Consider the following 54,890-nt stretch of genomic DNA (forward strand, 5'->3'; position numbering starts at 1 on the left):
CGGCATCATCGTGCCCGGCACGTCGTTACGCGCCACGCGCTCGGGCGCCTGCGTCTCGTTCGAGGCGAACTCCTGCTTGGCCTTCTCGACCCAGGCCGCGAAGTCCGCCTCGCTGACCACCCGGATGGCGATCGGCATGAACGCGTGGTCCTTGCCGCAGAGTTCGGAGCACTGGCCGTAATATACGCCCTCCTTCTCCGCCTGGAACCACGTCTCGTTCAGGCGGCCCGGGATGGCGTCGATCTTGATGCCGAAAGACGGCAGGGCGAAGGAGTGGATCACGTCCGCACCGGTCACCTGGATGCGCACGATCTTGTTGACCGGCACCACCACCTCGTTGTCGACCGCCAGCAGGCGCGGCTGGTCCGGCTTCAGGTCCTCGGTCGGCACCATCAGGCTGTCGAAGCTGAAGTCGCCATTGTCGGGATATTCGTACGACCAGTACCACTGGTGGCCCGTCGCCTTCACCGTCATGTCGGCCTTCGGCAGGTCGAGCTCGAGGAACAGCAGGCGGAAGGAGGGAATCGCGATCGCGACCAGAATCAGCACCGGCACCACCGTCCACGCGACCTCGATCAGCGTGTTGTGGGTGGTACGCGAGGGTACCGGGTTCGCCTTCTCGTTGAACCGGATCATCACGATCACGAGCAGGACAAGCACCAGCAGGACCACGGCGACGATGATCGCCAGAAGGAAGTAGTGGAAGGAGCGGATGCTCTCCATCACCGGCGAGGCGGCGCCCTGCAGGTTGATCTGCCAGGGCGAGGGCTGCCCGGTGCCGGCCAAGGCCGCATCCATGCCCGCAAACGCCAGGACCATCAGGCCGGCCATTGCCCCGACGAAGCCGGCGGCGGTGCGCCCAGCGTTGCGGATCCACGATTTCATCGCGATCGTCACTCCCATCGATTACCTTACCTTCCGGCCGAGGCCCCATGAGAGCGCCTGCCGGACCAGCGGCATTTGACATTCATCAAACACAAAAAGGACACCTGAGCAACGCGCGAGGGGCCCTCTGATCCTGCGACATGACGTCGGGTCCCTGGAACCGTTCCACGCACCCGAAGGGTACTCGAAGGGGTGACTCGCCCCATTCTTGACATCGCGGTAAGGCGTTGTACGGGGTCAATGACGGGGTCGGCTTCCCCGGCGTGGAGCATGATTCGCCTTGTCCCGCGGCGGTGTTTCTTTAGAAGACTCTTCGTGTACATATTGAGGAGACAGCCCATGCGCGGCTTCGCGGCCCTCCGTTCCGTCCTGTTCGCAGCACTTGCCGTCGCGGCCTTCCTCGCCGCGGCGCCGGATGCGCGGGCGCAGGGGGTGGTTCGCTCCGTGCACGGCGACTGGCAGATCCGCTGCGACACTCCGCCCGGGGCGCAGTCCGAGCAGTGCGTGCTGCTGCAGAGCGTGCAGGCAGACGACCGTCCCAATGTCGGGCTCACCGTCATCGTGCTGAAGACCGCCGACCAGCAGAGCCGGCTGCTGCGCGTGCTCGCCCCGCTCGGCGTGCTGCTGCCCTCCGGCCTCGGGCTGAAGATCGACAACACCGACATCGGCCGCGCCGGCTTCGTGCGCTGCGTGCCCAATGGCTGCGTCGCCGAGGTGGTGATGGACGACAAGCTGGTCGACCAGCTGCGCAACGGCCAGAGCGCGACCTTCATCGTGTTCCAGACACCGGAAGAAGGCATCGGCATCCCGCTCAGCCTGAAGGGCTTCGGCGAGGGATACGACGCGCTTCCCTGAGGCGGCCCGTGAGCGGCCCCGCGAGACCCCCGACCGGATCACCGACCGGCGACCCGGCTGACGGCGTCGCCGACGCTCCCGAGGCTGGCGCCGCGGGCGCGCGCGCCTCCCCTGCCGGCGCGCCGCCGGTCAGGCTGGTCGTGTTCGACATGGACGACGTGCTACTGCGCTACGACGTCGACGCCCGCCGGGCGGCGATGGCGGAGCTCGCGGGGCTCGGCCCCGCCGATATCGAGCGCCTCGTCTGGACCAGCGGCATCGAGGATGCCGCCGATGCCGGCCAGCTCAGCGCCGACGCGTATCTGGCGGCCATCGCGGCGGCGATCGGCGTGCCGTTCGGCCGCGCGGAATGGCTGCGCACGCGCGCGCTCGCCATGGCGCTCGATCCGCCGGTGGTGGCGCTGGCGGCGCGCGTGGCGCAGCGCAGCGCGCTGGCGCTGCTCACCAATAACGGGCAGATCATGAAGGAGCATTTCGACGTGCTGGTGCCCGAGCTGCGGGCGCTGTTCGGCGCGTCGATGCATGTCGCCGCCGAGTTCGGCACCAAGAAGCCCGACCCCGCCATATATAAAGGAGTGGCGGCGCTCTACGGCGTGGCGCCGCAGGAGGCGGTGATGATCGACGACAAGGCCGTCAATGTGGAGGGCGCCCGGGTGGCGGGCATGCGCGCGCACTGCTTCCGCGGCGCGGCCGAGCTCGAGGCCTTCCTCGCCGGGCTCGCCCTGCTCTAGCGCCTCCTCATTTCCCGGACGCCCCTTATATAAGGTGTCCGCCCCGCGCCTCTCGCGCCCCGCGCCGAAACCCGCACACCCGAATCGCGCCATGCCCGAACTGCCCGAAGTCGAAACCGTTCGGCGCGGCCTCGCCCCGGTGATGGAAGGCCGGCGGATCCTCTCCGCGCTGGCGCGCCGGCCGGATCTGCGCTGGCCGCTGCCCGAGCGCTTCGCCGAGCGCCTCGCCGGCCGGCGGGTCGCCGGGCTGGGGCGACGGGCCAAGTACCTGCTCGCCGACCTCGAGCCCGAGGGCGACGCCCCGGCCGAGGTGCTGGTGATGCATCTGGGCATGTCCGGCTCGTTCCGGGTCGAGGCGGGCAAGGACACGCACATGCCCGGCACGTTCCATCTGCCGCGCGGCGCGGCCGGCCCGCACGACCATGTGGTGCTGAGCCTCGAGGGCGGCGCGGAGGTCATCTACAACGACCCGCGCCGCTTCGGCGCCATGCTGCTGGTGCCGCGCGTCGCGCTCGACGAGCACCCCCTGTTCCGCGAGCTCGGCCCCGAGCCGCTCGGCAACGCCTTCGACGCAGCCCGCCTCGCCGCCGCCCTCGCCGGCCGGCGCACCTCGCTGAAGGCGGCGCTGCTCGACCAGAAGGTCGTCGCCGGGCTCGGCAACATCTATGTGTGCGAGGCGCTGCACCGCGCCGGCCTCTCGCCCGAGCGGCCCGCCGCCAGCCTCGTCACGCCCGCCGGCCGGCCCACCGCCCGCGCCCGGCTGCTCGTCGAGACCATCGGCGCGGTGCTGGAGGAGGCGATCGCGGCCGGCGGCTCGACGCTGCGCGACCATGCCCGGGTCGACGGTACGCTCGGCTATTTCCAGCACACCTTCCGCGCCTATGACCGCGAGGGCAGCGCCTGCACCATGCCCGGCTGCCATGGAACCATCGCACGGCTTGTCCAGGGCGGGCGCTCCACCTTTTACTGTGCGACGTGCCAGCGATAGCACGCCCCATTTCCCGAACGAGAGGCGCCGGCCATGGGCTATGACAACATCCAAGTCGCCACCAACGGACGCGTGGGCATCATCACGCTGCACCGGCCGAAGGCGCTGAACGCGCTGAACGAGGCGCTGATCGGCGAGCTCGGCCGGGCGCTCGACGCCTTCGAGGCCGATCGGAGCATCGGCTGCCTCGTGCTCACCGGGTCGGACCGCGCCTTCGCCGCCGGCGCCGACATCAAGGAGATGCAGGCGCTCGGCTTCCCCGCCACCTATACGGACGACTTCGTCACCTCCTGGGAGCGGCTGTCGCGCTGCCGCAAGCCGGTCATCGCGGCGGTGGCGGGCTATGCGCTCGGCGGAGGGTGCGAGCTCGCCATGATGTGCGACATCATCCTCGCCGCCGACAATGCCCGCTTCGGCCAGCCGGAGATCCAGCTCGGCGTCATGCCGGGCGCGGGCGGCTCGCAGCGCCTCACCCGCGCCATCGGCAAGGCCAAGGCGATGGAGATGTGCCTCACCGGGCGCACGCTCACCGCCGAGGAGGCGGACCGCTTCGGCCTGGTCTCGCGGGTCGTGCCGCTTTCCGGGCTGATGGACGAGGCGATGAAGGTCGCCGACACCATTGCCGGCCTCTCCCTGCCCGCGGCGATGATGGCCAAGGAGAGCGTCAACCGCGCCTTCGAGACCACGCTCGCCGAGGGCATCCGCTTCGAGCGCCGTCTGTTCCAGGCGCTGTTCGCCACCGCCGACCAGAAGGAAGGCATGGACGCCTTCGTCGAGAAGCGGGCCGCCTCGTTCCGCAACGGCTAGCGCGGGGGGAGCGGCGGGGAGCGGCGGCGCCTTATCGGTTGACGGGACGGGCGCCGGCGACTATAAGCCCGCCACCCATGCGGGGCTCCTTCGGGTCCGGCCCCGCCTCGAATTTCGCAACACAATCCGGCAGGACGGCAGCCCCGTCCTTGCGACGACGAAGAGGACGGCCGATGGCCAATACGCCCTCCGCCAAAAAGGCGGCTCGCAAGATCGAGCGCCGCACGGAGATCAACAAGAACCGCCGCTCGCGCATGCGCACCTATGTGCGCAAGGTCGAGGAGGCGCTGGCCTCCGGCGACAGTGCCGCTGCCGGCGTCGCCCTCCAGGCCGCCGAGCCGGAGATCATGCGCGCCGCCCAGAAGGGCGTGCTGCACAAGAACACCGCCTCGCGCAAGGTTTCGCGCCTGGCCCAGCGGCTCGCCAAGCTCGGCGCCTGATCGCGCCGGACGACGGCGCCCTTACGCTGCGTCCGTGCAACCGATCGTTGCAGATCGCCTGTCAAGCAAAAGCCCGGCTTCGGCCGGGCTTTTTGCGTTGGTGCCCGGCCGGAGCCGTACCGTCATCGCGCTCGTTGCAGAACTGTCACATGACGTGAATTGTGCGGAAATCGCCCCCGCCCCCTTTCCGCGGCCTCTTGACTCACCGGACCTCCCGAAGCAGCCCTCCCGGGCGCCACAAGGCGACGATGGACAGCGCGAGCCGCGCACAAAAAGTTAATACATCCTAATGGCTTACGATCCATACCCCGCCCCCTCGGAAGAATCGGCCCCGCCGGGGGCCCGCCCACCTCGCGAAACGTAAAAAGGATGCGTGGATGGGGTGTCACCGAGCCGCCAAGATTCTTGCAAGTGACTCAGAGATTTGCCGACTGACGGTCTTTTTTTCGGCCCCCTGATTCGCCGATTCGCGCTCCCCCGCCGGGACGGAATCGCACCAAGAGCGTTGCGCGGGAGGGGGGGCCTGTGTATGTTGTGGTCATCCGGTTCCGCCGGGCATCTCAGCGAAAAGTTGAGTTATTGGCTACTCCTTTTGTATCGGGGAGGGGATAGGTATGTCTTTGTTCTTATTTACATCCCCTTCCGCGTCGCGTTACTTGCGAAGTTGCTTACCGGGCCGACCGACATTGGAACAGCTCGCCGAGTGACAACTCGCAGAGTTGACTTGTAGTTGCGCAAACAACAACATGAATCTTCAATAGGGACGGCAAATATCTTGCCGCGAAGGGGCGACTATGACTACGCGGACAGGCACACGAGAGGACGCGACCTCCGAAGGCCGGCTTGCACGGCGAGCCGAAGACTTAGCCTTCCAGAACGGCCTTCCCTCTGTGTGGAACTTGCCCGCCTCGCCCTCGGACAGCCCGCCGGGCTGACCGCCCCGGGAGACCGCCACGACAGCCCCTGACCGGGCCCGGGCGTCTCGCCGCACCGGCCACCGCGCGTTCGCGCCGTGCCGGCCCCTATTCACCCGTCGACGCCGACCGACAAAGGATCCGTGGCCCGGCTGCGCCAGCAGCAGGCAAGCCGCGCGACCCGTCGACTCGGTATCCCCCAACAACCGCCAAAAACCTGCGGAGCTGACATGTTGAAGTCCAACAGCCTTGAGCCTTCCGAGGGCGCCCCCTACCCGGGGCCCGTACCGAGTTCCGGTTCACATGCAGGTTTGGATGCAGCCCCGCGCGAAGCGTGGGAGCGGGTGCGGCGGCGGTTGCGCGCCGAGATCGGCGAAGAGGTCTATTCGAGCTGGTTCCCCCGGCTCGAGCTCGACATGATCGCCGCCGGCACGGTGCGCCTCTCGGTGCCCACGCGCTTCCTCAAGACCTGGCTGCAGCAGCACTATATCGACCGCCTCACCGCGCTCTGGCGCGAGGAGATGGGCGTCGAGCGGGTCGAGCTGATCGTGCGCTCGGCGGTGCTGCGCCCGGCGGGCGCCGCCGCCTCGGTGCGCCCGATGAACGCGGCCGGCTTCCCCGCCCCCTCCATGTCCGCCGCCCCCGCGCGGCAGGCGGCCGAGGCCGCCCGCGCCGGCGCCTCGGGCACGCCCGAGGTCGGCAGCGGCTCGCCGCTCGACCCGCGGCTGAGCTTCTCGACCTTCCGGCTCGGCGCCTCCAACCGGCTCGCCCATGCGGCGGCGCTGAAGGTCGCCGAGGCGGCGGCGGGCTCCGGTCCGGTGTTCAACCCGCTCTATCTCCATGCCGCCGTCGGGCTCGGCAAGACCCACCTGCTGCAGGCCATCGCCGCGGCGGGCTCCGAGCACGGGCGCAGCGTCGTCTACCTCACCGCCGAGCGCTTCATGTACGGCTTCGTCGCCGCGCTGAAGAGCCAGTCCTCGCTCGCCTTCAAGGAGCAGCTTCGCGGCATCGACACGCTGGTGATCGACGATTTGCAGTTCCTGCAGGGCAAGAGCGTGCAGCAGGAATTCTGCCACACCCTCAACGCGCTGATGGATTCCGGCCGCCAGGTGGTGATCGCCGCCGACCGCCCGCCGGCCGAGCTCGACGCGCTCGAGGAGCGGGTGCGCTCGCGCCTCGCCGGCGGCCTCGTGGTGGAGATCTCTCCGCTCGACGACGGGCTGAAGCTCGAAATCCTCGCCGCCCGCGTCGGCGCCCTCGCCCAGCAGCACCCCGGCTTCGCCGTGCCGCCGGACGTGCTCTCCTACATCGCCCGCCATTGCGGGCAGAACGGGCGCGACCTCGACGGTGCGCTGAACCGCCTGCTGGCGCATAACCAGCTCACCTCGCGCGCCATCACGCTTGAGATGGCGGAGATGGCGGTGCGCGACCTGGTGCGGCCGAGCGAGCCCAAGCGCGTGCGGGTGGAGGACATCCTGCGCATCGTCGCCAAGCATTACAACGTCACCCGCGCCGACATCCTGTCCCAGCGCCGCACCGCGAACGTGGTCAAGCCGCGCCAGATCGCGATGTATCTGGCGAAGATGCTCACCCTGCGCTCGCTGCCCGAGATCGGGCGGCGCTTCGGCGGGCGCGACCACACCACCGTGCTGCACGCGGTGCGCAAGATCGAGGGGCTGGTGGGCAGCGACCGCGCCATGGCCGACGAGATCGAGGCGCTGAAGCGGCTGGTCAACGACGACTGACCAGTCCGGGAGGGCGATCCGGCGGCGGCCCGCCCGGGCCGCCCTGCTCACCGGGCCGACGCAATTCCGGCCGGAAAGCGCCCATAGAGGCGCTTTCCCCCGCTTTCCCCGCCACTTTCCCCACCATTCTGCCACATTGCCGCGCCCCCGGCCTTGCCTTGGGGCGGTACTAGCGGCAATGTCGTCGCCCCCGGCGGCGCGCCCGCGCCGTTCACCCGGAGTGTGCGGTGGGCTGCGCCCGCCTCCCCCGCGCTCCGTCCCGTTTCTCGTACTGCCACGGGTGTCGCGGCCATGAAGGTCACTGTCGAGCGGGCCGAGCTGCTCAAATCCCTCGCCCACGTCCATCGTGTCGTCGAGCGGCGCAACACCATTCCGATCCTCGCCAACGTGCTGATGCGCACCGACGCGCGCGGCCTCGCCCTGCGTGCGACCGATCTCGACATCGAGATCGTCGAGACCATCCCGGCCGAAGTCACCCAGGAAGGCGCCACCACCGTGCCCGCGCACACGATCTACGACATCGTGCGCAAGCTGCCCGAGGGCGCGCAGGTGCAGATCGAGACCTCCGGCGATCGTGGCACGCTCACCGTGCGCGCCGGCCGCTCGCGCTTCGCGCTGCAGACCCTGCCGGAGAACGAGTTCCCCGATCTCGCCGCCGGCGAGATGACGCACAGGTTCACGCTTGCAGCGGGCGAATTGAAGCGGCTGGTCGACAAGACCCAGTTCGCCATCTCCACCGAGGAGACGCGCTACTATCTGAACGGCATCTATCTCCACGTCGTCGACGCCGGCGGCCCGGTGCTGCGCGCGGTGGCGACCGACGGGCACCGCCTCGCCCAGGCGCAGACCGCCGCTCCCGCCGGCGCGGCCGGCATGCCGGGCGTGATCGTGCCGCGCAAGGCGGTGGCGGAGATCCAGCGCCTCGCCGAGGACGCCGACGAGGAAGTGACGGTCGAATTGTCGGCCGCCAAGATCCGGGTCTCGCTCGACCGCGTGGTGCTGACCTCGAAGCTGATCGACGGCACCTTCCCCGACTATGGTCGGGTGATCCCGCTTGGCAACGACAAGACGCTGATCGTCGACAAGGCCGACTTCGCCTCCGCCGTCGACCGCGTGTCGACCGTGGCCAGCGAGCGCGGGCGGGCGGTGAAGCTCTCCATTGCCGACGGCAAGCTCACTCTCTCGGTCACCAATCCCGATTCCGGCAGCGCGACCGAGGAGATCGAGGTCGAATATGCCGCCGAGCCGATCGATATCGGCTTCAACAGCCGCTATCTGCTCGATATCACCTCGCAGATCGAAGGCGGTACGGCGGAGCTGAAGCTCGCCGATCCGGGCTCCCCCACCCTTGTGCAGGACCCGGACAAGCGCGGCGCGCTCTATGTGCTGATGCCGATGCGCGTGTGAACCGCACCCGCATCGTCCGTCTCAGGCTCAGCGATTTCCGCAGCTACCACGCCGCCGACATCCGCGCCGGCGACGGCCCCGTGGTGCTGGTCGGCCCCAACGGGGCCGGCAAGACCAACCTGCTCGAGGCGATCTCCCTGCTGGCGCCCGGGCGCGGCCTGCGCCGTGCCGCGCTCGACCAGTTCGCAGCGCGCGGGGCGCAGGGCATGGCCGCGCCCGGCTGGGCGGTGTCCGCCGTGGTCGAGGGCGCCTATGGCGAGGTCACGCTCGGCACCGGCATCGAGGCCGGCGCGGGCGAGGTCCGCGGGCGCCGCTGCCGCATCGACGGCGAGCCGGTCGGTTCGGCCGCCGCCTTTTCCGAACACATCCGCGTGGTCTGGCTGACGCCGGAGATGGACGGGCTGTTCCTCGGCCCGCCCTCCGAGCGACGGCGCTTCCTCGACCGGCTGGTGCTGGCGGTCGATGCCGAGCACGGCGCGCGGGTCAACGCCCTGGAGCGGGCACTGAGGTCACGCAACCGGTTGCTGGAGGAGCCCGCCGGCGACCCGCGCTTTCTCGACGCCGTCGAGCATGAGCTGGCCGCGCTCGCAATCGCGGTCGCCGCCGCGCGGCTGGAGACGGTGCGCCGCCTCGCCGCCGGCATCGCGAAAGGGCGCCAGGAGGGGCCCGAGGGCGGGAACGTTGAGGGCGCCGACGACGCCTCGCCTTTCCCCTGGGCGACGGTGGCGCTGGACGGCGAGGTCGAGCGCGCGCTCGCCCGCGAGCCGGCGACCCAGGTCGAGGACGGCTACCGCGCCAGCCTGCGCGCCTCCCGCCCGCGCGACCGCGCCGCCGGGCGCACGCTGGAGGGCCCGCATCTCAGCGACCTCCTGGTCGGCCACGGCCCCAAGGCCATTCCCGCCGCGCAGGGCTCCACCGGCGAGCAGAAGGCGCTGCTGATCGGGCTGGTGCTGGCCCATGCGCGCCTCGTCGGCGAGATGGCCGGCATGACGCCGGTGATGCTGCTGGACGACGTCGTCGCCTATCTCGACCCGGTCCGACGGGCCGCGCTGTTCGCGGCGCTGGAGGCGCTCGGCGGGCAGGTGTGGATGACCGGCGCCGACCCTTCCGCCTTCGCCGCGCTCGGCGGGCGGGCGGAGCGCCTCGACGTCACGCCGGGCCGTATCGCGCCGGCCGGCACGGCGTGAGCCGACAGGGTGTGAGACGGCACGGGCCGCCCTTCGCCGCATCGCAGCCATCCGCAGGCAGGGGTTGACTACACGCGCACGCGCGCGCACGTAAGGGCGGTCATGCACCTCCTCGATCTCATCGTCTTCGCCGCCGCCCTGGCGCTCGCCGCCGCCTCGCCGGGGCCGAGCGTGATCGCGCTCGTCGCGCGCACGCTGGTGCGCGGGCGCGAGGGCGCGGCGCTGCTGGTGGCGGGCATCGTGCTCGGCGACATGGTGTGGCTGGCCGGCGCCGCGCTGGGCCTCGCCGCGCTGGCGGCGGCGCTCGGCTCGCTGTTCGTCCTGGTGCGCCTCGGCGCCGCTCTCTATCTCGGCTGGCTGGCCTGGAAGATGTGGACCGCGGCGCCGGTCGCCATCGCCGCCGGCGAGATCCGCGAGAGCGATTCACGCGCCGGCCTGTTCCTCACCGGGCTCGGCATGACGCTCGGCAACCCGAAGGCGATGGCCTTCTACCTCGCCCTGCTGCCCAGCATCGTCGACCTCAAGCACCTCACCGCGCTCGGCTTTCTCGAGCTGTGCCTGGTCATCGCGCTGGTGCTGGCGGCCGTGTTCGGCGGCTATGTGGTGCTGGCGCACCGGGCCCGCGGCCTTGCCGCCGGCACCCGCGCGGTCCGGCTGATCAACCGTGCCTGCGGCACCGCCATGGCCGGCGCCGCCGTGCTGGTGGCCACGAAATAACCGTCTGTTTGCGCTACAAAAGATCTGTCAATTCAACCGATTCGAAGAGCTCCACCGATGGCTGACTCCGACCACGAACCGACCCCGGCCTCCAACGGGGAGGATTATGGCGCGCAGTCGATCCAGGTTCTTCGCGGCCTCGATGCCGTGCGCAAGCGCCCCGGCATGTATATCGGCGACACCGACGACGGCTCGGGCCTGCACCACATGGTCTACGAGGTGGTCGACAACGCCATCGACGAGGCGCTGGCAGGCTATGCCGACGAGGTGACCGTCACCCTCAACGCCGAAGGCTCGGTCACGGTGACCGACAATGGCCGCGGCATCCCCACCGACATCCACGCCGAGGAAGGCGTGTCGGCGGCGCAGGTCATCATGACCCAGCTCCATGCCGGCGGTAAGTTCAACCAGAACTCCTACAAGGTCTCCGGCGGCCTGCACGGCGTCGGCGTCTCGGTGGTCAACGCGCTCTCCACCTGGCTTGAGCTCACCATCTGGCGCAACGGCAACGAATACCGGATGCGCTTCGCCCATGGCGACGCGGAGAACGGGCAGGACCTCGCACTGGTCGGCCCGGCCGGCCCCGGCATGCGCGGCACCAAGGTCACCTTCCTGCCCTCGCCGCAGACCTTCACCCGGATCGAGTTCGACTATCCCACGCTCGAGCACCGGCTGCGCGAGCTCGCCTTCCTCAATTCGGGCGTGCGCATCGTGCTCACCGACGAGCGCTCGGCCGAGGTGAAGCGCGAGGAGCTGATGTATGAGGGCGGCGTCGAGGCCTTCGTGCAGTATCTCGACCGCTCCAAGCAGGCGGTGCTGCCCAAGCCGGTGGTGATCCGCTCGGAGCGCGACGGCATCACGGTGGAGTGCGCGCTGTCGTGGAACGACAGCTACCACGAGAACGTGCTCTGCTTCACCAACAACATCCCCCAGCGCGACCGCGGCACCCACTTCACCGGCTTCGCCGCCGCGCTGACGCGCCAGATCATCGGCTATGCCGACCGCTCCGGCATCGCCAAGAAGGAGAAGGTCGACCCCACCGGCGAGGACTGCCGCGAGGGGCTGACCGCGGTGCTCTCGGTCAAGGTGCCGGACCCGAAATTCTCCTCCCAGACCAAGGACAAGCTGGTCTCCTCCGAGGTGCGCCCGGTGGTCGAGGCGCTGGTCAACGACGCGCTCGGCATCTGGCTGGAGGAGAACCCGGCCGAGGCCAGGGCGGTCGTCACCAAGGTGGTCGAGGCGGCCGCCGCCCGCGAGGCCGCCCGCAAGGCGCGCGAGCTGACCCGCCGCAAGAGCCCGCTCGACGTCGCCTCCCTGCCCGGCAAGCTCGCCGACTGCCAGGAGCGCGACCCCGCCAAGTCCGAGCTGTTCATCGTCGAGGGCGACTCGGCCGGCGGCTCGGCCAAGATGGGCCGCAACCGCGCCTTCCAGGCCATCCTGCCGCTGCGCGGCAAGATCCTGAACGTGGAGCGCGCGCGCTTCGACAAGATGCTGTCCTCGGAGATGATCGGCACGCTCATCACCGCGCTCGGCACCGGCATCGGCCGCGACGACTTCAACATCGACAAGCTGCGCTACCACAAGATCATCATCATGACGGACGCCGACGTCGACGGCGCCCATATCCGCACGCTTCTGCTGACCTTCTTCTTCCGGCAGATGCCCGATCTTCTTGAGCGCGGCCACGTCTACATCGCCCAGCCGCCGCTCTACAAGGTCACGCGCGGCAAGTCCGAGCAGTACCTGAAGGACGAGCGCTCGCTCGAGGACTATCTCATCACCCAGGGCCTCGACGAGGCCGCGCTGCATCTCGCTTCCGGCGAGGTGCGGATCGGCGCCGACCTCCACCACGTGCTGGAGAATGCGCGCACCTTCCGCCATGTGATGAACGGCCTGCACCCGCGCTACAACCGCGCCGTGGTCGAGCAGGCGGCGATCGCCGGTGCCTTCGCGCCCGGCCTGCTCTCCGAGGAGGAGGCCGCGAGCGCCATCGCGGCCGAGGTCGCCCGGCGCCTCGACCTCATCGCCGAGGAGACCGAGCGCGGCTGGAGCGGCGTCGCCGACGCCGCCGGCTACAGCTTCTCGCGCACCGTGCGGGGCGTGCGCGAGGTCGCGGTGCTCGACGCCACCTTCGTCACCTCGCCCGAGGCGCGGCGCCTCGACAGCCTCGCCGCCGAGCTCAAGGACGTGCACCACGACCCGGCGACGCTGCGCCGCAAGGGCGGCGACACGCTGGTGTTCGGCCCGATGGACCTGTTCGACGCCGTCACCGACGCCGGCCGCAAGGGCGTGGCGCTGCAGCGCTACAAAGGCCTCGGCGAGATGAACGCCGAGCAACTCTGGGAGACCACGCTCGACGTCAACGCCCGCTCGCTGCTGCAGGTGAAGGTGAAGGAGGTCGCCGACGCCGACGACCTGTTCAACCGCCTGATGGGCGACGTGGTCGAGCCGCGCCGCGAGTTCATCCAGGACAACGCGCTGCGCGCCAGCGTCGACGTCTGACGGACGGCCCGCGCGGGGCGCCCTGCCCCGCGCAAGTCCCCGCCCCATATGGCGAACCCCGTGTGGCCAGAGGCCGCGCGGCGCGTTTTAGCGCGTAATGCCGCTCACCACTGGTAGCGCATGCCGAGTTGCAGCGTGCCGCTGGCGTAGTCGATATTGGCGAGCGAGGGCACGATGTAGTCGAGCTCCAGCAGCTCCGCCTTGACCAGCACGCGGTGGCGAGCGTGTCGACCGAGGTGTTGATGTCCACCGTCGCGTTGCCGTCGCCCTGCACGATGGCGCCGGTCTGGGCCGAGCCGACTATGGCGGCATGACCTGCAGCGCGGCGTCGCCGTCGGTCGTCGTCACCGCGGCGCCGAACGAGCCGCCGGCGATGATCGGGTTGCTGGAGACCACATTCGCCGAGCCGCCCTCGTTCGAAGCGACGATGCGCGACCGGTCGGCGATGATGCGCCCGTCGCTCACCATGTTGACGGACCCGCCGGTGCCCCCACTCTGCGAGGGGACGACGACGCTGTTCGCGCCGGCATCGACCACCGCGTCGGTGCCGAGATAGACGTCGACCCCGCCGCCACTGCCCTCGCGCCCGGCCCCACGCCGTTGGCGCCGGAGGTCACTCTGCCGAGGATGTCGAGATCGGTCGTGCCGCCGAGGTCACTGGTGGCGGCGGCATGGATGCCGGTGACGGCGGTGCTGGAAGCGAAGGCGAGCACGCCCGCCTCGCCGCCCGCGCCCCGCGCCACCCAGCCTATTGAAACTAGGGCGCTTTCGCCGCCGCCTGTTTCCATCACGGCGCAAACGGCTCTAGAGTGCGCGCCTCGCCTTCCTTCCGGTGTCGATCGCAGCACAGCCATGGCCTCCTCCCCCGCTTCCACCCCTCGCGCTCCCGGTCCGCGCACCGGCGCGCGCATCCTCGTCGACGCGCTGGTCGCCAATGGCGTGGTCCGCGCCTTCGGCGTGCCCGGCGAGAGCTATCTCGACGTGCTGGACGCGCTGTCCGACACGGCGGTCGATTTCGTCACCTGCCGGCAGGAGGGCGGAGCGGCGATGATGGCGGAGGCCAGCGGCAAGCTCACCGGGCGGCCCGGCATCTGCTTCGTCACCCGCGGGCCGGGCTCCACCAATGCCAGCGCCGGCGTGCATGTCGCCCAGCAGGATTCCACGCCGATGATCCTGTTCGTCGGCCAGATCGCGCGCTCCATGCGCGGGCGCGAGGCGTTCCAGGAGGTCGACTACCGCGCCGTGTTCGGCACTCTCGCCAAATGGGCGGTGGAGATCGACGACGCCGCCCGCATCCCGGAAATCGTCTCGCGCGCCTTCCGCGTCGCCATGCAGGGCCGCCCCGGCCCGGTGGTGGTGGCCCTGCCCGAGGACGTGCTGAGCGAGCTCGCCGAGGTGCCGGACGCCCCCGCCGTCGAGCCGGCCGAGACCTGGCCCGGTCTTACCGACATGATGCGGCTGCAGAAGATGCTCTGGAGCGCCGAGCGGCCGGTCATGATCCTCGGCGGCGCGCGCTGGAACGCGAAGGCGGTCGCCGCCGTGGTGCGCTTCGCCGAGCGCTTCGACCTGCCGGTCTGCGCCAGCTTCCGCCGGCAGATGCTGTTCCCCGCCGACCATGACGCCTATGCCGGCGACGTCGGCCTCTCCATCAACCCGAAGCTGCTGGCCCGTCTGCGGGAGGCGGACCTCGTCATCCTCGCCGGCGGGCGGCTCGGCGAGGTGCCCTCGCAGGGCTACACCCTGTTCCCCGTGCCCGACCCCGGGGTGGCGCTGGTCCATGTCCATGCCGATGCGGACGAGCTCGGCCGGGTGTTCCAGCCCGCGCTGGCGATCAACGCCACCCCCACCGCCTTCGCCGCGGCGCTGGAGGGCGTGCAGCCGCCCAACGCGATCGGCTGGAGCGACTGGCGGGCCGGCGCGCGCGCCGATTATCTGGGCTGGACCGAGACGCCGCCGGCCAATCCCGGCGCGGTGCAGATGGCGACGCTGGTGCGCTATCTGCGCGCCCTGCCGCCCGACACTATCGTGTGCAACGGCGCCGGCAACTTCGCCATCTGGGTGCACCGCTTCCACCGCTTCCGCGGCCACGGCACCCAGCTCGCCCCGACCTCGGGCTCGATGGGCTACGGCTTCCCCGCCGCCGTTGCGGCCAAGCGCCTGAACCCGGAGCGTACCGTGGTCGCGGTGTGCGGCGACGGCGATTTCCTGATGACCGGGCAGGAATTCGCCACCGCCGTCCAGCACGGCGTGCCGGTGGTGGCGGTGGTGATCGATAACGGCATGTACGGCACCATCCGCATGCATCAGGAGCGCGAATACCCGGCCCGGGTCTTCGGCACGGTGCTGAAGAACCCGGATTTCGCCGCCTATGCGCGCGCCTTCGGCGGCTTCGGCGTCACGGTGGAGGAGGACGCGCAGTTCGCCCCCGCGCTCGACGCCGCCTTCGCCAGCGGCCTGCCGTCGATCGTGCACGTGAAGCTCGACCCGGAGGCGATCACGCCGACCACCAGCCTCACCGCGCTGCGCGAGAAGGCGCTGGCCGCCCGATCCGCCGGCTGACGCCCGCCGGCCCTCCCCCCTTCCACCGCCTGCCGGATGATCCCATGCCCCGCTTCGCCCGCCGTCCCGCGCACGCCCTGCTGGGCCTCGGCCTGCTCGGCCTTTGCACCGCCGCCGCGCAGGCCCGCGTCGAGGAGGGCTGGTACGTCGCCACGCGCGGCGAGGCGGTGCATCTCGTGCTCGGCGTGCCGGACACGGACGAGACCTCGCTCGACATTTCGTGCCGGCCCGGCAGCGGCACGCTCGATCTGCGCAGCTTCATCGGCTCCAGCGGGCTGACGCCCGGCGAGGCGGCGCAGATCGGCTTCGAGGGGATGCGCGTGCGCGCGGCTTTCCCTGGCAAGGCGGTCGCCAACGCGGCGAGCGGGCGTGTCGACGTGGAGGGCCACGGCCCGCTCGCCCTGTTCGAGCGGGTGGCGCGCTCGGGGCGGCCGTTCTCGCTGGTGGTCGAGGGGGCGCGCCACATCATCAGCCCGGCCGGCCTCGCCGAGCCCTACGCGACCTTCGCGAAGGCCTGCGCCAAGGGCTGAGCGCCCTCGGGCGCCGGTCGGTCGCCTCAGCCGGGCGCTTTGTGGATCGGGTCGACCCAGTACACCTCTTCCGGCTTCTCCACCGGCTCGACATCGGTGATGTTCACCACCACCGCCTCATTGTCGGAGCGCACCAGCACGCATTCCAGCGGCTGGTCGGGATCGGCGTTGATCTCCTGGTGCGGCACGTAGGGCGGCACGAAGATGAAGTCGCCCGCCTCCGCCTCGGCGACATATTCGAGCCGGTCGCCCCAGCGCATGCGGGCCCGCCCGCGCACCACGTAGATCACGCTCTCCAGCGCGCCGTGATGGTGCACGCCGGTCTTGGCGTCGGGCTGGATCGTCACCGTGCCGGCCCAGATCTTCTGCGCCCCGACCCGGGCGTGGTTGATCGCCGCCTGCCGGTACATGCCGGGCGTCTGCGCGGTGTTGTCGTCGAGCCGGTCGCCCTTGATGACGCGCACCCCGTCATGCTTCCAGCGCTCGGCATGGGCATGGGTATGGGGATCGTGCGGGGCGTGTTCGTCCATATCGTCCTCCCGTTTTCCGGCAGGTTAGGACGCGGCACGCCCGGACGGAAGGCCGCCGGCGGGCATCGCGGCCCCGCCCGGCTGCAAGGTGCCGATCTTCCTGCGTATCATCGCGCCGTACATGACGAAGCGCGCCAGCCGGAGCTGCAGCCGGGCGTAGTTCCGCACCTGCGCCAGCCGTTCCCGGGCGGGAAAGTCGATGTGGACGTCCGAATGGTCGAGATATTCGCGCACCACCGTGCGGATGATGCTCATCTCGGTCCAGGTATCGAGGAAGCGGGAGACGAACGCCTTGCCGTTCTCGGCGATCTCCCGGCACCTTCCCTTGTTCGACAGGCACCAGTCATGGACCTCCTCGACGTTCGAGAGGTCGTGCTCGACCGGCACATAGTGCTCCCACGGCACCAGCTCGCCCTCGCAGAACCAGGTCTCGCAGGTCGGGGCCGGCATGATGACGGTCGAGTTCGAGGCCATCATCCATTTCAGCCCGGTGGCGACGTCGTTGCCTTCCAGGCAGAGCAGGAATTTCGACGCCAGCTGCTCGGCGATGGTCAGGCCCTTCGCATCGTGATGCGCCCGGATCAGGTCGATCGGCACGTTGTCGATGCAGCCGTCGAGCTGAACCAGCTTGCTGTATTTCAGGTCGATATTGGCGTTCCGGTGCTTCTGGAACGCCACGTAGTAGCGGGCCGAATAGTCGAGCGATTCGTCGCTGCGGTTGAAGACGCCCGTCGTCGCCCCGCGCCAGACCAGCTTGTCGTCCTTCTGCTCGAACGGGCGGTCGCACTGCGAGATCCGCAGCAGGTCGTCCCAGTGACGGTTGCGGTCGAGTGGCAGCAGCACGCCCTTCGCGTCCCGATCGGCGACGAGCCGCGATTTCACGATGGTCGGATGGGAGAAGCGCGCGCGATTGTCGGCCGCGCAGAGCGCGAAGCACGAGCGCGGCGCGACGAAGGCGAAGAAGTCCTGCGCCTGCTTGATATAGGTGCTGTAGACGATGCCGAGCCCGTTGGAGAAATAGTCGGGATAGCGGCGGTCGATGCTCTCGCGCGTCTCGCAGGCCCCGCACAGGATCGTGTCGCGCAGGTCGTCCTCATGGTCCGCATCGGGGTCGGGACCGTGCAGGCCGGCGAGGTAGAGCTCGATGCGGCGTCGGTCGAAGTCGGTCAAGGCCATGGAGTCGCTCACCTTTCGGCGCGATGCCGACATGGGGGTTCCATGTCGGGCCTCGACGCCCTGCTGCCTGCCCTGCCCCGATCGATTGGTCCGTCTTCCGTCCGGTGGATGGCCGGCCAAGCGGCCGGCGTCGCAGTCCGCGAGCGGGCGCCATTGCCGCCCCCTCGCGCCGCGCCTCACACCACCTTCGTCATGCCGCCCCTTTCGCCAGCTCGCCCGAGAGCGCGCGGGCGATCAGCGCCCTGGTCTCGGGGATGCCGTAGGCGGCGACGAAGGTGCCGAAGCGCGGCCCCTCCTTCTCGCCCAGCAGGGTGCGGTAGAGCATCTCGAACCAGGCCCGCGAGACGCCCGGCCCGCCGGTCGGCGACTTGGCCTTGAGGTTCTGGTACTCGGGATGCTTGCGGGCGACGTCGAGGATCACGTTCTGGATCTCCGCATCGTCCGCCGGCCCCAGCCCGGCCAGCGCCGCGTCGAGCTCGCCCAGCACCTGCGCCTCGAACGGCGTCGGCGTGTCGAACTGCCGGTAGGGCTTCACCCGGTCGATGAAGTAGCGCACCGCATAGCCCGCCAGCTTGTCGACCGTCGGGAGGGTGGCGGGCGTGGTGCCCGGCGCGTAGCGCTCGATGATGCGCCACAGCACGCCCTTGTCCTCGGCGTTGGAGGCCGAGGCGAGCTTCAGCAGCAGGCCGAAGGTCAGCGGCAGTTCCTCCACCGGCGGGTTGCCGGAATGGATGTGCCATACCGGGTTGCCGAGCCGATTCTTCCAGTCCTGCGTCGGATAACGGGAGAGGAAGCCGTAATACTCGTCCACCGCCTTGGGGATGACGTCGAAGTGCAGCTTCTTGGCCGAGCGCGGCGACTGGAACATGTAGAGCGCCAGGCTCTCCGGGCTCGCATAGGTCAGCCACTCGTCGATGGTGAGCCCGTTGCCCTTGGACTTCGAGATCTTCTGGCCGATCTCGTCCAGGAACAGCTCGTACACGAAGTGCTCGGGCGCGCGCCCCCCGAGGATCTCGCAGATCCGGTCGTAGATCGGCGCGTTGGTCTGGTGGTCCTTGCCGAACATCTCGAAATCGACGTCGAGCGCCGCCCAGCGGGCGCCGAAATCCGGCTTCCACTGCAGCTTCACCTTGCCGCCGGTGACGGGCACGGTCTTGTCGACCCCGTCCTCGTCGGTGAAGGTGATGGTGCCGGCCTTCGCGTTCACCTCCTTCAGCGGCACGTAGAGCACGCGGCCCGAGGTGGGCGAGATCGGCAGGAAGGGCGAATAGGTCGCCTGCCGCTCCTCGCCGAGCGTGGGCAGCATCACCTCCATGATGGCGTCGTACTTCTCGGCCGCCTTCAGCAGCACCGCGTCGAGCTTGCCGGAGGCGTAGTACTCGGTCGCGCTGGCGAACTCGTAGTCGAAGCCGAACGTGTCGAGGAAGCGGCGCAGCATGGCGTTGTTGTGGGCGCCGAAGCTGTCATAGCCGCCGCCGAACGGGTTCGGCACGCGGGTCAGCGGCATCTGCAGATAGGGCTTCAGCGCCGCCGGGTCGGGCACGTTGTCGGGGATCTTGCGCATCCCGTCCATGTCGTCGGAGAAGCACAGCAGCCGCGTGGGCACCTTGTCGTCGGTGAGCACGCGGAAGGCATGGCGCACCATGGTGGTGCGCGCCACCTCGCCGAAGGTGCCGATATGGGGCAGGCCCGAGGGGCCGTAGCCGGTCTCGAACAGCACCTCGTCCTTGGGTTTCCGCTTCAGCCGCTCGATGATCTTGCGTGCTTCCTCGAACGGCCACGCGCCGGCGGTCTCCGCCGCGCTGCGCAGTTCGGCTGCAACATCCTCGACCTGAGCGGTCGCCGTCATGATCTGGTCTCCGGGCCTTGCTTGAAGAAAGCGGCTGGGACGGCGCTTGCCGTCCGGGCGGACACGTCTAGGAAGTCCGTCCTTCCGCGTCAATAAACGCTGATCGGGAACCAGCGCAGATAGAGGTCGGTATAGACCCCCTCCTCCCAGAGCTGGGCGAAGGCGTAGTTGAGCGACTGGCGCAGCGCCTCGTTGCCGCGCTTGACCGCCACCCCCATGCCCTCGCCGAAATAGCGGCTCTCGGTGAAGGGGCCGCCGACGAAGGCGCAGCAGTTCTGCGACTGGGTCCCGTTGAGCCAGAGCGCAAGTTCCACGCCGTCGCCGAAGATCAGGTCCACCTCGCCCTTGCGCAGCGCCGCGCGCAGCGCCGCGGCGTCGGGATAGGCGCGAATCGCGGTCTCGGCGAACAGGTCGCGCAGGAACGCCTCATGCGCGGTGCCCCCGATCACGCCGACCGTCCTGGAGGCGATCGAGCCCGGCGTCACCTGTTCCGGCGTCGCCTGCGCGCCGGCGCCCGCGGGCCGGTCGACGCGCCGGCCGACGAAACGGGCGGGCGAGCGGAAATAGCGGTCGGTGAAGTCGACCGTCTTGCGGCTCTCCGGCGTGATGGCGATACCGGCGATGGCCGCGTCCGCCTTGCCCTCGTCGAGTGCGGCGACCAGCTCGCCGAACGGCATGATCTCGAGCGTGCAGGTGATCGCCAGCTCCTGGCAGATGGCACGGGCGATGTCGACGTTGAAGCCCGCCGGCCGGCCGTCCTCGCCGCGGAAGCTGAAGGGCGGGTAGTCCTCGGTGGTGACGAAGCGGATCTGGGTGGGAAGCTGCGTCACGTCGGGCCGGTCGGGCCGGCGCTTGGGGTCCCAGAAGCCGGGCACGTCGACCGCCGGCAGCCGCGCGACCCCGCCCGGCGCCGCTTTGGGCGCTTCCTTGGGAGCTTCCTTGGGAGCTTCCTTGGGAGCTACCTTGGGCGCAGTTTGGGGCGCAGCCGGCTGCGCGCCGGCGCGGTCCGCCAATGGCGCCGAGGCCAGTGCGAGCACGGCCGCGACACACAGACGCGCCGTGGTCGTCGTCACGAAATACCCGGTTTTCACGAAATACCCGGCCAAACCCGAACCCGCTCCGGCTACCGCCTCTTGCTGCGTCGCAGCGGTCTTGTACCGTGTCGGGACGGGCTAGGCGAGGGGTTGGGGACCGCGCGAACGCATGAGACCGTGCACGAGCCTCGGGGCCGCGGATGCCGCCGGTGCGGAGTCCGCGGTGCCGGTCGAGATCGCCGGCCTCGCCGGGGGGCTCGACCCGGCGGACCTCGCCTATGCCATACGCCGCGCCGAGCGACTGGGAATCGGCGCCGACGAGGTGCTGCTCGCCGCCGGCCTCGTCTCCGCCGACCGGCTCGCCGGGGCGGCGGCGCAGCGGCTCGGCCTGCGCTTCGAGCCGCTCGAGCCGGACGCCCGGCCGGGAGCGCTCTCAACCACGCCCGTCATCCCCCCGGTCGCCGATATCGGCGGGCTGATGCGCAGCGGCGTGCTGGCGGACGGCACCGGCCGGCTCATCGTCGCCGCGCGCGGGCGCCGCCTGCGCGAACTCGCCGCGCGCCTCGCCGCCCGGGCCGAGCTGCGCAGGCAGATCGTCCTGACCAGTCCGGAACGGCTCGCCGCCTTCGCCCGCCGGCGCTTCGGGCCCGAGCTCGGCCGGCTCGCCGCCTTCCGCCTGCTGCACACGCGGCCGAGCGAGTCGGCGGGCACGCTCGGTGCCTCGCGGCTGGTCATGGCGGGGATCGGCCTGCTGCTCGCGTTGCTGCCGTTCCTGATGCGCGTCGCCCCCGCGCCGTTCATGCTGCCGGTCGCGGTGCTGCTGGCCGCGCTGCTGCTCGGCTGGTGCGGGCTGCGCCTCGCCGCCTGCACCATGGAGCCCGAGCCCGAGCCGCCGCCGCTGCGCTCGGACCGGTTGCTGCCCCATTACAGCCTGATCGTGCCGCTCTACCGCGAGGCGCGGGTGGTGCCGCAGCTCGTCGAGGCGCTCGACGCCATCGACTACCCGCGCGAGAAGCTGCAGATCCTGATGGTGATCGAGCCCGACGACGCCGAGACCACCGCCGCCATCGTCCGCCATGCGCTCAGGCCCGGCTTCGAGATCGTGGTGGCGCCGGAGGCCGGGCCGAAGACCAAGCCGAAGGCGCTGAACGCGGCCCTGCCCTTCGCCCATGGCAGCGTGATCGGCATCTTCGACGCCGAGGACGTACCCGACCCGCTTCAACCGCGCCGGGTCTGCGCCGTGCTGCAGGGCGCGCGCGGGCGCTCGGTCGGCTGCGTGCAGGCGCGCCTCGCCATCGACAACATGGCCGATAGCTGGATCACCCGGCAGTTCGCCGCCGAATATGCCGGCCATTTCGACGTCGTGCTGCCGATGCTCGGCCTGTGCGGCCTGCCGGTGCCGCTTGGCGGCACCTCCAACCATTTCCGCCGCGAGGTGCTGGAGCGGCTCGGCGCCTGGGACCCGTGCAACGTCACCGAGGACGCCGATCTCGGCGTCCGGCTGGCGCGCGCGGGCTGGCGCACCGCCGTCATCGGCTCGACCACCGACGAGGAGGCCCCGCGCGCGGCCCGCCCATGGCTGCTCCAGCGTACCCGCTGGTACAAGGGCTGGATGCAGACCCTGCTGGTGCATGGGCGCCATCCGCGCCGGCTCGCCCGCGAGACCGGCTGGGGCGGCGCGCTGGCGCTGCTGTTCCTGCTCGGCGGCGGGGTGGCGGCGGCGCTGATGCACCCGTTCTTCGCCATCGCGCTCCTCGCCGGCTGGCTCGCCGGCCAGCCCGCCCCGGCCGGCACGGCCGCCGCGGCGCTGGAGGGCATCGGCGTCGCGGTACTGGTGCTTGGCTATGCGAGCACGCTGCTGTGCACCGTGGTCGGCATGCGCCGGCGCGGCCTGCCGGGCCTCGCGCGGGTGGTGCCGCTGATCCCGGCCTACTGGCTGATGATGTCGCTCGCCGCCTGGCGTGCGCTGGCCCAGCTCATCGTCGCCCCGCACTACTGGGAGAAGACCGACCACGGGCTGGCGCGCACCTCGCGCCGGCGCCTGCGCATGGCGCTCGCCGTGAAAGCGGGGTCGGGGTCGGGGCCTTCCGGGCGTCCTAGAGGTAGCGGCGCAGCTCGGCGGCCGCGTCCTGCGGCGAGCGCTTCAGATTGAACGGGGCGATGAACTCGCCGTCCTTGCCCATCAGGTAGACGATGGCGGTGTGGTCCATCGTGTAGTCGCCGTCCTGGGTCGGGACCTTCTTGTAGTAGACCCGGTAGGCCTTGGTGACGGCGGCGATCTGCTCGGGCGTGCCCGACAGGCCCTGAATGCTGGGGTGGAAGCTGCCGAGATAGGACTTCATCACCTCCGGCGTGTCGCGCTCGGGGTCGACGGTGATGAACAGGCCGTTGATCTTGCGCGCGTCCTCGCCCAGCGCGTCGAACACCTGGGACATCTCGAACAGCGTGGTCGGGCAGATGTCCGGGCAATGGGTGAAGCCGAAGAACACCAGCATCGGCTCGCCCAGATAGCTCTCCTGCGTCACCTTCTGCCCGTCCTCGTCCACCAGCTCGAACGGGCCGCCGATCGTGGTCTGCGCGGCGACGGTGCTGTTCGAGTTCGGCAGCAGGGCGAGCGTGCCGGCGACGACCGCGGCCGCTCCGATCACGAAGGCGACAAGGAGAATGAGGACACGGCGATGCGACATGAGGCGGCCTGCGTGGAGCGTGGGCGCGCGTCGCGCCCGTGGGGTACGGCGCCGGGCGGCACCAGCGAAGATGCCTTCGCCTTCAGATGCAATAGGCGAAGCCTGCCGCCATCAAGTCGAAGAAAACGGCGGCACCGTGACGGGCCCACAGGCCAATCGCCGCACCCAGCAATACCAGCCCGGCGGCGGCCAACAGCCAGGTCGCGGCCCGGCGCGGCACGTCATCGCGCCAGCGCGCCCGCCGGCCTGCGCCCGGCGCGGCAGCACCGTGCGCGGTGCGCGGCGAAGTTCGGTCCACCGGCTGTGCGAGAGGCTGCGCGGAGGGCCGTCCGAAGGGCGGTGCGGGCATCGGTTTCTCCCGGGCGCGTGCTCAGTTTATGTAAACCTTGCCTGCGCAAACTCAAACCCGGCCGCGCGGTCAGCTTGCTCTAACGGCAAAATAGTATTGAAATGCCACCAAACTCGGTATGTGAGGTCGGGTCTATATTGACTTATCAAGTGTCTCGGCGCCCGGTGGGATGGTTCGAGATGGGGCGATCGGGCGGGCCCTTTTGACCATGATTGAAGCCGGACGTTCAAACAGGTCGGATTCGGTCCGTTCACCTTCCGGCACGCGTCCCGGTGCCGAGGTGACAGGTCACCTGTTGTCCGCGCTCGAGTCGCTCAAGGACGGCTTCGCCCTGTTCGACCCCGAGGACCGCATGGTCCTCCACAACCGCCGCTTCATCGAGATCTTCCCGTTTCTGGAAACGCTCGGAGACCTGCACGGGCTCACCTTCACCGCCCTCGCCTCGGTGCCCTCGGGCGAGTGGAGCTGGGTCGACAGCCCCGAGGACTACGTCGCCGAGCGCATGCGCCGGCACCACGCCGCCACCGGCGAGCCTTTCAACATCCCGCTCGAGAACGGCGGCTGGGCCCAGGTCCGCGAATACCGCACGCCGGACGGCTGGATCGTCGCCACCTGGACCGACATCAGCGCCCTGAAATCGGACGAGAAGAAGCTGCTCGACGCCATAGACAGCCTCGGCGAGGGCTTCGTGCTGCTCGACGCCGGCGACCGGATCCTGCTCGCCAACAGCCACATGCGCGAGATGTTCGCCGCCGCCGGCGTGTCGCTGCGCTCCGGCCGGGCGCTGCACGAGGTGCTCGAGGAGGCGGAGCGCGGCGGCTTCTTCGCCGAGGACATTCCCGCGGACTTCGTCGCCTCGCTGATGGCGGAGCTGCGCGAGGTGCCCGCGCGCCGGGTCGAGATCCCGCTGCGCAACGGCGGCTGGATGCTGGTCAGCCACAGCCATACCGACGACGGCCACACGGTCGGCGTGTGGACCGAGCTCACCACCCAGAAGAAGCGCGAGGCCGAGCTGATCGTCATGCGCGAGCAGCTTCGCCAGCAGACCGAGGCGCTCGCCGAGTTCGCCAGCCTGATCGCCCGCCACGCCCGCCACGACCTGCTGACCGGGCTGCCGAACCGCTTCGCGCTGGAGGAGCGGCTCGGCCAGCTCCTGCGCGACCGCGACCCGCGCGAGATCTGGCTCGCCTTCATCGACCTCGACCATTTCAAGGGCATCAACGACGCGGTCGGCTACGCCGCTGCCGATGAACTGCTGCGCGAGGTCGGGCAGTTCCTGCGCGGGCAGGTGCGCGGCGACGACATGGTGGCGCGGCTCGGCGGCGACGAGTTCGCGCTCATCCTCACCGGGCTCGACGAATCCGAGGTGCTGCGCATCGCCCGCCGCCTCAACAGCGCCACCCATGGCCGCTCCTTCATGGCGGGGGGCCGCAGCTTCGCGGTGGGGCTGAGCATCGGCCTCGCCCACAGCACCCCGGCCCTCGCCACGCCTTCGAGCCTGCTCGCGGCGGCCGACACCGCCTGCTACGTCGCCAAGGATGCCGGCCGCGACCGCGTGCAGGTCTACGATCTTGGCGACCCGAAGGTGAACGTCACCCAGCAGCGGCTGAGCTGGGCCGAGCGGATCCAGCTCGGGCTCGAGCTCGACCGCTTCTCGCTGCACCTCCAGGCGATTGTCGACGACCACCGCAACGTGCTCGGCTACGAGGCGCTGATCCGCCTGATCGACGAGGACGGCGCCTCCTGCGGCCCGGGCCAGTTCCTGCCGGCGGCGCGGCGGCTGGGGCTGATGGGCCGGATCGACGCCTGGGTGCTGCGCCACGCCACCGACCTCGCGCTGCGCCTCATCAGCCGCGGCGCGCAGCAGTACATCTCGGTCAATGTCGGCGCCAACTCGCTCGCCGACCTCGCCTTCCAGCGCAATCTGATCGACCTCCTGGAGATGTATCCCGGCGTCGAGCAGGCGCTGAGGATGGAGATCACCGAGACCGAGGAAATCGACGACATCGGCCAGATCAGCGCCTTCCTGAGCGATCTCAGGTCGCGCGGCCTGCACATCTATCTCGACGATTTCGGCAATGGCTACAATTCGTTCGAGGCGCTGAAGCGGCTGCCGGTCGACGGCATCAAGATCGACTGGACGGTGACGCGCGACCTGCTCCAGGACCCGATCGACGAGGCGCTGATGCGCGCCGCCATCTCGATCGCGCGCTCGCTCAAGCTCGAGCTGGTCGCCGAGGGGGTCGAGCAGGAGGTGCAGCTCGCCAAGCTGCGCGAGCTCGGCGCGTTCCGCTATCAGGGCTTCTTCTTCCACCGCCCGGCCGAAGCCGAGGCCGTGCTGAGCTGAGCCAGCCGAACCCGGGTTGGTCGGGCCGGCCCAGCGCCTCAGCCCTCGCCGAGCAGCACCGCCTGGCCGAGGTCGATCGTGAGCGTGATCGGCGCGCCGACCGGCGCCTCGGCCATGATCTCGGCGCCCGTCACCCGCGTCTCCACCAGCCCGATCCCCTCCACTGTCACCCGGGTGATGGTGTGCGAGCCCTGGTAGACATGGGCCGCCACCACGCCGCTGATCCGGTTCGCGCCCTCGCCGGCCTGCGCATCGCCGGCCTGCGTGCCCGCGGGCTGCACGTGCTCGGGGCGCAGGAAGGCGCGCACCTCGGTGCCGTGGCCGAAGCGCCATTCCGGCCGCGCCGGCGCGGTCAGCCGGCCGATGCCCGGCAGCACCAGCGCCGCCTCGCCGCCGGATATCTCGTAGCGCCCCGCCGGCAGGGCGTTGATCTCGCCGATGAAGGAGGCGACGAAGCCGTTGGCGGGCGTGCGGTAGAGCTCGATCGGCGGCGCCACCTGCTGCACCTCGCCGCGGTTCATCACCACGATGCGGTCGGAGAGGCTGAGCGCCTCGCCCTGGTCGTGGGTGACGAAGATGGTGGTCAGCCCGGTCTTGCGGTGCAGGTCCGACAGCTCGACCTGCATCTGCGCGCGCAGGTTCTTGTCGAGCGCGGAGAGCGGCTCGTCGAGCAGCAGCACCTTGGGGCGGATGACGATGGCGCGGGCCAGCGCCACGCGCTGCTGCTGGCCGCCGGAGAGCTGTCGCACCCGGCGCTCCTCCATCCCGCCGAGCTTCATCATCTCGATCACGCGCCGCACCTCGGCGTCGATCTCGGCCTTCGACAGCTTGCGCATGCGCAGGCCGAAGGCGACGTTGTCGTAGACGTTCATGTGCGGGAACAGGGCGTAGCTCTGGAACACCATGCCGATGTCGCGGCGATAGGGCTCCACCTGCGTCACGTCGGCGCCGTCGACGATGATCTTGCCGGCGGTCGGGTCGACGAAGCCGGCGATCATGCCGAGCAGGGTCGACTTGCCGCAGCCTGACGGGCCGAGCAGCGTGACGAACTCGCCCCGGCCGACGGTGAGCGAGACGTCGGCGACGCCCACCGCACTGCCATAGTCCTTGCGGACGCGCACGATCTCGACGGCGGGATCGGCGGGGTTGCTCGGGTTCATGCGTCAGCTCTCCGGCACGTCGTGATGGGCAGCGCGCCCGCCTTCCGGGGCGAACCCGGGGCGGACGGCGCTAGTGGGTGTCGATCGCCAGCACGCGCCGCAGCCCGAAGGCGCGGTCGGCGATGAACATGAGGAGGGTGGTGGCGATGATCAGCATCGCCGAGATCGCCGACACGGTCGGGTCGGCATATTCGCGGATGTAGTTGTACATGGCGACCGGCAGGGTCTGGGTGCGGCTGCCGGTGACGTAGAGCGAGGCGGTGAACTCGGTGAAGGAGATCACCGCCGCGATCAGCCAGCCGCCCGCCATGCCGGGCAGCACCAGCGGCAGCTCGATCCGCGTCAGCACGTGGAAGGGCGAGGCGCCGAGATTGGCCGCCGCGCGGGAGAGGTCGCCGTCGACATTGGCGAGGCTGACATAGACCGCGCGCGTCACGAACGGCATCACCAGCACCATGTGCGCCAGCACCACCATCACATAGCCCTGCTGCAGCCGGAACGCGCCGCCGAGCAGCAGGAAGCCGAAGCCGAGCGTGAAGTGCGGGATGATGAGCGGAGACCACAGCACCGCCTCCAGCACGCCGCGCCCGGCGAACTCGTAGCGGTTGACCAGCCAGGCGAAGGTCGAGCCGACGATGAGCGCCAGCGTCGAGGCGAAGCTGGTGACGACGATCCCGTTCCAGAAGGCGGTCTGGAAGTCGGGATAGGTCACCGCCTTCTGGTACCACTGGAACGAGATGCCCTCGGGCGGGAAGGCGAGGATCTCGGTCGGGTTGACCGAGGTCATCAGCACCACGATGGTCGGCAGCGTCATGTAGACGAGGATCGCCGTCACCAGGCTCCAGAAGGCGAAGACGCGCATCGCTCAACTCCTCAGTGGATCGCCAGGCGCTTCTCGAGGCGCCCGGTGGCCGACTTCATCAAGGCGAGGCTGCCGAGCGCGGCGACGAGCGCGATCAGGCTCAGCGTCGCCGCGAACGGCATGTTGAGCACGGAGAAGCCCTGCAGATAGGCGAGGTTGGAGATCATCAGCACCTTGCCGCCGCCGATCAGCTGCGGGGTCGAGAAGGCGCTCATGGTCCAGGCGAAGATCACCACCACGCCGGAGAGGATGCCGGGCATGGTCAGCGGCAGGGTGATGCGCCAGAACACGGCGGTCGGGCTGGCGCCGAGATTGGCGGCCGCCTTCTCGCAGTCGCGGTCGACATGGCTGATGGCGGTGGCGAGCAGGATGATCATCACCGGCATGGAGAACTGCACCAGCGCCACCACCACGCCAAAGCGGGTGTACATGAGCTGGATCGGCATATCGATGATCGACAGCTTGCGCAGGATCGAGTTGACGAAGCCGTCCGCGCCCAGCGTCAGCATCCACGACAGGGTGCGCACGATCTCGCCGGTGAAGAGCGGGGTGATCGACAGCGAGATCAGCAGCGAGCGCACCCAGTCGCGCTTGGCCCGCACCAGCGCATAGGCGACCGGGTAGCTCAGCAGCAGCGAGAACACCGCGGTGAGCAGGCTGATGTAGAAGGTGTCGAGCAGCACCAGCCAGTAGATCGGCCGGTTGATGCGCACGAAATTCTCGAGGGTGAAGCCGCCCACGTCCAGCGAGCCGGGGATGAACTCCCGCACGCTGTACTGCAGCACCTCGAGGATGGCGGCGGCCAGGATCACGGCCGTCACCACCGCGGGCGCGAGAAAGGTGACGAAGAACGGGCGGCGTCGGGTCATGTCACGTCTCTATCCGGCCCGGGCGCGGGGCGCCGGGCCGGACGGTTCTCCTGTTGGGCCTCAGGCTCAGTGCATCATGTTCTCGGTGAACCACACCTTCCACTGCGGCAGCAGGGTGGCATAGGTCTTGTCGTCGAGCACGATGGCTTCCTTCTCGATCTGCTCCTGGCTGGTGAAGATGCCGGGCAGCTTGGCGATTTCCGGATCGAGCTTGGCTTCCGGGCTCATGGGCGAGCACTTGTGGAAGTTGCAGAGCTTGGCGAGCATTTCCGGCTCGAGGGCGATGTTCAGGAACTGCTCGGCCCAGTCCTTGTGCTTGGTGTTCTTGGCGATGCCCCACACGTCGACGCCCACCACCGCGCCTTCCTTCGGCACGTCGATCTCGACCGGCATGCCGAGCTTCTGCAGGTGGTAGCCGTTGATGTTGAGCAGCACCTGCACCGGGCTCTCGCCGGTGCGCATCAGGTTCTGGCTGGTGGCGTCCGACTGGTAGAAGGTCTTGATGTTCTTCTTCAGCTCCAGCAGCTTCGGCTTCACCTGGTCCCACTGCTCGGGCGTCACGCCGGCGAGCTTGGTGGCGGCGATGATGATGTGGCTCGGGTCGAAGTCCGGCAGCGCCAGCTTGCCCTTCACCTCGTCGCCCCACAGCGTGCTCCAGGAATCGATCTTGAAGCCCTTCGGCATCAGGTCGGTGCGGAAGGCGGGCGTGTAGACGTACACGTAGTCGGAGACCGTGTAGTCGGAGCGCTTCGCCATCGGGTAGAGCTTGGCGGCGTTGGGGATCTTCGACCAGTCGAGTTTCTCCATCAGCCCGTCGGCATGGTAGAGATAGCCCACCTGGCCGGTGGTGTTCACGAGGTCGGCCTCGGGATTGTCCTTCGCGACCTTGGCCTTGGCCAGCCGGTCGAGCGTACCGCCGGTGATGTACTCGACCTCGACGCCGGTGCGCTTGGTGAATTCCTTGCCGACGATCTGGACGCCTTCCTTCCAGTTGCCGCCCCAGGTGCTGATGACCAGCTTATCCTGAGCCGACGCGCCGGTGGCCATCACGGCCAGGGCGCCCAGTGCGATGCACAGCTTCTTCATCGTTCCACCTCTTTATTTGGGACGGCTTCAGCCGCCCGGATCTTCACGCGCCCGGCCGGCTCAGTAGCCGCGGGCGGGGTCGACTTCGTGCAGCGGCGCCAGCCCCTGCCTCACGCGCCGGATGCTCTCCGCCACGTCGCGCGCCGCCAGGCCCGGCACGGTGATGCTCGCCATGTGCGGCGTGACCAGAACATTGTCGAACGACCAGAGCGGGTGGCCGGAGGGTAGCGGCTCGGTCTCGAACACGTCGAGCGTCGCCTCCCCGATCTGGCCGGAGCGCAGCGCCGCGATCATCGCCGCCTCGTCCACTACCGCCCCGCGCGAGGCGTTGATGAACTTGACGCCCTTCGGCATCAGCGCGAATTCGCGCGCGCCGATCAGGTGGCGCGACTGCGGGGTCAGCGGCAGCAGGCTGACGATGATCTCGTTGCCCGCCAGCACCCGCTCCAGCCCGTCGGCGCCGGTCTCGGAAGCGACGCCCGGGATCTGCTTGGGCGAGCGCGACCAGCCGGTGACGGTGAAGCCCATCGAGGCGAGGGTGCGCGCCGCCGGCCCGCCGAGCTCGCCGAGGCCGAGCACCGCCACCTTGATGTCCGCCAGCGGGCGCGGGTGGACATATTCCCACTCCCCGCGCCGGGTGGCGCGCTCGAAGATGTGCATGTCGCGGGCGTAGCGGGTGACGGCGAACACGACGTAGCTCGTCATCATCGCCACCATGCCGGGGTCCGACAGGCGCGAGAACTTCACCGGCGCCAGGTCGTCGCGGTTCACCAGCGCGTCGACGCCGGCGCCGAGATTGGTCACCAGCTTGAGGTTCGGGAAGCGGGAGAAGAACCCCTTGGGCGGCAGCCACGCGAGCACATAGGCCACCTCCTCGGGATTGCCGACCTCGGGGTCGACGCGGAAGTCGAGGTCCGGCAGCTCGGCGGCCATCGCCTCCTGCCAGCCGGCGGCGCTGTCCACCGGGCTGTAGAAGACCAGCGCGTCGGCGCTCATGACGCCGCCATGCGGCACGCGGCCGGGACGCGTGAGAAGGGACGAGCTTTCCCCATCGCGCCGCGCACCTGCCGCCGCGCGGGAGCGCGATCGTGCCGCCGCGCCTGAAAAAGCCTCATCAGCCCGCTCCGTGCCTCAATCGTTTTTCCTGTCAGGAAATGTTGCCGCATCAGTATGGATAGAAAAATACTTTTAGCTACTCTTCAAGATAGGAAATTCCAATTCACGCTTCAGCGCGGGCCGGTCGGCGCCAGAAAGGCCACCACGGCCTCGCCCGCCGGCTCGCAGCTCGCGCGCAGCGTCGCCTCCTCGCTTGAGACCAGCGTCTCGCCGGGGCGCACCACCACCGAGCCGAGCGCATGGCCGACCTGCCAGGTGCCGCTCACCGCGTGCAGCACCAGAAGACCCCCGTCCGGCGCGGCGAGCAGCGGCTCGGTGGCGCCGGAGGCGGGCATGACCTGCGCGTTCCAGCGCCCGCGCCGGGTCATCACGTTGAACACCCGCACCGCCCCGTCGGGCAGCACAGAGCGCGGCTGCTGGACGCTGTCGAAATAGAGCGGCTCGAGCCGGTTCAACTCGCGCGTCTCGCTGCCGAAGACGAGCGAGAGGCGCTCGCGCGTCAGCAGGGTGATGTGGCGGTCGACGCCGGGGAAGGAGGAGAACGGCCCCTCGGCGACGATCGGCGCCAGGCTGAGCCGGATGTCGAAATCCTCCTGCGTCGCGCCCTCGGGCAGCAACAATACGTCCTGCGTCACGCCGCCGCCATTCTTCCACGGCGTGACCTTGTAGTCGGACGTCGTGAGGACCTTGATCCAGCTCATTGCACCCTGCCCGGCGCCCGGCCGGGCCGGCACCGCTCCCTCAGCCAAAGAGGCCGGAGACTACCGAGCGCCCGCCGAGCGCGGCAATCGGCAGCGCATCGGCGCAGGAAACAGTTTGCCGATGAAGAGGATAGCCCCCGCCTATGAAGGCGCCCGCCGACCCGTCGCGCCGCGAGGGCGGCCCCAGAAAAGCCCCCCCCCGGGAAGACGCCTCCGGGAAGGCGCCCGGGCTCAGCGCAGCGTGACGCGCGGGGAGAGCGTGCCCGGCTCGAAGATGCCGCCGGGCGAGAAGCACGCCTTGAGGTGGCGCGCGAACACCTCCACCGCCGGGCGCGGCGCCTGCCGCCGCAGCTTGAGGCTGACGAGGCGCACCGGCGGCAGCTTGTCGGTCAGCGGCACGGCGGCGACGCGCCCGCCATCATGGGTGCTCAGGCTGCGCGGCAGCACGTTCTGGATCGTGTAGCCGCGCCCGTGCCCGACCAGCCCGCGCGTCAGCTCATAGGCCTTGGAGCGGAAGGCGATCTGCGGCTCGACGCCCACGGTCTGGAACAGGCTCAGGAAGTAGTCGCGCGAATGCGGCAGGTCGAGCAGGATGAACGGCTCGTCGCGCAGGTCCGCGAGGCTGATGCGCTCGCGCTGGCTCAGCGGGTGGTCGGGATGCAGCACCGCATAGGGCGGCAGCTCGGCCAGCGGCTCGGCCACCACCTCGTCGGGGCGGGCGAACTCGTAGGACAGCGCCAGCTCGGTGCGCCCGGAGATGATGCCCTCGAGAATCTGCTGCTGGTCGCCCTCGTCGAGGCTCACCGTGATGCCGGGATGGCTTTCGGCGAAGGCGGAGAGCAGGCTCGGCATGAAATGGGTGGCGATGGTCCAGAAGCAGCCCACCGCGATCTCGCCGCGCACCTCGTCGGACATGGCGCGCGCGTTCTGGCCGAAATCGCGCGCATGGTTCAGCAGCAGCCGCGCCTCGTTGACGATGCGGGTGCCGGCGATGGTGGTGGTCACGCCCTTTGCATGGTGGCGTACGAACACCTGCACGCCGCAATCCGCCTCGAACTGCGCGATCGCCGCCGAAATCGAAGGCTGCGAGACGTTCAGATGCTTCGCCGCTTCGGTCAGATTGCCGAAATCAGCGGTGGCAACCACGTAGCGCAGCGCGCGGAGAGAAACGTTCATCGGAATTTTCGATCCCAAAACCCAATCGAAAATATTTTACCGATCCATCGGGCCGGCGCAATATTTCCTCGCAGGAAAAAGGAAGCAGCAATGATCCGTACAGGCGAGCAGTATCGCGAGGGGCTTCAGGACGGTCGCGAAGTCTGGATTGACGGCGAGCGGGTGAAGGATGTCACCAGCCACCCGGCCTTCAAGCCGATCGTCGATGTCCGGGCCCGCATGTACGACATGGCGCACGAGGCGCAGTATCAGGACCGCCTGACCTACGTCGAGGACAACAAGCGCAACACCATTTTCTACAAGCCGCCCCGCGAGACCAAGGACTGGACCGACAAGGTCGAGGCGGTCGACACGGTGATGAAGGACATCGGCGGCGTCGTGACCCGCGTCGGTGACGAGACGATCGGCGAAGTCTGGTCTCTCATCGACGGACGTGACGTTCTGGCGGAGTTCGACCCCCGCTTCGCCGACAATGTCGATCGGCACGTCCAGAACATCTTCGACAACGACATCTTCCACATCTCGGCGAACACCGATCCCAAGGGCGACCGCTCCCTTCCGCCCCAGGATCAGGATCCCGACATGATGGTCCATGTCGTCAAGGAGACCGACGCGGGCATCGTCATCCGCGGCGCCAAGTACGAGACCGCCGCCGCCTATGCCGACCAGGCGTTCCTGAAGCCGACCGTCGGCGCGTGGACCAACGAGACGCTGTCCGACTACGCGGTCGGCGGCATCATCGACATGGGCGCGCCGGGCGTGAAGCAGATCTGCCGCTCGTCCTTCGCCGGCCGTACCGACCCGCAGGACTACCCGCTGGCCAACAAGTTCGACGAGGTCGAATCCCTCGTCATCTTCGACAACGTGCTGATCCCCTGGGAGAACGTGTTCTTCTACCGCCACACCAAGGCGGCCCAGTACATCCGCGCGACGCTGCACCGCTACTCGGCGTTCCCCTATGTCCACCGCCTGCTCTACGTCGCCGACATGATGATCGGCGCGGCGATGTGGAACGCCAGGCAGACCGGCCTCGACAAGCTGCAGGCGGTGCGCGAGAAGCTCGCCGACCTGGTGTGCTACCGCGAGGGCATCAACGCCCATCTCACCGCCGCCATCGCCACCGCGCAGACCAGCCCCGGCGGCCTGCTGATGCCGAACCAGTCGCTGCTCTATGCCGGGCGGGTGCACGCCTGCGCCAACCTGCCGGCGATGATGCACATCGCCCGCGAGCTGTGCGGCGGCCAGATCTGCGTCACCCCCAACGCCTCCTCGTTCCACAACACCGGCTCGGGCGAGTGGCTGCAGAAGTTCTACACGCTGAACAAGCAGTGGGAGGCGGAGGACCGCCGCAAGCTGCTGGCCTTCGCCCGCGACCTGCTCAACTCGGACTATGCCGGCCACCGGCTGACCTTCGTGCAGTTCGCCCAGGCGCCGCACTTCAACCACCTCAACGCCGTCTACAACTCGTTCGACTTCTCCGGTCCGCTCGACTTCGTGCGCAAGGCGGCGGGCCTGTCGGACAAGGTGATGGGAACCGGAAAATGAGCCAGATCGACATCGCCCAGTTCCGCGAGGCCATGGGCCGCACGGCCTCCGGCGTCACCGTCATCACCACCGACGGCGAGACCGGGCGCGGCGGCGTGACGGTGTCCTCGCTGTGCTCGCTCTCCATGGAGCCGCCCTCGGTGCTGTTCTGCCTCAACAAGGGCAGCCGCATGCTCCCGACACTGCTCGGCAACGGCGTGTTCGCGGCCAACATCCTCGCCCACGACCAGCACCGGGTGGCGGACAGCTTCGCCGGCCTGATCCCGGAGCTGCGCGAGGACCGCTTCAAGGTCGCGGAATGGGACCGGCTCCACACCGGCTCGCCGATCCTGCGCGGCGCCCTGTGCCGCTTCGACTGCCGGATCGCCGGCGTGTTCGAGTTCGGCACCCACCACATCATCGCCGGCGAGGTGATGGCGCTGGAATCGACCGAGAGGAAGCCGCTCGTCTATTCCAACCGGGGCTATCACAAGCTGCAGGCAGCCTGAGGCATGAGCGATACGGCGTGCGCGCCCGACGGCGCGAAGAGCCCGGACGCGAAGAGCCCGGCGGAAGGCGCGCAGGACGGGCCCTCCGCCGGGCTCGTCGAGCTTCTTTCCGCGCTCATCGGCTTCGAGTCGGTGAGCGCGCGCTCCAACCTGCCGATCGTCACCTTCATCGCCGACTATCTGCGCACGCGTGGCGTCGAAAGCCGGCTGATCCCGAACGCGGCCGGCGACAAGGCCTCGCTCCTCGCCACCATCGGCCCGGCCGACCGGCCCGGGCTCGCGCTTTCCGCCCATACCGACGTGGTGCCGGTCGAGGGGCAGGACTGGTCGAGCCCGCCCTTCGCCGCCACCATCCGGGACGGGCGGCTCTACGGGCGCGGCTCCACCGACATGAAGGGCTTCCTCGCCGTGGTGCTGGCGGCGGTGCCGGACTTCGTGGCGCAGGCGAGCGCGCGCCCGGTGCATCTGTGCTTCTCCTATGACGAGGAGGTGGGCTGCGCCGGCGCGCCCGACCTCGTCGCCGCCACCGCCGCCCTGCCCGTGCCGCCGGCGCTGTGCATCGTCGGCGAGCCGACCTCGCTCAAGGTGGCGCATGCCCACAAGGGCAAGTTCGCCAACCGCCTCGTCGTCACCGGCCGCGGCGGGCATTCCGCCCTGCCCCACCGCGCGGCCAATGCCGTGGCGGCGGCGGCGCGCATCGCCTGCGGGCTGGAGGCGATCGGCGCCAGCCTCGCGCAGACCCTCGACGACGCGTTCGACCCGCCCTTCACCACCGTCCATGTCGGCTCGCTGCACGGCGGCGGCGCGCTCAATCTGGTGCCGGACCGCGCGGTGCTGGAATATGAGGTGCGCACCGTGCCCGGCGCCGATGCCGGCGTCATCCGGGCGCAGATCGACGCGCTGGTCGCGCGGGTCGACGCCGAACTGAAGGCGCAGGCGCCCGAGGCCGGCATCGCGGTCGAGCCGATCAGCGCCTATCCCGGCCTCGACACCCCGGCCGACCTTCCCGCCGCCGCGCGGCTCGCCCGCCTCGCCGGCTCCAACGAGGCGCCGGTCACGCTTGCCTTCGGCACCGAGGCGGGGCTCTATTTCGAGGCCGGCATCCCTACCCTGGTCTGCGGGCCCGGCGACATCGCCCGTGCCCACAAGGCCGACGAATGGGTCGGGCTCGACGAGCTCGCCCGCGCCGAGCGGCTGATGCGCGCCCTCGCGCGTGCCCTCGGCGACAACCCTTCCGAACCGCTCTTCTGACCCCCAACGAGGCTCCTTCCATGGTCGTGCACAAGCGTCTGCGTCCCTTCAACACCAAGGAAACCTATCCCGAGCAGAAGCTCGACAACGACCTCTCCCAGGGCGTGGTCGCCAAGGGGACCATGGTGTTCCTGCGCGGCCAGGTCGCCCAGGACCTCGATAGCCGCGAGAGCGTGCATGTCGGCGACGCCGGCAAGCAGACCGAGAAGGCGATGCAGAACGTGAAGATGCTGCTGGAGGAAGCCGGCAGCGAGATGAGCCACATCTGCCGCATCGTCGTCTACGTCACCGACATCCGCTACCGCGAGGCGGTCTATCAGGAGATGGGCAAGTGGATGAAGGGCGTGTTCCCCTGCTCTACCGGCCTCGTCGTGCCCGCGCTCGCGCGGCCGGAATGGCTGGTCGAGATCGAGGTGACCGCGGTCATCCCCGACGCAGCCTGAGCGGGAGGCACGGCGTGACCTTCTCCATCTCCGCGCGCTGCGCGCGCACCGGCATGTTCGGCATCGCGGTCTCGTCCTCCTCGCCGGCGGTCGCGGCGCGCTGCGCCCATGCGCGCGCCGGCGTGGGCGTGGTGGCCACGCAGAACATCACCGACCCGACCCTCGGCCCCAAGGGGCTCGACCTGCTCGCCGGGGGGCTCTCCCCCGACGAGGTGATGGCGCGCTTCAAAGCCGAGGCCCCGTTCTTCGACTACCGGCAGGTGGTGGTGCTCGACACGCTCGGGCGCTCCGCCGGCCATTCCGGCACCAAGACGCTCGGCACCTACGCCATCGCGCGGGGGCCGGACGTGGCGGCGGCGGGCAATCTGCTCGCCTCCGACAAGGTGCCGCAGGCCATGGTCGACAGCTTCGCCGCGATGCCCGAGGCGCATCTGGGCGACCGTCTCGTGGCGGCGATGAAGGCGGCGGTGGCCGCCGGCGGCGAGGAAGGCCCGGTGCATTCGGTCGGCATGCTGCTGGTCGACAAGGTGGCGTGGCCGGTCGCGGATCTGCGCATCGACTGGTCCGAGGGCGACGTGATGGCCGAGCTCGAGGCGCTGTGGCAGCTCTGGGTGCCGCAGATGGACGCCTATGTGACCCGCGCCCTCGACCCCTCCACCGCGCCGTCCTACGGCGTTCCCGGCGATGAATGAGGTGACGATGCCCGAAATGCCCGCGGCGGCCCCGACCCGCCCCGCCCTCAAGCTGACCCACGAAGGCGCGCTGACGATGCTCGCCGCCGCGCTCGCCAAGGCGAACGAGCTCGGCGTGCCGCAGAACATCAACATCGTCGACGAGGGCGGCAACCTCGTCGCCTTCGTGCGGATGGACGGCGCCCGGCTGCTCTCGCGCGAGACCTCGCTCTCCAAGGCGATCACCGCCGCCTCGCACCGCCAGCCGAGCGGGCGCCTCAACCCGGTCGACGCGCCCAACCTCCAGCACGCCGCCGGCCAGCGCCTCACCAACCTCGTCGGCGGCCTGCCGATCATCGTCGACGGCCAGTGCCTCGGCGGCATCGGCGTCGGCTCGGGCACCGGCGAGCAGGATGTCGAGGTCGCCCGGGCGGGGCTCAGGGCCATCGGCGCACAGGACCAGACGCCATGAAGCTGATCCACGCCCCCACCTCCCCCTTCGTGCGCAAGGTGATGGCCGTCGCGCACGAGACCGGCCTCGCCGGCCGGATCGAGATCGCCTTCAACGGCGCGAGCCCGCTGCAGCGCGATCCGGCGCTGGTCGGCCACAACCCTCTGGGAAAGATCCCGGCGCTGATCCTCGACGACGGCTCGACGCTCTACGACAGCCCGGTGATCTGCGAATATCTCGCCGCCGCCGCCGGCGATGCGACGATCTTCCCGCCCGCCGGCCCGGCGCGCTGGGCCGCGCTGACCCGGCAGGCGCTCGCAGACGGGCTGCTCGACGCCGCCATCGCCAATCGCTACGAGCGGCTGCTGCGCCCGGAGGACAAGCGCTGGCAGGGCTGGACCGACGCCCAGCTCGCCAAGGTCGCGGGCGCGCTCGAGGAGATCGAGAAGCTTGCGCCCGCCCTCTCCGCCGATCTGGACGCGCCGCCCACCATCGGGGCGATCGCGATCGGCTGCGCGCTCGGCTATCTCGACTTCCGCTATGCCGATCTCGACTGGCGGCAGGGCCGCCCGGCCGCCGCCGCATGGTTCGCCGCCTTCGACGAGCGTCCCTCCATGGCCGCCACGCGCCCGCGCGAACACGTCGCCTGATCCCGCCAGTACCGGAACCCCTCGCGCATGAGCGTCCGCATTCTCGTCCTCAACGGGCCCAACACCAATCTCTACGGCCTCGACCCCAACGGGCCCTATGGCAACCTCACCATCGAGGACATCGCGGAGCGCTGCCGCGCCCGGGCGGAAAGTCTCGGCGCCAGCCTCGACTTCCGCCAGTCCAACCATGAGGGCGCGCTGATCGACTGGATCCAGGCCGCGCGCACCGAGGCCGACGGGCTCGTCATCAATGCCGGCAGCCTGTCCTACCACTCGATCGGCATCCTCGACGCGCTGTCCGCCGTCGCCCTGCCGGCGGTGCAGGTGCATGTGAGCAACGTGTTCAAGCGCGAGGGCTTCCGCCACCACTCGCCGCTGTCGAGCGTGGTCACGGGCTGCATCATCGGTCTCGGCCCGGAAGGCTACGAGATGGCCGTCGACGCGCTGGTCGCCAAGCTCACCCGCGGCTGACCCCGCGCCACTGGGCTTCCCGCCTCCCAGGCCCCACGCGACACGACGCCGTGCGGGCCGAAAAGCCCGCCGGCCGCGCGCCTGCCAGCATGCCCCGCGCACACGAATGCGTGCGCTCGCTTGAGATCGTCCCGCGCCCATGCACCCTTTCAGCCGGGACGGCTCACGCGGCGTTTGGCACGCGCGCGTCCCCGGCCGGAACCGCCCCGCGCGGCCGGGCGTTCTGGGCACAGGAGGACCGAGATGACCCATATCCGCTACGAGATCGTCCAGCATAATGGCGGCTGGGCCTACAAGCTCGGCGACGTCTTCTCCGAGACGCACCCCACCCATCAGGGCGCGCTCGACGCCGCGCGCGAGGCGGCGGCCCGCCAGTCGCTCTCGGGCGAGACCCGCCCGATCCTCTACCAGGACAGCGCCGGCCGCTGGCACGAGGAGACCGCGCAGGGCACCGACCGGCCCGAGGCCGAGGTCGAGGACGACACCTCCGATCCGCTCCCGCCCAGGACCCGCTGACAGGGCCACGACGACCACGGCCGCTCCCCCCGCTCGCCACTGGACGCGCCCGGCCGATCCGCGCCATGCTGCCCGCTCGGCGCGTCCCGCGCACCGGCCCGATGCAGCCGCCCGGCCCGGAAGGTCGACCATGGCCGAACATCGCCCCCAGCCGCCTCAAACTGCGCGGCCCAGCCTCGCGTCCGCGAGTACGGTCGCGCTCTCCCATCCCGACCGTGTCTACTGGCCGCGCGAGGGCATCACCAAGCAGGACCTCGCGGACTATTACGCCCGCGTCTGGCCCTTCATCGCCCCCTTCCTCCTCGCCCGCCCGCTGGCGCTGGTGCGCTGCCCGGACGGCATAGAGGGACCGCGTTTCTTCCAGAAGCACGCCTGGGCCGGCATGCATCGGGCCGTGCGGGTGACGAAGGACCGGGACGGCGAGGAGATCCTCTCGATCGACGATGTCGACGGGCTGATGGCGCTGGTGCAGGCCGGCGCGCTGGAGATCCATCCCTGGGGCGCGCCGCTCGCCGACCGCGAGCATCCTGACATGCTGGTGTTCGACCTCGACCCGGGCGAGGACGTCGCCTGGCCGGCGGTGGTCGAGGGCGCCCGCGAGGTCCGCGCGCGGCTGGAGCAGGCCGGCCTGTCGGCCTTCGTGAAGACCTCCGGCGGCAAGGGTTTCCACATCGTTGTCCCGCTCGCCGCCGGCGTGGGTTGGGAAGCGGCAAAACGTTTCGCGCACGCCGTCGCCGAGGCGATGGAGGCCGACAGCCCCGGCCTCTACATCGCCGCCGCCGCCAAGGCCCGGCGCGGCGGGCACATCTTCGTCGACTATCTGCGCAATGCGCGCGGCGCCACCGCCATCGTCGCCTATGGCACCCGCGCCCGCCCGGGCGCGCCGGTCGCCATGCCGGTGGCGTGGGACGAGCTCGACGCGCTCGACGGCGCGGCGCAGTTCACCCTCGCCAACGCTCCCGCCCGGCTCGACGCCATCTCGGTGGCTCCCGCGCGCGACCCCTGGGCCGGCTTCCACAAAGCCGCGGCCGCACTGCCGGAGGGCGCATGAGCCCGGCGAAAGCCGGCAGACGCGCGCGCCGCGAACGGGCAGGATAGGACGACAGGCAGCAAGGAATTCAAGGTGGACATCATTACCCCGCGCGACATCGAGCATCTGCTGCGCCTGCTCGTGGCGGCGGCCTGCGGCATGATGATCGGCGTCAATCGCGACCTGCGCGGCAAGCCGACCGGCATGCGCACGCTGGGGCTGGTGTGCATGGGCGCGGCGCTGATCTCGCTCACCGCGATGCGCGTCGACGGCATCGCCGGCCATCCCGACGCCACCAGCCGCGTGGTGCAGGGCATCATCCAGGGGGTGATGACGGGCATCGGCTTCCTCGGCGCCGGCGTGGTGCTGCGCAACCGCCGCCAGCTCGAGGTGCACGGCCTCACCACGGCGGCGACGGTGTGGGTGACCGCCGCACTCGGCGTCGCCTGCGCGCTCGCGAGCTGGCACCTCATCGTCGGTGCGCTGCTCATCACGCTGCTGCTCCTGGCCGTCCTCCACCCGCTGGAACGCCGCCTGGAGGGCCTGTCCGAGGAGGAGGAGCCCTCCGGCGAAGGATCGGCGAAGAAGGATTAGGTAGCGGCGGCAGGGCCCGAGTGGCGCCGAGGGAGCGGTCTGGAGAACGCGAAAGGTCCGAACGGACGGACGGACCGAACGGGAGTGGTCGGGACGGCAGGCACCTGTACACCGACGACGGAATGAAGCCGCCACCACGCAGAGTCCCGCGGCGGCACGGCAGACGTACAATCTTGGAAAGCTGGAGCGGGCGAAGGGAATCGAACCCTCGTATGCAGCTTGGGAAGCCCACAGCCGCCGTTGAGCCAATAGTTCCTACGTTCCCCATCGCTATCCCGGAGTGGATAGCATGGAAACCCGGCGGAAGAACATCAAATCTAAGGCGCGTGGCGCGTCTTCTACCCTCGATCGGCCGCTCCTCAACTGCGCCGCTTATGACGGGCTCTCGCGCATCGGTAGCGTTCGGGAGATCGGCCGGGGCGAATACGAAGCGATTGACCTGGCGGGCTCCGTCGTTGGTCGCTTTCGTACGCTGAAGGCGGCCGCGGCCAGCCTCAGCACCGGGGACAGCAAATGAGCGCCCCCTCCCCGGCTTGCAGCAGGTTTCAGCGGTCGCTGAACCTCGCGAAGGATATGCGCGCGGTCGACGATGTCATGCGGCTCGTCTGGCAGTCTCATGGCGAGGGTCGGCTCTCCGATGACGAGGCGCAGTCGCTGGCCGATCTGGCGCAGGAGCAGCGTGGCAAGCGCGCGTCTGCGGTCGGCACGCCGTTGCCGAGCGCCCGGCTGCTGAGCCGGTTCAAGCCGCGCCGGCGTCCGTGCTCTCCCGATCGGCAGGCGGCGCGTGATCGTCGGCGTGACCTCGGCGGCGCGGGCAACATGCCGGCCGCCATCCGCCGGGCCTTCACCGAGGGCCAGCGCGCCGCCCTGACGATCATCGCCGGGGAGGTGAAGCACCATGGGCAGTGCGACCTGCCGATCGACAGGATCGCCGCTCTGGCCGGCTGTGGCCGCACCACGGTGCAGAACGCGGTGCATGAGGCCCGCAGGCTCGGCCTGATCAAGGTCACCGGGCGCCCCCAGCGCGGCAGGAAGAACCTGACCAACATCGTGGTGATCGTCTCGGCTGAGTGGCTGGCGTGGCTCAAGCGCGGTCCTGCGGCGCACAGGCCGATAGGGTCCAAAACGTCGACGCACTCACCCAAAATGGTGAACCCCACGAAGAACACAGGGAGAAGAACAGACCCCATCAAAGGGTCTTCTTCCCCTTCGAGCCGTGATCCCGGCAGTGCTGTCGCTGGCCTGCGGGAAGAGAGGGGTGCAGCCGTGGCGTCAATTGGCAGAAGTTGGCGCTAGTGGCCGTCTGGAGCTGGCGCGAGCGGCGGCGCATAAAATCATCGATGAGCCAGCACTTCACCATGCAGTCGACCTGAGCACCTCGCGGCACCAGCCCCCGGGGGTGGTCGCCGACTTTTGCCCGGCCGAAGGGACCGGCGGGGGTAGGTTCGCGCGAGAGTGAGGCGAAACAGGCTTTTTGATCAGTGGGTTAATCGGGATTGGGAGTTTTCGGACGGTGTTCGCGACGGTGAAAAGCTGGCTGGGGATGGAGGGCAAGAGCCTCGCGGCGCCTGATGCGCAGCTCATGGAGCTGTTCGGCGCGGCGCCCTCCGGGCTGGCGGTCGGCACGGCGCAGGCCCTGAGCGTGCCGGCGGTGCAGTCGGCGATCCGCCTCATCGCCGAGGCGACGGCGTGCCTCGACCTGAAGGTCATGCGCCGCCTCAACGGCGCGGACGTCGAGGCAAACGAGCACCCGGTGGCGAAGCGCCTGGCCGAGCAGCCCAACGACTGGTCCGACTGGTTCGGCTTCCTGCGCGACATGGTCGCCGCCGCGCAGGTGAGCGACAAGGGCGCGCTGGCGCTGGCGAACAAGGTGGACGGGCGCCTGGTCGAGCTGGTGCGCTACGAGCCCGCGAACTTCACCGTCGACTATTCCGGCGATGGCCGGCTCGAGCCGAGCTACCGCATCAACAATGTCCCGGTCCCGGCCGATGACGTGGTGCACCTTCGTGCCCCGTTCTCCCGCTGCCCGCTGTCGCTGGCGGCGGACGCGATCGGCACGGCGAAGGTGATGGAGAGCCATGCCGGGCGGCTGTTCAAGGACGGCGCCCGCCCCTCGGGTGTGCTGTCGCTGAAGGAGCGCACCACGCCGGAGGCGCTCAAGCGCATCCGCGAGGCCTGGCAGCTCGCCCATGGCGGGGGCAAATCCGGCGGCACCGCGATTGTCGAGGGCGGCGCCGAGTATTCGCAGCTCACGCTGGCCTCGACCGATGCCCAGTTCCTCGAGCTGCGCACCTTCCAGATCGTCGAGATCGCCCGCGCCTTCCGGGTGCCGCCCTCCATGCTCTACGAGCTCGACCGCGCGACCTGGTCCAACTCCGAGCAGATGGGCAAGGAGTTCCTGACCTACTCGCTGGAGCCGTGGCTGCGGGCGTTCGAGGGCGCGCTGCGCCGGGCGCTGTTCGCCCCGGAGGAGCGCGCCGAGTATCGCGTGGTGTTCGACCGCGACGACCTCACCCGCGCCAGCCTCACCGAGCGTGCCACGGCCATCTCGTCGCTGATCGCCTCGCGGGTGCTGAACCCCAATGAGGGCCGCGACTGGCTCGACCTGCCCCCGCGCGCGGGCGGCGAGGAATACGCCAATCCCAATACCGGCTCGAGCCAGCCCGGCGGCGGCTCCCATGCGGAGGATGCCGCCTGATGGAACGCGCCTTCATCGAAACCAAGATCCTCGCCGATGACGCCGGCGCTATCTCCGGCCTGGCGTGGAAGTTCGGCGTGCCGGACCGCGTCGGCGACGTGATCGAGCCGGGCGCCTTCAAGTCGGCCAGGCTGCCGCTGCCGATGCTCTTCGGGCACGACCAGAACGACCCCATCGGCACATGGGACAGCGCCACCGAGAAGGCGGACGGCCTGCACCTCACCGGGCGGCTGCTGGTCGATGACCTGCCGCGCGCCCGCGAGGTCCGCGCGCTGGTGCGGGCCGGTGCCGTGCGCGGCCTCTCCATCGGCTTCGCCAGCCGCAACGCGAAGGCCCGGGCCGGCGGCGGGCGCACCATCAAGTCGCTGGAGCTGTTCGAGGTCTCCCTCGTGACGCTCCCCATGCATCCCGGCGCCCGCGTGACGAGCGCCAAATCCGCCGTCTCCGCGCTGCGGCTCGCGGCGGCCCTCAACCAGGCCGTCGCGGCCATCAAGGAAACCTGACCATGAAGCACTACATGCCGACCGCCCTGGAGCTGAAGGGCGACAATGACGACCCGAACGCCGCCGTCGAGACGGCCCTCGCCGACCTGACCAAGACCGTGACCGAGGGCCAGAAGGCGCTCGGCGAGCGTCTCACGGCGCTGGAGACCAAGGGCGGCAAGCCGGACGAGAAGAAGGACGATCCGGGCGCCTCCAAGCTCACCGAGCGGCTCGACAAGCTCGAGGCGAAGATGAACCGTCCGGCCGGCACCGACACCAAGGGCGAGCCCTCGATCGAGCAGAAGGCCTTCGCCGCCTATCTGCGCCACGGCAATCAGGCGCCCGAGGCCGAGCTGAAGGCGCTCACCGTCTCCAGCGACACGCAGGGCGGCTATCTGGCGCCGACCGAGATGTCGGGTGAGTTCATCCGCGACCTGACCGAGTTCTCGCCGATCCGCACCCTCGCCACGGTGCGCACCACCACGGCGCCGGCGGTGAGCTATCCCAAGCGCACCGGCATCACCAATGCCAAGTGGAAGGGCGAGACGCAGGCGCAGGAGGGCAGCGAGCCCAGCTTCGGCCAGGTCGAGATCCCGATCCGCGAGGTGAACACCTTCGTCGACGCCTCCAACCAGCTCCTCGCCGATTCCGGCGGCACCGCCGAGGCCGAGGTGCGGCTGGCGCTGGCCGAGGACTTCGGCCAGAAAGAGGGGCTCGCCTTCGTCGCCGGCAATGGCGTGCTGGAGCCCGAGGGCCTGCTCACCGCCACCGGCATCGGCGAGACGCTGAACGGCCACGCGACGCAGCTCTCGGCCGATCAGCTGATCGCGCTCATGTACTCGCTGCCGGCCGCCTACCGCGCCCGCGGCTCCTGGCTGATGAATGGCGGCACGCTGGCGACGCTGCGCACGCTGAAGGACGGCCAGGGCAACTATCTGTGGCAGCCCTCCTATCAGGCCGGCCAGCCGGAGATGATCCTCGGCCGTCCGGTGGTGGAGGCGGTCGACATGCCGGACGCGGAGGCGAACGCCTATCCGATCCCGTTCGGCGACTTCGCCACCGGCTACCGCATCGTCGACCGGCTGGCGCTGTCCATCCTCGTCAATCCGTACCTGCTCGCCACCAACGGCATGACGCGCATCCACGCGACGCGCCGCACCGGCGGCGCCGTGGTGCAGGCGCGGGCGCTTGCCAAGCTCAAGATGGCGACGGCCTGACGCCGCCGCTCCCCTTCCAGCAATACGAGGAACATCACATGCGTGATCTGGTCTCGAATATCGGCGTCGTCCTCGCCCTGGCGCCAGCGGTGCAGGCGGCGGCCGCCGATGGCCTCGCCATCCCGCTCAAGGGCTTCGACAGCCTCGCCTTCGCCATCAATACCGGCGCCATCGTCGAGGATGGCGACTTCGGCGTGAAGGTGCAGGAGAGCGAGGACGGCCTCGCCTTCACCGATGCCGACGCCTCCGCCGTGCTCGGCAGCGTGCCGGCGACGCTGGCGGAGGCGTCGAGCTACAAGCTCGGCTATATCGGCTTCAAGCCCTTCGCCCGCCTCGCCGTGACCAAGGCCGGCGGCACCTCCATCGCGCTCGGCGCCGTGGCCATCAAGGGCCACGCCCGCGAGCGGCCGGTGAGCTGATCCCCCTAGGGGCGCCACTCATTGCGGGCACGTAGCGGCCTGTCCAACAACGGGAACCCCGCCTCTCCGGCGCCCATCCCAGCTCGCGCGGGATTTCTTGGGAGGCAAGGCGGGGAAGGTCGCGAGCACCGGCCGTGCTCTCCTGCGCGGCAAAGGGCTCATGGGAGGCGGGCGAGCGACCGCCTCCCGCTTTTCTGAAAGGACGTGACATGCCTGTTCGGGCTCCTCGCATTTGCGGATGCGGCTACAAGGTCGCCTCGGGCAGGCAATGCGCCTGCGAGGGCCGGCGCGCGGCCGAGCGCAAGGCCCGGGCGGAGGCGAACCGCCCGACCGCCCGCGAGCGCGGCTATGACGGCAAATGGGACAAGGAGCGCGCCGCCTATCTCGCCGCGCACCCGACCTGCCGGCGCTGCGGCGCCCCGTCCAAGGTGGTCGATCACGTCATTCCCCATCGCGGCGACCGCAAGCTGTTCTGGTCGCGCTCCAACTGGCAGCCGCTCTGCACCAGCTGCCACAGCCGGGCCAAGCAGGCGCAGGAGAAGCGCTCATGAACACAAGCGACATCCTCCCGCTTGCCGACCTCAAGGCCGATCTGCGGATCGACTTTGATGATGACGACACGCTGCTCGGCGGAAAGCTGGAGGCGGCGCGCCGTCATGTCGAGGCCTGGTGCGGGCCGCTCGAGGACTTCGCGGACGGCGTGCCGGCGGATCTGATCGAGGCGATGAAGCTGCTCGCCGGGCATCTCTATGAGAACCGGGAAGCGACCTATGCCGGACAGGGCGAGGTGACGGAGGTGCCCTTCGGCTTCCACGACCTCATCGGACCCTACCGGAAATGGGAGTTCTGATCCCCATGCGCGGCGCCAAGCCCTTCGCCATCGTCTCCGGCTCCTCGCCCGTGCGCGAGCCGCTCGACCCGCCCGAATGGCTGTCGAGCGATGCCCGCGACGAATGGAACCGGGTGGCGCCGATCCTGATCGAGGAGCGCCGCACCCTCACCGTGACCGACATCGCCAGCCTCGCGAACTACTGCGTCGCCGTGGGGAGGGCGGCCGAGGCCGAGCGCATCATCGCCCGCGACGGCATGATCGTCACGACCAAGACCGGGCCGAAGAAGCACCCGGCGGTCGCGATCAGCTCGGATGCGATGACGCAGGCGCGCCTCCTCGCCGGCGAGCTGGGCCTGACCCCGGTCAGCCGCTCGCGCCCGTCCGTGCGCTCGGAGGGCGGGGGCGACCACGGGCCGGGCCTGTTCGACATGGACTTCGGCTGATGGCGCGCTCGACCTATCCCGGCTGGATCTTCGACGGCAGCGAAATCGCCGATCCGTTGGGGCGTGGTGAGCGCGCGGTGCGCTGGCTGCGCATGCTGCGTCATCCGAAATCCACCTTGCCCGGCCGGCCGTTCCAGCTCGACCCGTGGCAGGAGCGGATCGTGCGGGCGATCTATGGGCCCCGCCACGAGGACGGCACCCGGATCGTCAAGACCGTGATCCTGCTGCTGCCGCGCGGCAACCGTAAGACCTCGCTCGCGGCGGCGCTCGCCCTGCTGCACACGATCGGCCCGGAGCGGGTGCCCGGTGGTGAGGTCGTCTCCGCCGCCGCCGACCGCTATCAGGCGCGTATCGCTTTCGACGAAGCCGTTGGCATTGTGCAAAGCCTCCCCAGCGCGGCGGGAGCTATCGACATCGTCGACCACAAACACCGCCTGACATTGCGGCGGGATCGTACGCGGTACCGCGCCCTGTCCAGCGACGCCGGCGGGCAGCACGGCCAGACGCCGGGCTTTGTGCTGGCGGACGAGCTGCACGCCTGGCCCAAGCGCGACCTATGGGATGTCCTGCGCTCGGCTCTCGTGAAGACCCGGGGCTCGCTCCTCGTCGTCGCCACCACGGCCGGCCGGGGGCAGGAGAACATCGCGTGGGATATCGTCGAGGATGCCCGTCGCGTGGCGCGCGGCGAGGTGGATGACCCCTCGATACTGCCGATCCTGTTCGAGGCCGAGCGCGACTGCGACTGGACGGACGAGGCTGTCTGGCACCGGGTGAACCCGGGCCTCCAGCATGGCTATCCCGACCTAGAGGGCCTTCGCCAGCTCGCCCGCGAGGGACAGCGCCGGATCGGCGACCGCGAGGCCTTCCGCCAGCTCAACCTCAATATCTGGCTCGACCACTCGGCCGATCCCTTCGTCGACATGGACGTCTACGACGCCGGCGCCGATCCGGTCGACCTCGAGGCGCTACAGGGCGAGCCCTGCTGGCTTGGCGTCGACCTCTCCTCCAATCACGACCTCACCGCCGTCGTCGCCGCCTGGCGCACCGAGGCGGGCGGCTATTTCGTCCATCCCTGGTTCTTCTGCCCGGAAGACAATCTGCGCCTGCGTGCCGATCGGGACGGCGTGCCCTATCCGTCCTGGGCCGAGGAAGGCCATATCATCCCCACGCCCGGCAACGTGGTCGACTTCCGCACCGTCGAAGACACCATCCGCGATCTGTGCGACCGCTTCGCGGTGCAGGAGATCGCCTTCGATCCGCACCTCGCCCGCAACATGCTGAACAACCTCCTCGAGGATGGGCTGCCTGCGGTCGAGATGCGGCAGGGCTGGGTGACCATGGCACCGGCGATCAAGGAGCTGGAGCGCGCCATTGTCGGACGGCAGCTCGCGCATGGCGGGCACCCGGTGCTGCGCTGGTGCTTCGACAACATCGCCGTCCACACCGACAGCGCCGGCAACCGCGTGTTCCACAAGGGCAAGAGCCGGGACCGGATCGACGGGGCGGTTGCCGCGGCGATGGCGGTTGCGCGGGCGTCAGCGGGGGGCGGAGCGAGCATCTATGAGAGCGACGACTGGACGCCGGAGATGATGGTGCTTTGAGGGTTGGTTGCGCCAATCCGCAAAGCATGCGTCCTTATTACCTGTTGCGTAATGATTCTCTGCGCATTACCTGACAGGTAACGGAGACGCAGTTGGAGTTCACGTATCGGTCGGCCCGTCTCCGGAGGGAGCTGTCAGATGTCAAGACGATGGAGAGAGCCTACGGTCAGCGAGCGAAGCCTCTGCGATTGAGGCTCGCCGTGTTGGCTGAGGCATTGCATCTTGGCGACGTTCCAACGGGAACGCCGGTGCATTGTCATCCGTTAAAGCATGGCAGTCGCAAAGGTCAGTACGCCGTCACCCTGAAGGCAAATTGGCGTTTGGTGTTCAGGCCTGATCATGACCCGCTGCCAACTTTGGCATCAGGCGAACTGGACCTGAGTAAGGTGACCGTGATTCATCTGATCGAGGTTGTGGACTACCACGAAGAATAACACGCGGCACGTGAGTGCGGGAGAATTGAGATGGCCGTTGCAGCAGACGTCGAGCGTGGCTGGTCCCCTAATTGGGCCGTCCATCCCGGCGAGCACCTGGAAGAACATTTGGAAAGTCGGGGACTTTCTCAGGCTGATTTTGCTCGTCTCTCCGCTCTTTCGCCTAAGCTGGTCAGCACCATCATTGCGGGAAAAAACCCTGTTACGCCCGAGACGGCTTTGAGGCTTGAGCGAGTACTCGGCGTCAGAGCGTATATTTGGGCCGGTCTCCAGGCGAAGTGGGACATCCATCAGGCACGTCTCAATGAGGAGGCGGTTGCCGATCCCAAGGACTGGCTGAAGCGGTTCCCTATTAGGGAGCTGAAGGAGCGCAAGCTTCTGCCGGCAACTACTGATTCTAGCGTCTTGCTCGATGAAGTTCTGAAGCTCTTTGGCATCGGTCGCATTTCGGCCTATGAGGCGAAAGTCGGCGCCCTGGCTGTTCATCACCGTCAGTCTCGCGCCTATGCGACGTCGGAAGACCATATTGCGACATGGCTCCTCATTGGAGAGGCCAAGGCGCGCGAGATGCGGTTGCCAGAGTTTGATGTTCGTCGGTTCAATCAGGCCGTAAGCGAGATTCGCTCCCTCACCACCGAACCACCGGAACAATTCGAACCGCGCATGAGGGCACTCTGCCGAGCCGCCGGTGTGGCCTTAATTCTCGAAAAGCCGCTCTCCAAGACCTGCCTTTTTGGCTCTGCCAGGTGGCTGGATGGCAATCGGGCCATCATTCAGATGTCATTACGCATGAAAACTAACGACCACTTCTGGTGGACGTTTTTTCATGAAGCGGCGCACGTTGTCTTGCATCGGGGGCGCAGCTTTGTCGATGACAAAGCCGGTGAAGCCGATGACGTAGAGATAGAAGCTGATGCTTGGGCAAATAACACGCTCTTCGGGCGCGTTGGTCTCGATCGATTGCTTGAGGAGCGTCCCCGTTCTGCAGTATCTGTCGCACGACTTGCCAACGAGTTCGGTCTACATCCCGGGATTATTGTCGGCGCGCTCCAGCATCACGGCGCGCTACCTTACACTCACCTCAATGCGATGAAGGCCCGTTTTATATGGGCCGACGAAACAACGGAACGTTAGTCGCTCATTCGCTCTCGAAACGAGATCCAGCGGAATATAAAGACATCTACATATGCCGACATAAGGACAGGGAAGAAGCGATTGTCGGCGAGACCGATGAAAACTTTCGGCCGTCCACTACAGCCACTTGACGAGCTAGAGCGAATCTCGAAATAAAGTCGGTTGATCGTCCGCATAGACGAACGGCCCGGAGCTGGCACTCCAGGCCGTTTCAGATTGGGCGAGGTCTGTGGCAATTCGGGCCACTTCAGACCAAGTGGATGTCCCAATCAGGTGCTTAGCCTTATTCGGCATTCCTTTCAAGCGGCTCGAGCGACAGCCATACGAAAGGATGTTCCCATGGCTGGAAACGAGAAGCCGTTCCGCGGCAACCGTCGTCCTTCTAATCCCATTCGTGCCGTCGACGTTCCCTTGATCAAGAAGCGCATCCGGCAGGGTGAGTTCTTGAACCGGATCGCCGCCGATTACGATGTGAACCCCGGCCGGATTTCTGAGATCAAGTCGGGACAGAGGTTCGCGGAAATTCCGCCTGCGCTGTAACGGACGGACAAGACAGGGAGGCGCGGCGCAGGCTGCGCCTCTCAATTCGACTGTGTCATCAGTTTATCTAAACTATACGTAGCCCCCCGAAAGCTGTCATTTCCTCTACACTTTCGGATTCCACTGATTTTCCGGTCCTGAGTCATGTTCGCCAAGAATCTTGAGTATGTACTCCAAGGTCTCACTGCCGACGGAGATTTCCAGCGCTATACACCGCGTGATGTGGAAGAGCGGTTCGAGAACCTGCGCGACTGGGGGCGGTTGCCGCGTGGTCGCGAGAAACGAGCGCAGCACTTAACTCGGAGCGAGATCACCGCAGCGGTTTTCGGGCTTGTACCTGTCCATCCCGCTTGGGCCGGTCACGCCGCCGTCGTATTTGAAAAGCTGCGGCCGGTTGGTGGTCCGGCTGCTTCTTTCCGAGCTGCGCCGACCTTGTCCGACGCGATCCAGTTTCTTCTGGCCGACGAGGCTTCGGCGGCCGGGGTTATCGACGTGACGCTCACAGGCTCGGGGTTCGGTACCAACAACAATGGTTTCGCAACCCTCCGCTACGTAAACGAAAAAGCACTACGCGCCGTGCATTTTGTATCGAAGATGGCGGTTTCGCTGCTGCAACCCGGCGCCGAAGTGGGATTCCGGCCCGAGTCCTTCGGGAGCACTCTCGCGCGCAATGTGGTGCTGACCGAACGGTTTTTCAGGACGTTGCGCCGTGAGGTCGACAAATCCATGCTGAGCATGGGCGGTCCTGCCGGTGACGGCTCGGAATACACCGCTGAGGAGGCGCGTGCCGCCCGCGCGGCGCGCCTTGGCGCCAAGCCCCATTCCCGCTTCCTGAATATGGGCATCGACACACAGGTAACCTGGCCGAAGGAGGAGACCCGCATCGCTTTCGATCGATACTATCTGGTACTGATGCCGAAGACAGAGGACCACATGCAGTCGGTGCACATCGATCTCATGGCTAACCGGCTGACCGATGAAGCGGCGATGACCGTGATCAACCGCTTCCTTAGCCTCCTGACTTGGTGTGACGATCAGTTTGCCGTCGCCCAGCATTGCTGGTCGGGCAATCCCGTGCCGGTCGCCGTTTCCAAGCCCGACCTCCCCGCTTCGACCGCGCAGCATTGGGTCTTCAATCGTCAGATCCCGTCGGACGCTAAGGTCCTCAGGGCGCTTGGTCATTACCGCGAGGCGCGCAACGCCGATCATGCCGGCCTCGCGAGCTATGCGGTACTTAGCTACTACAAGGTCATCGAGGGCGGCCAAGATGACGACGGTTCAAAGGTGAAGGCCTGGATCACCAAATCCTATCCGATCGTCAACGCGGCACACGAGTCCGATCGGGACTTTACCGCATTCCGCGAAGCCGTTGGGACAATGACGCCACAGGAATATCTCACCAACGAGTGTCGCCGCGCGGCCGCACACGCGAGCCGGAAATCTCCATCCGATGTCGACGATCTAGACGAAACACGGAGGCTGTTCACTGCAGCCTCGGTCCTGCACGCCCTGGCTCGGCACATGATCAGCCATGAATTCGGTGTCTCGGACCGCCGTTAGTAGCCGGCCCGATCTTCACCGCCAAATGGCGCGCGGACATTCGCAAACTAGGTGACTGACCCCACCCGGCGTGGCAGTGGATAAGACAAATGCCGTGCGCCACTTGCGTGGAAATGGCGACCGTTGGCAAGTTCCGCGCAGAGATGGCGCAGGAGTCCGACGGTGGAGCTTGTTTAGGACTGACGTCATGCTCTACAATTTCATGCAGAATGCGATGCTTGACCTGAGGAATCATAAATGGCAGCCGGAGAGCCTAATTCACTTCCTCGTTTAGGAAAAAAGCAAAAATACGTATTTGTAGCTTATCCATACAGGATATACAACAAAAACGACTACCGTAAACCTTACCACGAGATAGCGAAGGCTTTCAGCGTTACATTTGTTTTTGCAGATGAAAGAATATCAACACTTCATATTCTTGACAAAATACGTGGCCATATCCGTGAATGTGAGTTTGGAATCTACGATATCACGGGCTGGAACCCGAACGTTACGCTTGAATTAGGGTTAGCACTCGGTCTTGGAGAGAAGGCATTCATTGCCTTCGACCCGAAGAAAACAGAGTTGAAAGAAGTTCCATCGGACGTTCAAGGAATCGATCGTATCCAATACGATTCGTTTTACTCGCTTGGCGAACAATTGACACGCCTTATTGGGCAGGAATTTCCAATCCAGCGGCGGCATGAAGCTCAGGGGCAGATGGAAAAGCTCCGACAGGAAACACTTGATCTAATCGCGAAGGCTGGACTCGAGGGCATTGGCGTGTCGACAATTGCCGAGGCACTGGGTGCAAATGTGGAATTAATTAAAGTTGTTGTTCGCCCTATGGTCGGAAAAGAACTATTTGCCAAAGGAAAGAAGAGAGGAACGAAATACCTTTTAAGAGAAAATGGAATAGATTTTTTTCCTAAGAAAGATCAAATCATAACATAGGATTAATTTTCTATGTGCCGCGCGAGGCTTATGTTTTCTTAGCCTCGCCCCGCCCCTTCGCTATTCTCGTTGACGAAGGTGACGCCGTCCCCTCAATCGCCGACGGGCGCGCAACGAAAATTCGCGCGAGTATATCGTGAATTGAGGATATCAGCAGTGTCACGGCAGGCGGCGCCGTCGTTTGCATAGCCGAAAATCAAGCCGATGCGCTCCGCTTGACCAACGGCGTTGTCCTTGACCAGCCAATAGTCGCCGCTCTCACCTATTTTGCCGGTCGACTGGAGATGTCGGTCAAGACCGTCCACGCCGCTTCCGTCTTCGGAGCACCCTGCCAGGGTCAGGCAGCCGAGGGCAAACACGAGCAGACGGCCCATTTCAAGCGCCCTCCCGAGCCTTCCTCAACCGCACCCCTGGCCCTTCGCCGTTCTCGTCGACGAAGATGACCCCAGCCTCCTCCAGTGCGCTCTGGATGGCTTCGACAGTGCGTGGCTTCAGTTCCTCGCCCGCCTCTAGGCGCGCCACAGTGCTAGCTGCGACCTTCGCAAGGTTGGCCAGTTCACGCACTCCTAGCTGAAGTGCAGCTCGCGCCATGCGGCACTGCGCGGCATTCATCGGAACAGCGTTCCTTTTTCGGATTGACGTTAGCGGAATGATGTGAGCAAATCGGCGTCACGTTCCGATTTGTAACACAGGAGCACGCGCATGGACACCCATGTCCGCGAACGGGAGAAGTGCGTCCCCAGCCGGCGCCAGGCGCTGGGGCTGGCGGGTATTGGCCTTGTTGCCGCCTCGTCGCTGCCGGTCATCGTTTCACCTGTTGAGCCGCTGGAGCGCGCCCGCGCCGCGTGGCTCGCCTTCGCCTCCGCCATGAACGAGCTGTCCGCGCCAGGCGATGGCTGGATGCTGACGGGCGCCGGCGCGTGGCGGGCCTCCCATGGGCGCCCGGCCGAGGCGTGGATCTACGCCAGCCGCCTTGCCTATGCGTGGCAGGAAGACAGCCGCCTCGTCGGCGGGCGCATCCTGATCGAGCACGTCGAGCCGCTCGACATCGGCCGTCAGGCGCTAGGCTATTTCGGACCGGGGGCACGGGCATGAGCGATCTCTCCTCTCTCCCCGTCCCCAGCCGGCGCCAGGCGCTTTGCCTGGGGGCCGCTGCCGTCGCCGCGCCGATCGGCCTTCTCGGGCAGCGCATCCCGCCGCAAGAGCGCCTCGCCCAGGCCATGCGCGAGATCGAGGAGGCGCTGGCCGAGATTTACCCCGGCGCTTTCCAGCGACCGA

At 68.5% G+C, this 54,890-nt stretch carries 59 protein-coding genes (2 of these 59 running past the window's edge); 42 read left to right on the top strand and 17 right to left on the bottom strand.

The features are described 5' to 3' along the window. Positions 1–903, bottom strand: partial view of a cytochrome c oxidase subunit II gene (gene coxB / locus NVS89_RS04215; RefSeq protein ID WP_374114514.1) — the 5' portion only. It extends 42 nt beyond the left edge of the window; only the first 903 of its 945 coding nucleotides appear in the window; it begins with the start codon at positions 901–903; its stop codon lies beyond the left edge, outside the window. A gap of 321 nt (positions 904–1,224) precedes the next feature. On the opposite strand from coxB, the gene NVS89_RS04220 reads away from it, so the two are divergent. The 10 genes from NVS89_RS04220 (at position 1,225) to gyrB (ending at position 13,178) form a co-directional block, all read left to right on the top strand. Continuing rightward, the gene (locus NVS89_RS04220; RefSeq protein ID WP_258731232.1) at positions 1,225–1,740 is read left to right on the top strand and encodes an invasion associated locus B family protein; all 516 of its coding nucleotides are present in this window, start codon (positions 1,225–1,227) and stop codon (positions 1,738–1,740) included. 140 nt (positions 1,741–1,880) lie between these two features. Continuing rightward, positions 1,881–2,471: an HAD-IA family hydrolase gene (locus tag NVS89_RS04225; RefSeq protein WP_374114526.1), complete on the top strand. Its 591-nt coding sequence runs from the start codon at positions 1,881–1,883 to the stop codon at positions 2,469–2,471. A 91-nt stretch (positions 2,472–2,562) separates the two neighbouring features. Further along, positions 2,563–3,459, top strand: coding sequence for a bifunctional DNA-formamidopyrimidine glycosylase/DNA-(apurinic or apyrimidinic site) lyase (gene mutM / locus NVS89_RS04230; protein ID WP_258731234.1), 897 nt, complete (start codon positions 2,563–2,565; stop codon positions 3,457–3,459). A gap of 33 nt (positions 3,460–3,492) precedes the next feature. Beyond that, positions 3,493–4,266, top strand: a complete 774-nt coding sequence (locus NVS89_RS04235) for an enoyl-CoA hydratase (protein WP_258731235.1) — start codon at positions 3,493–3,495, stop codon at positions 4,264–4,266. Between the two features lie 173 nt (positions 4,267–4,439). Next, a complete protein-coding gene (gene rpsT / locus NVS89_RS04240; protein WP_258731236.1) occupies positions 4,440–4,706 on the top strand; it encodes a 30S ribosomal protein S20 in 267 nt (88 codons plus the stop codon). Between the two features lie 1,225 nt (positions 4,707–5,931). Beyond that, entirely contained in the window at positions 5,932–7,365 is a 1,434-nt protein-coding gene (gene dnaA / locus NVS89_RS04245) for a chromosomal replication initiator protein DnaA (protein ID WP_258731237.1), read from the top strand. A 291-nt stretch (positions 7,366–7,656) separates the two neighbouring features. Then, on the top strand, positions 7,657–8,772 hold the full coding sequence (dnaN, locus tag NVS89_RS04250) for a DNA polymerase III subunit beta (protein WP_258731238.1): 1,116 nt from the start codon (positions 7,657–7,659) through the stop codon (positions 8,770–8,772). Next, complete coding sequence (gene recF / locus NVS89_RS04255; RefSeq protein ID WP_258731239.1) at positions 8,769–9,959, top strand: DNA replication/repair protein RecF; 1,191 nt, start codon at positions 8,769–8,771, stop codon at positions 9,957–9,959. The genes dnaN and recF overlap by 4 nt, the downstream gene beginning before the upstream one ends. A 102-nt stretch (positions 9,960–10,061) precedes the next feature. Then, entirely contained in the window at positions 10,062–10,676 is a 615-nt protein-coding gene (locus NVS89_RS04260; RefSeq protein WP_258731240.1) for a LysE family translocator, read from the top strand. Positions 10,677–10,733: 57 nt separating this feature from the next. Then, positions 10,734–13,178: a DNA topoisomerase (ATP-hydrolyzing) subunit B gene (gene gyrB, locus NVS89_RS04265; protein WP_258731241.1), complete on the top strand. Its 2,445-nt coding sequence runs from the start codon at positions 10,734–10,736 to the stop codon at positions 13,176–13,178. A gap of 300 nt (positions 13,179–13,478) precedes the next feature. Here the strand turns inward: gyrB and NVS89_RS04270 are convergent, their stop codons facing one another. Then, positions 13,479–13,715, bottom strand: coding sequence for a hypothetical protein (locus NVS89_RS04270; RefSeq protein WP_258731242.1), 237 nt, complete (start codon positions 13,713–13,715; stop codon positions 13,479–13,481). A 315-nt stretch (positions 13,716–14,030) separates the two neighbouring features. On the opposite strand from NVS89_RS04270, the gene NVS89_RS04275 reads away from it, so the two are divergent. Together NVS89_RS04275 and NVS89_RS04280 are read left to right on the top strand one after the other, a co-directional pair. Then, on the top strand, positions 14,031–15,737 hold the full coding sequence (locus NVS89_RS04275; RefSeq protein ID WP_258731243.1) for a thiamine pyrophosphate-binding protein: 1,707 nt from the start codon (positions 14,031–14,033) through the stop codon (positions 15,735–15,737). Positions 15,738–15,781: 44 nt separating this feature from the next. Then, positions 15,782–16,267 carry a hypothetical protein gene (locus NVS89_RS04280; RefSeq protein ID WP_258731244.1) on the top strand — a complete coding sequence of 162 codons (486 nt, stop codon included), beginning with the start codon at positions 15,782–15,784 and terminating at the stop codon, positions 16,265–16,267. 26 nt (positions 16,268–16,293) lie between these two features. Here NVS89_RS04280 and NVS89_RS04285 read toward each other — a convergent pair whose 3' ends face one another. From NVS89_RS04285 to NVS89_RS04300, 4 genes are all read right to left on the bottom strand, one after another. Continuing rightward, complete coding sequence (locus tag NVS89_RS04285; protein WP_258731245.1) at positions 16,294–16,797, bottom strand: cupin domain-containing protein; 504 nt, start codon at positions 16,795–16,797, stop codon at positions 16,294–16,296. A gap of 24 nt (positions 16,798–16,821) precedes the next feature. After that, positions 16,822–17,973, bottom strand: coding sequence for a glycosyl transferase family 90 (locus NVS89_RS04290; protein ID WP_258731246.1), 1,152 nt, complete (start codon positions 17,971–17,973; stop codon positions 16,822–16,824). A gap of 190 nt (positions 17,974–18,163) precedes the next feature. Next, the gene (locus tag NVS89_RS04295) at positions 18,164–19,822 is read right to left on the bottom strand and encodes a lysine--tRNA ligase (protein ID WP_258731247.1); all 1,659 of its coding nucleotides are present in this window, start codon (positions 19,820–19,822) and stop codon (positions 18,164–18,166) included. An 89-nt stretch (positions 19,823–19,911) separates the two neighbouring features. Beyond that, positions 19,912–20,895: a transporter substrate-binding domain-containing protein gene (locus NVS89_RS04300; RefSeq protein ID WP_258731248.1), complete on the bottom strand. Its 984-nt coding sequence runs from the start codon at positions 20,893–20,895 to the stop codon at positions 19,912–19,914. A gap of 184 nt (positions 20,896–21,079) precedes the next feature. On the opposite strand from NVS89_RS04300, the gene NVS89_RS04305 reads away from it, so the two are divergent. Further along, positions 21,080–23,008 carry a glycosyltransferase gene (locus NVS89_RS04305; protein ID WP_258731249.1) on the top strand — a complete coding sequence of 643 codons (1,929 nt, stop codon included), beginning with the start codon at positions 21,080–21,082 and terminating at the stop codon, positions 23,006–23,008. Here the strand turns inward: NVS89_RS04305 and NVS89_RS04310 are convergent. After that, on the bottom strand, positions 22,953–23,543 hold the full coding sequence (locus NVS89_RS04310; RefSeq protein WP_258731250.1) for an SCO family protein: 591 nt from the start codon (positions 23,541–23,543) through the stop codon (positions 22,953–22,955). The two genes, NVS89_RS04305 and NVS89_RS04310, sit on opposite strands and share 56 nt — an antisense overlap. An 82-nt stretch (positions 23,544–23,625) precedes the next feature. After that, positions 23,626–23,892 carry a hypothetical protein gene (locus tag NVS89_RS04315; protein ID WP_258731251.1) on the bottom strand — a complete coding sequence of 89 codons (267 nt, stop codon included), beginning with the start codon at positions 23,890–23,892 and terminating at the stop codon, positions 23,626–23,628. 295 nt (positions 23,893–24,187) lie between these two features. Between NVS89_RS04315 and NVS89_RS04320 the strand changes: the two genes are divergently transcribed. Further along, the gene (locus tag NVS89_RS04320; RefSeq protein WP_258731252.1) at positions 24,188–26,239 is read left to right on the top strand and encodes a putative bifunctional diguanylate cyclase/phosphodiesterase; all 2,052 of its coding nucleotides are present in this window, start codon (positions 24,188–24,190) and stop codon (positions 26,237–26,239) included. A gap of 38 nt (positions 26,240–26,277) precedes the next feature. Here the strand turns inward: NVS89_RS04320 and NVS89_RS04325 are convergent, their stop codons facing one another. From NVS89_RS04325 to NVS89_RS04355, 7 genes are all read right to left on the bottom strand, one after another. Continuing rightward, the gene (locus tag NVS89_RS04325) at positions 26,278–27,399 is read right to left on the bottom strand and encodes an ABC transporter ATP-binding protein (RefSeq protein ID WP_258731253.1); all 1,122 of its coding nucleotides are present in this window, start codon (positions 27,397–27,399) and stop codon (positions 26,278–26,280) included. 70 nt (positions 27,400–27,469) lie between these two features. Further along, positions 27,470–28,261 carry an ABC transporter permease gene (locus tag NVS89_RS04330; RefSeq protein WP_258731254.1) on the bottom strand — a complete coding sequence of 264 codons (792 nt, stop codon included), beginning with the start codon at positions 28,259–28,261 and terminating at the stop codon, positions 27,470–27,472. An 11-nt stretch (positions 28,262–28,272) separates the two neighbouring features. Then, complete coding sequence (locus NVS89_RS04335; RefSeq protein WP_258731255.1) at positions 28,273–29,130, bottom strand: ABC transporter permease; 858 nt, start codon at positions 29,128–29,130, stop codon at positions 28,273–28,275. 66 nt (positions 29,131–29,196) lie between these two features. Beyond that, positions 29,197–30,216: an ABC transporter substrate-binding protein gene (locus NVS89_RS04340; protein ID WP_258731256.1), complete on the bottom strand. Its 1,020-nt coding sequence runs from the start codon at positions 30,214–30,216 to the stop codon at positions 29,197–29,199. Positions 30,217–30,276: 60 nt separating this feature from the next. Further along, positions 30,277–31,212, bottom strand: a complete 936-nt coding sequence (locus NVS89_RS04345; RefSeq protein WP_258731257.1) for a 2-hydroxyacid dehydrogenase — start codon at positions 31,210–31,212, stop codon at positions 30,277–30,279. A 230-nt stretch (positions 31,213–31,442) separates the two neighbouring features. Then, positions 31,443–32,033, bottom strand: coding sequence for a HutD/Ves family protein (locus NVS89_RS04350; protein ID WP_258731258.1), 591 nt, complete (start codon positions 32,031–32,033; stop codon positions 31,443–31,445). 231 nt (positions 32,034–32,264) lie between these two features. Further along, positions 32,265–33,209 (bottom strand): LysR family transcriptional regulator, encoded by a 945-nt coding sequence (locus NVS89_RS04355; RefSeq protein ID WP_258731260.1) that lies wholly within the window; start codon positions 33,207–33,209, stop codon positions 32,265–32,267. Between the two features lie 90 nt (positions 33,210–33,299). On the opposite strand from NVS89_RS04355, the gene NVS89_RS04360 reads away from it, so the two are divergent. From NVS89_RS04360 to NVS89_RS04485, 26 genes are all read left to right on the top strand, one after another. Continuing rightward, complete coding sequence (locus NVS89_RS04360) at positions 33,300–34,754, top strand: 4-hydroxyphenylacetate 3-hydroxylase family protein (protein WP_258731261.1); 1,455 nt, start codon at positions 33,300–33,302, stop codon at positions 34,752–34,754. Further along, complete coding sequence (locus NVS89_RS04365) at positions 34,751–35,242, top strand: flavin reductase family protein (protein ID WP_258731263.1); 492 nt, start codon at positions 34,751–34,753, stop codon at positions 35,240–35,242. The genes NVS89_RS04360 and NVS89_RS04365 overlap by 4 nt, the downstream gene beginning before the upstream one ends. Positions 35,243–35,245: 3 nt before the next feature. Beyond that, positions 35,246–36,493 carry an acetylornithine deacetylase gene (argE, locus tag NVS89_RS04370; protein ID WP_258731264.1) on the top strand — a complete coding sequence of 416 codons (1,248 nt, stop codon included), beginning with the start codon at positions 35,246–35,248 and terminating at the stop codon, positions 36,491–36,493. Positions 36,494–36,513: 20 nt separating this feature from the next. After that, the gene (locus NVS89_RS04375) at positions 36,514–36,936 is read left to right on the top strand and encodes a RidA family protein (protein WP_258731265.1); all 423 of its coding nucleotides are present in this window, start codon (positions 36,514–36,516) and stop codon (positions 36,934–36,936) included. 14 nt (positions 36,937–36,950) lie between these two features. Then, on the top strand, positions 36,951–37,628 hold the full coding sequence (locus NVS89_RS04380) for a DUF1028 domain-containing protein (RefSeq protein ID WP_258731266.1): 678 nt from the start codon (positions 36,951–36,953) through the stop codon (positions 37,626–37,628). Between the two features lie 7 nt (positions 37,629–37,635). Beyond that, complete coding sequence (locus NVS89_RS04385) at positions 37,636–38,079, top strand: GlcG/HbpS family heme-binding protein (protein ID WP_374114515.1); 444 nt, start codon at positions 37,636–37,638, stop codon at positions 38,077–38,079. Beyond that, complete coding sequence (locus tag NVS89_RS04390) at positions 38,076–38,708, top strand: glutathione S-transferase (RefSeq protein ID WP_258731267.1); 633 nt, start codon at positions 38,076–38,078, stop codon at positions 38,706–38,708. Before NVS89_RS04385 ends, NVS89_RS04390 begins: the two co-directional genes overlap by 4 nt. Positions 38,709–38,735: 27 nt before the next feature. Then, entirely contained in the window at positions 38,736–39,179 is a 444-nt protein-coding gene (locus NVS89_RS04395) for a type II 3-dehydroquinate dehydratase (RefSeq protein ID WP_258731268.1), read from the top strand. A gap of 243 nt (positions 39,180–39,422) precedes the next feature. Continuing rightward, positions 39,423–39,695, top strand: a complete 273-nt coding sequence (locus tag NVS89_RS04400) for a DUF2188 domain-containing protein (RefSeq protein ID WP_258731269.1) — start codon at positions 39,423–39,425, stop codon at positions 39,693–39,695. A gap of 130 nt (positions 39,696–39,825) precedes the next feature. Beyond that, on the top strand, positions 39,826–40,746 hold the full coding sequence (gene ligD / locus NVS89_RS04405; protein ID WP_258731270.1) for a non-homologous end-joining DNA ligase: 921 nt from the start codon (positions 39,826–39,828) through the stop codon (positions 40,744–40,746). Positions 40,747–40,818: 72 nt separating this feature from the next. Next, a complete protein-coding gene (locus tag NVS89_RS04410) occupies positions 40,819–41,319 on the top strand; it encodes an MgtC/SapB family protein (RefSeq protein ID WP_258731272.1) in 501 nt (166 codons plus the stop codon). Between the two features lie 289 nt (positions 41,320–41,608). Beyond that, positions 41,609–41,836, top strand: coding sequence for a hypothetical protein (locus tag NVS89_RS04415; protein WP_258731273.1), 228 nt, complete (start codon positions 41,609–41,611; stop codon positions 41,834–41,836). Further along, a complete protein-coding gene (locus NVS89_RS04420; protein ID WP_258731274.1) occupies positions 41,833–42,615 on the top strand; it encodes a helix-turn-helix domain-containing protein in 783 nt (260 codons plus the stop codon). Before NVS89_RS04415 ends, NVS89_RS04420 begins: the two co-directional genes overlap by 4 nt. 217 nt (positions 42,616–42,832) lie before the next feature. Then, positions 42,833–44,017 (top strand): phage portal protein, encoded by a 1,185-nt coding sequence (locus NVS89_RS04425; RefSeq protein ID WP_258731275.1) that lies wholly within the window; start codon positions 42,833–42,835, stop codon positions 44,015–44,017. Beyond that, entirely contained in the window at positions 44,017–44,520 is a 504-nt protein-coding gene (locus NVS89_RS04430) for an HK97 family phage prohead protease (RefSeq protein ID WP_258731276.1), read from the top strand. The genes NVS89_RS04425 and NVS89_RS04430 overlap by 1 nt, the downstream gene beginning before the upstream one ends. A 2-nt stretch (positions 44,521–44,522) precedes the next feature. Beyond that, positions 44,523–45,716 (top strand): phage major capsid protein, encoded by a 1,194-nt coding sequence (locus tag NVS89_RS04435; protein WP_258731277.1) that lies wholly within the window; start codon positions 44,523–44,525, stop codon positions 45,714–45,716. Between the two features lie 38 nt (positions 45,717–45,754). Then, entirely contained in the window at positions 45,755–46,135 is a 381-nt protein-coding gene (locus tag NVS89_RS04440; RefSeq protein WP_258731278.1) for a hypothetical protein, read from the top strand. A 209-nt stretch (positions 46,136–46,344) separates the two neighbouring features. Continuing rightward, entirely contained in the window at positions 46,345–46,686 is a 342-nt protein-coding gene (locus NVS89_RS04445) for an HNH endonuclease (protein WP_258731279.1), read from the top strand. Next, complete coding sequence (locus NVS89_RS04450; RefSeq protein ID WP_258731280.1) at positions 46,683–46,985, top strand: head-tail connector protein; 303 nt, start codon at positions 46,683–46,685, stop codon at positions 46,983–46,985. Before NVS89_RS04445 ends, NVS89_RS04450 begins: the two co-directional genes overlap by 4 nt. After that, positions 46,973–47,410 (top strand): phage terminase small subunit P27 family, encoded by a 438-nt coding sequence (locus NVS89_RS04455; protein ID WP_258731281.1) that lies wholly within the window; start codon positions 46,973–46,975, stop codon positions 47,408–47,410. The genes NVS89_RS04450 and NVS89_RS04455 overlap by 13 nt, the downstream gene beginning before the upstream one ends. Beyond that, positions 47,410–49,011, top strand: a complete 1,602-nt coding sequence (locus NVS89_RS04460) for a terminase large subunit (protein WP_258731283.1) — start codon at positions 47,410–47,412, stop codon at positions 49,009–49,011. The genes NVS89_RS04455 and NVS89_RS04460 overlap by 1 nt, the downstream gene beginning before the upstream one ends. Before the next feature lie 200 nt (positions 49,012–49,211). Continuing rightward, a complete protein-coding gene (locus NVS89_RS04465) occupies positions 49,212–49,445 on the top strand; it encodes a hypothetical protein (protein ID WP_258731284.1) in 234 nt (77 codons plus the stop codon). A gap of 30 nt (positions 49,446–49,475) precedes the next feature. Next, positions 49,476–50,579: a HigA family addiction module antitoxin gene (locus NVS89_RS04470; protein ID WP_258731285.1), complete on the top strand. Its 1,104-nt coding sequence runs from the start codon at positions 49,476–49,478 to the stop codon at positions 50,577–50,579. Positions 50,580–50,918: 339 nt separating this feature from the next. Continuing rightward, positions 50,919–51,119 carry a hypothetical protein gene (locus NVS89_RS04475; protein ID WP_258731286.1) on the top strand — a complete coding sequence of 67 codons (201 nt, stop codon included), beginning with the start codon at positions 50,919–50,921 and terminating at the stop codon, positions 51,117–51,119. A gap of 144 nt (positions 51,120–51,263) precedes the next feature. Next, positions 51,264–52,679 carry a methylamine utilization protein MauJ gene (mauJ, locus tag NVS89_RS04480; protein ID WP_258731287.1) on the top strand — a complete coding sequence of 472 codons (1,416 nt, stop codon included), beginning with the start codon at positions 51,264–51,266 and terminating at the stop codon, positions 52,677–52,679. 237 nt (positions 52,680–52,916) lie between these two features. Further along, positions 52,917–53,612 carry a hypothetical protein gene (locus NVS89_RS04485; RefSeq protein ID WP_258731288.1) on the top strand — a complete coding sequence of 232 codons (696 nt, stop codon included), beginning with the start codon at positions 52,917–52,919 and terminating at the stop codon, positions 53,610–53,612. A 92-nt stretch (positions 53,613–53,704) separates the two neighbouring features. Here NVS89_RS04485 and NVS89_RS04490 read toward each other — a convergent pair whose 3' ends face one another. Both NVS89_RS04490 and NVS89_RS04495 read right to left on the bottom strand, forming a co-directional pair. Beyond that, a complete protein-coding gene (locus tag NVS89_RS04490; protein WP_258731289.1) occupies positions 53,705–53,986 on the bottom strand; it encodes a hypothetical protein in 282 nt (93 codons plus the stop codon). 1 nt (position 53,987) lies between these two features. Next, positions 53,988–54,203, bottom strand: a complete 216-nt coding sequence (locus tag NVS89_RS04495; protein WP_374114527.1) for a helix-turn-helix domain-containing protein — start codon at positions 54,201–54,203, stop codon at positions 53,988–53,990. A 111-nt stretch (positions 54,204–54,314) separates the two neighbouring features. Here NVS89_RS04495 and NVS89_RS04500 point away from each other — a divergent pair, with 111 nt between their 5' ends. Together NVS89_RS04500 and NVS89_RS04505 are read left to right on the top strand one after the other, a co-directional pair. Beyond that, entirely contained in the window at positions 54,315–54,707 is a 393-nt protein-coding gene (locus tag NVS89_RS04500; RefSeq protein ID WP_258731291.1) for a hypothetical protein, read from the top strand. Beyond that, positions 54,704–54,890 carry the 5' portion of a hypothetical protein gene (locus tag NVS89_RS04505; protein ID WP_258731292.1) on the top strand. Its footprint extends 176 nt past the window's final position, so only the first 187 of its 363 coding nucleotides appear in the window; its start codon is at positions 54,704–54,706; its stop codon lies off the right edge, out of view. Before NVS89_RS04500 ends, NVS89_RS04505 begins: the two co-directional genes overlap by 4 nt.

The sequence above is a fragment of the Ancylobacter mangrovi genome, assembly GCF_024752355.1.
In the GTDB taxonomy this organism is placed as follows: Bacteria; Pseudomonadota; Alphaproteobacteria; order Rhizobiales; family Xanthobacteraceae; genus Ancylobacter; species Ancylobacter mangrovi.

Excerpts from the sequence above, each read along its gene's own strand:
- NVS89_RS04350 (WP_258731258.1), bottom strand. The coding sequence starts at position 32,033 with ATGAGCTGGATCAAGGTCCTCACGACGTCCGACTACAAGGTCACGCCG.
- NVS89_RS04445 (WP_258731279.1), top strand. The coding sequence starts at position 46,345 with ATGCCTGTTCGGGCTCCTCGCATTTGCGGATGCGGCTACAAGGTCGCC.
- NVS89_RS04375 (WP_258731265.1), top strand. The coding sequence starts at position 36,514 with ATGGTCGTGCACAAGCGTCTGCGTCCCTTCAACACCAAGGAAACCTAT.
- NVS89_RS04315 (WP_258731251.1), bottom strand. The coding sequence starts at position 23,892 with ATGCCCGCACCGCCCTTCGGACGGCCCTCCGCGCAGCCTCTCGCACAG.
- NVS89_RS04325 (WP_258731253.1), bottom strand. The coding sequence starts at position 27,399 with ATGAACCCGAGCAACCCCGCCGATCCCGCCGTCGAGATCGTGCGCGTC.
- NVS89_RS04280 (WP_258731244.1), top strand. The coding sequence starts at position 15,782 with ATGCCCCGCTTCGCCCGCCGTCCCGCGCACGCCCTGCTGGGCCTCGGC.
- NVS89_RS04450 (WP_258731280.1), top strand. The coding sequence starts at position 46,683 with ATGAACACAAGCGACATCCTCCCGCTTGCCGACCTCAAGGCCGATCTG.
- NVS89_RS04330 (WP_258731254.1), bottom strand. The coding sequence starts at position 28,261 with ATGCGCGTCTTCGCCTTCTGGAGCCTGGTGACGGCGATCCTCGTCTAC.
- NVS89_RS04415 (WP_258731273.1), top strand. The coding sequence starts at position 41,609 with ATGGAAACCCGGCGGAAGAACATCAAATCTAAGGCGCGTGGCGCGTCT.
- NVS89_RS04495 (WP_374114527.1), bottom strand. The coding sequence starts at position 54,203 with ATGGCGCGAGCTGCACTTCAGCTAGGAGTGCGTGAACTGGCCAACCTT.
- NVS89_RS04345 (WP_258731257.1), bottom strand. The coding sequence starts at position 31,212 with ATGAGCGCCGACGCGCTGGTCTTCTACAGCCCGGTGGACAGCGCCGCC.
- NVS89_RS04385 (WP_374114515.1), top strand. The coding sequence starts at position 37,636 with ATGCCCGAAATGCCCGCGGCGGCCCCGACCCGCCCCGCCCTCAAGCTG.
- mutM (WP_258731234.1), top strand. The coding sequence starts at position 2,563 with ATGCCCGAACTGCCCGAAGTCGAAACCGTTCGGCGCGGCCTCGCCCCG.
- mauJ (WP_258731287.1), top strand. The coding sequence starts at position 51,264 with ATGTTCGCCAAGAATCTTGAGTATGTACTCCAAGGTCTCACTGCCGAC.
- NVS89_RS04500 (WP_258731291.1), top strand. The coding sequence starts at position 54,315 with ATGGACACCCATGTCCGCGAACGGGAGAAGTGCGTCCCCAGCCGGCGC.
- NVS89_RS04360 (WP_258731261.1), top strand. The coding sequence starts at position 33,300 with ATGATCCGTACAGGCGAGCAGTATCGCGAGGGGCTTCAGGACGGTCGC.
- NVS89_RS04490 (WP_258731289.1), bottom strand. The coding sequence starts at position 53,986 with ATGGGCCGTCTGCTCGTGTTTGCCCTCGGCTGCCTGACCCTGGCAGGG.
- NVS89_RS04395 (WP_258731268.1), top strand. The coding sequence starts at position 38,736 with ATGAGCGTCCGCATTCTCGTCCTCAACGGGCCCAACACCAATCTCTAC.
- ligD (WP_258731270.1), top strand. The coding sequence starts at position 39,826 with ATGGCCGAACATCGCCCCCAGCCGCCTCAAACTGCGCGGCCCAGCCTC.
- NVS89_RS04295 (WP_258731247.1), bottom strand. The coding sequence starts at position 19,822 with ATGACGGCGACCGCTCAGGTCGAGGATGTTGCAGCCGAACTGCGCAGC.
- NVS89_RS04435 (WP_258731277.1), top strand. The coding sequence starts at position 44,523 with ATGAAGCACTACATGCCGACCGCCCTGGAGCTGAAGGGCGACAATGAC.
- NVS89_RS04475 (WP_258731286.1), top strand. The coding sequence starts at position 50,919 with ATGGCTGGAAACGAGAAGCCGTTCCGCGGCAACCGTCGTCCTTCTAAT.
- NVS89_RS04335 (WP_258731255.1), bottom strand. The coding sequence starts at position 29,130 with ATGACCCGACGCCGCCCGTTCTTCGTCACCTTTCTCGCGCCCGCGGTG.
- NVS89_RS04470 (WP_258731285.1), top strand. The coding sequence starts at position 49,476 with ATGGCCGTTGCAGCAGACGTCGAGCGTGGCTGGTCCCCTAATTGGGCC.
- NVS89_RS04455 (WP_258731281.1), top strand. The coding sequence starts at position 46,973 with ATGGGAGTTCTGATCCCCATGCGCGGCGCCAAGCCCTTCGCCATCGTC.
- NVS89_RS04220 (WP_258731232.1), top strand. The coding sequence starts at position 1,225 with ATGCGCGGCTTCGCGGCCCTCCGTTCCGTCCTGTTCGCAGCACTTGCC.
- NVS89_RS04290 (WP_258731246.1), bottom strand. The coding sequence starts at position 17,973 with ATGGCCTTGACCGACTTCGACCGACGCCGCATCGAGCTCTACCTCGCC.
- rpsT (WP_258731236.1), top strand. The coding sequence starts at position 4,440 with ATGGCCAATACGCCCTCCGCCAAAAAGGCGGCTCGCAAGATCGAGCGC.
- NVS89_RS04340 (WP_258731256.1), bottom strand. The coding sequence starts at position 30,216 with ATGAAGAAGCTGTGCATCGCACTGGGCGCCCTGGCCGTGATGGCCACC.
- NVS89_RS04235 (WP_258731235.1), top strand. The coding sequence starts at position 3,493 with ATGGGCTATGACAACATCCAAGTCGCCACCAACGGACGCGTGGGCATC.
- NVS89_RS04365 (WP_258731263.1), top strand. The coding sequence starts at position 34,751 with ATGAGCCAGATCGACATCGCCCAGTTCCGCGAGGCCATGGGCCGCACG.
- dnaN (WP_258731238.1), top strand. The coding sequence starts at position 7,657 with ATGAAGGTCACTGTCGAGCGGGCCGAGCTGCTCAAATCCCTCGCCCAC.
- NVS89_RS04285 (WP_258731245.1), bottom strand. The coding sequence starts at position 16,797 with ATGGACGAACACGCCCCGCACGATCCCCATACCCATGCCCATGCCGAG.
- NVS89_RS04420 (WP_258731274.1), top strand. The coding sequence starts at position 41,833 with ATGAGCGCCCCCTCCCCGGCTTGCAGCAGGTTTCAGCGGTCGCTGAAC.
- NVS89_RS04440 (WP_258731278.1), top strand. The coding sequence starts at position 45,755 with ATGCGTGATCTGGTCTCGAATATCGGCGTCGTCCTCGCCCTGGCGCCA.
- NVS89_RS04275 (WP_258731243.1), top strand. The coding sequence starts at position 14,031 with ATGGCCTCCTCCCCCGCTTCCACCCCTCGCGCTCCCGGTCCGCGCACC.
- NVS89_RS04310 (WP_258731250.1), bottom strand. The coding sequence starts at position 23,543 with ATGTCGCATCGCCGTGTCCTCATTCTCCTTGTCGCCTTCGTGATCGGA.
- NVS89_RS04400 (WP_258731269.1), top strand. The coding sequence starts at position 39,423 with ATGACCCATATCCGCTACGAGATCGTCCAGCATAATGGCGGCTGGGCC.
- gyrB (WP_258731241.1), top strand. The coding sequence starts at position 10,734 with ATGGCTGACTCCGACCACGAACCGACCCCGGCCTCCAACGGGGAGGAT.
- NVS89_RS04485 (WP_258731288.1), top strand. The coding sequence starts at position 52,917 with ATGGCAGCCGGAGAGCCTAATTCACTTCCTCGTTTAGGAAAAAAGCAA.
- NVS89_RS04460 (WP_258731283.1), top strand. The coding sequence starts at position 47,410 with ATGGCGCGCTCGACCTATCCCGGCTGGATCTTCGACGGCAGCGAAATC.
- argE (WP_258731264.1), top strand. The coding sequence starts at position 35,246 with ATGAGCGATACGGCGTGCGCGCCCGACGGCGCGAAGAGCCCGGACGCG.
- NVS89_RS04390 (WP_258731267.1), top strand. The coding sequence starts at position 38,076 with ATGAAGCTGATCCACGCCCCCACCTCCCCCTTCGTGCGCAAGGTGATG.
- NVS89_RS04260 (WP_258731240.1), top strand. The coding sequence starts at position 10,062 with ATGCACCTCCTCGATCTCATCGTCTTCGCCGCCGCCCTGGCGCTCGCC.
- NVS89_RS04355 (WP_258731260.1), bottom strand. The coding sequence starts at position 33,209 with ATGAACGTTTCTCTCCGCGCGCTGCGCTACGTGGTTGCCACCGCTGAT.
- NVS89_RS04430 (WP_258731276.1), top strand. The coding sequence starts at position 44,017 with ATGGAACGCGCCTTCATCGAAACCAAGATCCTCGCCGATGACGCCGGC.